We start from the raw sequence: 40,559 nt of genomic DNA, 5'->3' as shown, positions 1-40,559 counted from the left end.
TCCGGGGTGACCATCTCGGCGGCCATGGTCAGGTCCCCTTCGTTCTCCCGGTCTTCGTCGTCCACCAGGATGACCATCTTCCCTGTGCGGATATCGTCTATCGCTGCTTCAATGCTGCATGGTGCCATGGCATGCTCCTCGGTAAAACTGTGGCTCGGGAAAAGCCCGTGGAGGAAGGAGGGATAACTCCACGGGCTCCCAAGCCGTCACCAAAGTCAACCTGATCTTTGGTGACGGTCATGCCGTTTGTCCCGGCTTAAAAGTAGTAGTAGAACGCCAGGCGGAAGATATTGGCCTTGCCCAGTTCGCTGGTTGCCCCGGTCGGCTTGACATTGTACCGGGTAGAGGCGTATTCGTACTCCGTAGCCACCCTGACCGCCGCATTCAGATCATAGGCGAGGTTGGCGTAGATGAGTTGATTGTACCTTTCCCCCGCGGTGGCAGTTGCCTTGCTCAAGCTGTCATAGTCGAGGGATTGGCGCCGTCCATAACCGGTAGTTACCCCCAAGTCCTGCAACGGATAAAAGATCAACTGGCCATAGACACCGAAGCCACGGGCGGCGCCCATGTTTGGCAGCGTCCCGGTAGTTGAGGCCCCGGTTGCCTGCTGATCCCCCAACCCTGCCGCAATATAGGCTTGGGTTTCGAGGGATAGTGTCATGGCCCGGCTCTTGCCATTTTCCGACTTGAGAAGCGGCACAAAACCGTAAAGTCCGTAGCCGTAAACATCAATCGCCTTATTACCCGTAACCTTCTGGGTACCGGCTTCACCGAAAAGCATAACCTGCAACGGCTTCAACGCTTTGCCGCCTGTGCCCGGTGCGACCCCCAAGGCATTGCTTTCGTAAATGAGGCGACCAGCGGCGTTCACGGCAGGTCCATAACTGTTAGGCGTCAGCGTGCTGTACTCCTGTTGTGGGTTTTGTAGTCCCAACATCAGGCTCAGTTTGTTATCCTGATTCTTTGCAAGATCCTGAGTGACGCGAAGTTGGGCTACCCGCGGGCAGTTCGGCGTGCCGGTAAAACCATTGACTGAAAAATCAACCGTATTGGCCGCGGCAGGCCCAAAGATATCCCATGTCTGGCCAAACAGGATGTGGGTGTTGTCCCAGTCGAGGGTGCCATAGGCGTGGCGAATGCGCAGCGTGCCGGTTTCGTTGTTTACCGCTGAGCCGCCGCCATAAAAATCGACCTCGATAAGGGCGCCGGTTTTTGCGCCGAAGGCGTCGGGCCCTTTGGCCCTGAACCAGAGTCTGGACTCGCGGGCGGTAAAGGTCGATTCATCCTTTTGAGCGTTCGCCGTTCCGCCAGCCGGCATCTGGGGGATCAGCTTGGGTGAGTTCAGTTTTACCGAGTTGTAGGCATAATCGAGCTTGACGTAACCGCCGATGGAGAGGTCGAACTTGCTTTTGACCGGTTCGTCGGCCATTGCGGGAGAAGCCAAAAGAAGAGCTACGGCGCTCAGTCCCCAAATTTTCCTCATATGATTTTCTCCTTTGTTATATTCGTAAAACTGGGTAGTAAAGGAAACCTTCCGACAACAGCATCGCCCTGCAAGATGGCGGTCAATACGGTAGGCCGTCTCACTGCTGCGGGGCCTGTTCATCCTCCAGCTTCAGCGACCGCCTGAAACCGTCCACAACCTCCACCGTTGCCTTTTTCAACAGCTCGCCACCTCGCGAAGGGCCGCTATCCAAGTATCTTTTTGGCACCCATATCGTGGCCGGGGCCGTGGAGCATCTCGTGTAATCGGGATTGCTTATCTCCACATAATCGCCGGAAGCCAACTCTGCCGTGCGATTGGCAGCGCAGGCAGCGCAAAAGACACTAAGACACACTACTGGCACGAGAATACGCATCTGCCTACCTACCTTTGTCTGTGGGCTGTTGGAGCAAAGTGGCGAGTGTCATGCAAGGGCGGAATACCGCCCTTGCATGATGAAACCACGAGAGATGGTGCATAGTTCGATGACGGGACTGCCTAAGGGGCCTTCACATCGATCTTATGGCACCAGTTACAGTATATTTTTTCTGCGGGTTTTTTATGCACGCTATGGCAAACGGTACAGCGCACAGGTCCCTGGTGCGAGTCGTGAATCGACATTTTCCTGATGCGGCCGCTTTCCCGGTACTCCTTTTCCACTCCTTCACCATGGGCATCCAGTTTGCCGCGATAGGTACCGTCGCCGGAGTCGTGGCAACGAATGCAAACACTCGACGGTACGAACGCAGTGGGAGTGGCCGTACCGTGGCAATCCGCGCAGGTAAGGTTGTTTTCCTTATGCTTCAGCGTGGCAACGATCTCCTTTGCGGAAGCAGTTATCCAGGTCCCCGCGAGCAAGGCGGCCACAACAACCAATATCATCGATGCGGTAATAGTCTTTTTCATATATATTCTCCGTTATTTAGATAGCTTGGTTTTTACGATATGTTCCGCAGCCAGTTTGCCGGACGTAAGAGCGAAGCCGCTCGCCGACCCCTCCAGAAGGAGGTCGTAGCTACTGTCGTACAGTCCGCCTATGTCCTGACCTGTTACGTAGAGGCCCGGTATCACCGCCCCATCCGTATTTATCGCCTGCATGTTCTCGTTGACCTTCACGCCGCCCAGGGTCAGGAAAAATGCTCGTATCCCTTTGAGGGCGTAGTACGGGCCGGTAGAACTAAATTTGAAAAGATGCTCCGGTTTGCGGCCGAAATCAGGGTCCTTTTTCTGGTCGGCATAGCTGTTGATCTTTTTCACGGTGGCTTTAAGAGCCTCCGGGTCAACCTTTATCTTGGCAGCCAACTCTTCCAATGTGTCGGCTTTGAATGCGTAACCTTCCTTGATTCCTATTTCCAGACCTTCATTCAACGCCGTCATCTTCTGCCCAACGACAACGATGGCATTAAACGGCGTATAGGGTCCCTCGCTAACCAAACGATTTTTCATATGTTCGTCGAAAATGTTGTACATCAGGCCACCGTTAGCCGTCATAGCGTTATAAACGTCGGTAAAGGCCGACCCGGCGGACTCGTTGTAAAAGCGCTGACCCGACTTGTTGATCCAGAGGAAGGGTTGGGAAAGGGCACATCGCATTTGTTTCAGGTGATCGGCGCCGTTGAATTGATAGATGGGAGGTTCGTTGTCCAGATAGGGACTGTTCCCTGCCAGGGTGCCCATGCCGTCCAGTTTGGCCCCAACCTGGACAGCCATATTGATGCCATCCCCGGTACGGCCATCGATGAGCGGACCGCGATACATTACACGCTCAAGCATTCCTTCAGCATTGATATCGGTCACGTACTGCTTCAACATTTTCTTGTTGCTTTCGAATCCACCGGTCGCCAAAATGACCCCGCCTTTGGCATTGACGACATAGGTCTTTCCATCTACAGACTGCGCGACAACACCGGTGACTTTCCCGCTATTGTCTGTCAGGAGATTTTTCACTGTCGTCTCGGTGTAAAGCGTCCCGCCTTTGGCGACAAAATGCTTGTAAAGCTTCTTCACAACCGCCGCTGCGCCGCCGGTGTAGAGGTGCCATGTGCCGAGGCTCTTTTCCGGCGGATACATGGTTTTGATCCCCCTGAAGGTGATGCCCTGATCCTCAATCCAGTCGATGGTTCGTCCCGAGTTTGCAATCAGGGTGTGCAGGACGGAAGCGTTCACCCGCCAGTGGTGGAACTCCACCCCTTTGGCGAATACCTCATCCACGGTCTTGGTATAGCCCAGCCTCTTCTGCAGGCGGGTGCCCACTCCGAGAGAGCCTTCCGGGTAGTTCCCGGCGCCGCCGATTCCCGGGAGTTTTTCAAAGATCACCACCTTGGCGCCCTTTTCAACGGCTGTCAGCCCGGCTGACAATCCAGAAAGACCGCCGCCGACGACTACGATATCCGTGTCCACGACCTCAGTTGCCTTGGCATTTGACGCGAATAGTATTGTTATCGCCAACAGTACAAACCACTTACACGACCATCTCATAAGCTACCTCCATTCTGATTTATAGTAATTGCGTGTAATTTTATGTTTGTATTTTATTATTTGTCATTAGCAATTAGATTTTTAATATGCCTTGTGACATATATTTAGCTTTATTTTTTAGATTCATATATCACGCGATATACAATTTGTTAGTTATAAAGTATTTTTTTATCATTAATTGATATTTGTAAATAACATCTCTACATATCACGTGATATATATCAGCCAATGTTTGACTTACTCAATTCAGTGATATATTATAGTCCGCAAATAATTTAGCATTCTAGCGCGAGCAGATTTCATAGAGAGGTGGCATGAGAATCAGACATACTGCATTCCCATGGATACGTTCCAAGGCTGACCGGGAGATCCAGCAGATCATCCTGGAACAGGGAAAGTCGAGACGTCTCGCCAAGGGCGCTTGTGTAGTCCCGGCCGGGGAATTCTATCCCCATATCGCCATCGTCATGAGCGGCATGCTGAGTAAATCGTTTGAGGTGCGGGAGAGCTCCAAGGATCAAGCAATGAGCATCATTCTGCCGGGAGCGATGCTGGGAGATTCGTTTTTTATGTCACGCAGGGCTTCCAACTTGGCAGTGCACGCCTTGCGCGAGTCCGCCATTGTTGAGGTTAGCCATGAGTTTATTGAGAAGAAGATGGTCTCGGACCCCGCCTTCTTCAGAAAAATGATGAACCATTTTATGTTGGATATGGAGTCGGACTTGGAGGGCTTGGCCACACTCATCGCTCGCAGCCACGAGGAGTGCCTTAAGGTGCTGTTGAAGATACTGGTAGTCCGCGACAAGACCCAGCCTGACGAAGAATGGTATCAGTTGCCGACATACCTAAGCCACAATGAAATGAGCAGAATCATCTATACCACCCCACTCACCGTAAACCGCTTTCTTCTTGCCTGGAAAAAGCAGGGGCTTTACTTCAGAAAGGGCAACCACCGTTTTCTTAATCATCGATTGTTTGAGAATATCTATGACTGGAAGCATGGCGAACCGGCATGACGAACCGAACCGGCGTCAGCTTCTTCCGCAAGACAGACCGCTTGCCCCCGCCCTCCTCGTGTCAAGCGGTCATGCAGCAAGCATGAGGCTTTCCAAAGATTCTCCAGCCCTTCCGCGGTATTGACATCCCCCGAACAACAGGAACAGCAATCATGTTAATCGCATTTGCCGGCATTACAGTTCTCATGTTGTTGTTCATGATTACCTTCCTCAAGATTAACCCATTTGTCAGCATCATAATTGCATCCACATCCCTTGGCCTGATGACCGGCATGCCCTTGAACAAGGTCATTGACTCAATTCAGAGTGGCATGGGCACTACGCTTGGTTTTATTGCCATTGTTCTAGGGATTGGAGCAATGTTGGGAAAAATGCTGGAAGAGTCCGGGGGGGCGGAAAGGATTGCAAAAACGCTGATCGGGGCATTCGGGGACAGCAACATCCACTGGGCAATGATGTTTGTCGGGGTTGTCGTCGGTCTTCCGGTATTCTTTCAGGTGGGTTTCGTCCTCCTCATCCCGATTGTTTTCACCATTGTCAAGGAGAGCAAACAGTCCCTGCTGAAGGTCGGCCTTCCGCTGGTGTCCGGGTTATCAGTCGTACACGGGTTGGTTCCGCCTCACCCAGCTGTCATGACTGCGGTGGATATTTGTAAGGCAAATGTGGGCAAGACGATCTTGTACGCTATTGTCGTTGGGTTGCCGTCAGCGATAATCGCCGGTCCTGTTTTCGGGAGTTTTGTCTCAGGAAAAATGCCTCATTTTGGAGTGCCGAAACAATTTGCTCACCAAGTTAATACTAATCGAGCCGAGCATGAAATGCCGGGATTCGGAATCAGCTTTATTACAATTCTACTACCGGTACTCCTGATGCTGCTGGGAACCTCTGCCGATCTGCTGTTGGCCCCGGCAACTCCCTGGTTTGTTTTCTACAAATTCGTTGGCAGCCCTTTCATGGCACTCCTGCTCGCCCTCTTATTCTCTTTTTTTTCCTTCGGCCTCAACCGCAATTTGAAGCTGAGGCAGATCGGTCGACTTTGTGACCGATCCCTAGCGCCGATGACCGGCATATTATTGATTATTGGCGGCGGTGGTGCATTTAATAAGGTTATGCAGGACAGCGGCGTCAACGCAGAAATAGTCAGGATGGCCTCGGCACTACAACTTAGTCCCATTGTGCTCACTTGGACCATTGCAGCTATTATCAGAGTCGCCACCGGGTCGCCCACCGTATCCATGATGGCGGCCGCTGGCATTGTGGCGCCAATGATCGCTAATCATCCCACTGTTGCGCCTGAGATAATCGTTTTGGCCCTTGGCTCCGGTGCATTGGTGCTATCCCATGTTAATTGTTCCGGGTTTTGGATAGTTAAAGAATATTTCGGCATGACCGTGGCAGAGACGCTAAAGACATGGACTGTTATGGTTACTATTTTAGGCACATGTGGCCTGTTATTCACCATGTTGCTTGCCAACTTGGTAAAATAATGCCGCATACGCCTACGGGTGGCGGGCCATGTCGTTGAAACCGGTTGTCTCGGGCTGTATTCGTCCTCTGGACGAAGTTGAGCGTGACTATATCCTGGGGGTTCTGCACGCTGCGGGCGACACCAAAGCCCGGGCTGCGGCGGAACTGAAGACCGGGCTGGCCACGCTCTATCGCAAGCTCAAGGAATACGAGGCGCAATGAACATTTGGAATGCGCAGCCAAGCCAAGAACAACCGCAAACGTTCCCCAGGTGAAACCTCAATCCCCGCTTACCGGCTTGAACCGACGGCCTATGTGTTGCGAAAACCCTGGTTATAACTGACCGCAAGCCTGCTGTTTCTTCACTCCTGAGCCCCTGATACAGACAAAGCAGGTAGCCGTCCCGGGTGATTTCATTGAAACCCTGAATCCCATCATGGAAAGCCCTAAAATCAGCCCCTTCGAGACGATCATCCCAGGCCTCTATCTTACGCATGTGTTGCCCTGGCCGTAAAATCAGCAAAGGGTTTGACGTAATAGTCGCCGGATACTTCAATCGTGCATGATTCAGGACCGCCGACAACATGGTAAAGGCATTGCGCGCCCCGAAAGGCCCGGGATCTTGTCCGGCCTTTTTGTACCGTTCAATGGCGACTTCCGGAGACAGCATCTTGACTATCCCGCCAATGGGAAGATCAAGCCAGGTCGCAAAGTGGTACTTCAGAATAGGTGCATAATCCCCGACGGTAGAAGGCTTCAGCGGCTTACCGTCACGAGTGCGCTTTTCGGAGAAAGAGGTTCCAATCATCTCGTCGAGGGTTATCTTGGCACCCTTATCCGCCACCTCACCCCTGCTAATGATTAGCGGGCAAACAACGCAATCCAAACACAATAATTTATTGATTTATTTAACTTATTTACTAAATATTAAAAACCATTCCCAACCTAGCCGATCTTCACCGTCTTGTACAAAAAGTTCTTGAACTTGTACAGCCGCAACCGCTCCTCCTCCGCATCGCCACCCCCCACCGCCTTCAGGTGGCGGGCCACGGCCGGCAGGGTCTTGCCCGCCGCGGCGCGGGCCTTCTCGATCACCAGCTTCACCGTCTCCCGGGGGATATCGCTGCGGGAGAACGGCTCGTAGACCTCGCCCCAGAAATCGCCCCCCCCTGCGATCCGCTCCAGGATGTCGTCGGCCAGCCGTTCGTCCAGGTCGCGGGCCGGGGGGAGCTGCCGGGCGGTGTTCCCGCCGTCCCCCATGCCGGCGATGGCCTGGTGGATGGCGTCGCCCGTGATGACGTTCTTGCGCCGGAAGAAGAGCGCCCGGAGCAGGATGCTGCGCAGTTCGCGGATGTTGCCCTTGTAGGTGTGGCGGGTGAGGATCTCCTTGGCCTCCTTGGTGAGCGCGGGGGGCTTGTCCGAGGGTTCGTTCTCGCCCCGGTAGGTGCGGTACAGCTTGCCCAGGAAGTGCACCGACAGGTCGGGGATGTCCTCGCGCCGCTCGTTGAGGGAGGGGAGGCGGATGGAGAGCTCGGCCAGGCGGTGGTACAGGTCTTCGCGGAAGCGCCCGGCGGCGATCTCCTCCTGGAGGTTCTTGTTGGTGGCCGCCACCAGGAGCACGCGGCTGTAGCGTTCCGTGTTCTCCCCCAGGCGCACGAACCCGCCGTTGTCCAGAAAGCGGAGCAGTTGCACCTGGGTCTTGGGGTCGGCGTCGCCGATCTCGTCCAGAAAGACGATGCCGCCGATGGTCTCCTCCAGGATGCCGCGCCGGTCGGTGTAGGCCCCGGTAAAGGCCCCCTTCTTGTGGCCGAACAGCTCGGAATAGGTCAGGTCCCCGGCGTAGGCGGCGATGTTGCTCTTCTTGACCGGCAGCTCTCCCCCCGGATTGATCTGCTGGCGGTAGAGGCCGTTTAAGTTGTTGTACAGGTTGTTGAAGAAGAACTCCTTGCCCGAACCGGTGGGGCCGGTCACCAGGATCGACGGCAGGCCGATGGTGGCCTCCTGGAGGATGTTGCGGTTCCAGAAGACGATCCGGTTGAACAGCGGCGGCGAGACCGTGTTGATGAACTCCACCACGGCCTGGGACGCGGAGCTGTTGCCGATCATGTTGCCCAGGCGGTAGGAGGAGACGTGGGGGTCCTTGTAGGCCACGTCGTTGGTCAGCCGGTTCACCTCCCCCTGGAGGCGCTCGATGCGTTGCAGGTCCGAGATGTGCCGGGCGGTCAGGGAGCCGATGATCTGGAGGATGCGCCGGTGCTCCTCGCGGAAATGGTCGTAGTAGAGGGAATTGAGGCAGATCACGGCGATCACCTCGTCGTCGCAGATGACCGGCACGGCGATCTCGCTCTTCAGGAGGTCGCTCATGGAGCGGTGGAAGCCCCCGGCCTGCTGTTCCTCCTCCACCTTCGCGATGATCTTGGGCTGTTTGGTGAAGGCCACGTAGCCGGTCAGGCTGCGTTCCTCGGGCGGCAACTCCTCGCCGCCGATCAAAAACGGCGGGATGTACTTCTTGAGCCACTCCTTGTTCTTGGCGCCGATGATGGTCCCGGCCTCGTCCTCCACCACCAGCCACTTGACCCCGTCCCGCTCGCTGACCACGGCGATGCTGCCGGTATCCGCGCCGATCAGCTCGGTGGCCTTGGAGAGTACCTTGGTCAAAAACGGCTGGAGGCTCTCGGTGCTCTCGTTCAGAAGGTCGGTGATCTCGGACAGCACCCGGATCTCCAGGTGTTCGCCCCCCACCTCGCTGATGACCCGCTCCACCATCTCGGCGTGGGTCTGCAACAGCCCCATCTCGAAATCGCTGAAGCGGTACAGATCATGGGAAAAGTAGTTCACCAGGCAGATGATGCGGCGGCTCTTGGGCTCGAAGCGCGGCACCACGTACAACGAACGTAGGGCCATGGACCCGGTCAGCTCGCGCTTTTGCAGCCGGTGCCGGGTCAGGTCGGCGATGAAGAGCGGCTTGAACAGGCGTTCGTCGTCGATCACCGCCTGGTCGTTGACGTACTGGGAGATGAGCGACGTGCCCCGGTGCAGGTCGATGGCCCCCTGCTGGTCGTAGAGGGTCTTGAGCTGGGTATCCTCGGACCAACTGGCCAGGATCTCCAACTCGCCCACCGCCGAGCCGGGGTGCTGCCGCGGCACCAGCACCGAGGCCAGGGAGAGCTTTTCGATCAGCCGCACCGCGGAGCGCACCATCATGCCGGCCGCCTCCCGCGACTTGAACTCCTCCAGACGCCGGGCCAACTGCACCTGCTGGTGGTAGATGCGGGCCTGGTCGAGCCGGTCGGCCGTGAACCCGGCGAAGTCGGCCAAAAGCGACTTGTCCTGGGCGTTCAGGATCTCCCCCCCGGTCTCGCTGTCGATGCAGAGTACCCCGATGGACTTGCCCAGGCTCACCACCGGCATGATCCAGGCGGCGCAAAAGGCGAAGGTCTCGGCAAAGAGGCGGTCGGCCGAAAGGGGAGGGGCCGCAGCACTCCTGAAATCCACGGGATACTGGCTGACGAAGACGCTGGAGACCACGGTCTCGGTGGAGATGATGGGGAAATGCACGTCGCGGATGGCCGCCGCCTGGTCGCCGGTGGCATAGACACAGGAGAGCGCCCCGCGGGTCAGGTCTTCCAGGTAGATGCGCACCCGCTCGGTCCCCGACAGCAGGCGCGCCCCCTCGGCGAGGGCGTACAGAAGCTCCCCCTGGTTCTCCTTGCCGTAGGTGGCGATCTTGGCGCGCAGGGCGGCCAGTTTGGTATCGATGGGCATGTGTACTCCTGAGTCCGGGGTGGGATGCGCTCTGTGGAGCGGCGCATCCGCGTCTATCGGCGGCCCGACTTGAGTAAATATTTTACACAGTTGAGTTTAGCGCGCGTGGGGATGAGGTGTCAAGGGGAGGGTGTTTTTGGTTTCAAATTGAGGGGCGTGGGAGGAAAGATGGTTGTAAAAAATTTTGTGTAAATGTTTTTTTGGTATCAACAGTTCGGCGGTAATTCTTTAACGTCTTTGTCGCTGGGCGGTCTTGACCGTACCAGCGACACGTTATGCCGATTATTTCTGTTGTTTACGGTCAACAAACCAAATTATTACAAAGACCACCAAGTCGCTGACAATCAGAAAGCCAACTAGATAGTCACGAAGCAGATGATTCATGTTGATAAATGGTACTCCACTCGCCCGATGCTTATACATGATCGGGCAGAGCATCAATATCCCGAACAAAATTCCGCCTATTATTCTAAATGTCTTATTTTTCCTACCAGCTTGAGCCGGTTCTTGAGTTTTATTTTTATCAACACCTTCTGGGAAGAGGTCAGAGACATTTGCACCGGCTCCAACCGCCTTTCCAAAGGCGGCAATAATAGACATTACGATTATGACTACGGCAAGAATGATAATAATCGTCAGGTTACTCATAGTGCTTTGCCTTTGTCATTTTGAATAGGAGAGTACCAAAAATACCAAAAAGGGTCAGGTCTACATTCTACACATTTTTTAACTTCCCCTTTATTCTCTCCACTACTTCCATTAGTTTCCTATCTTCTTCCAGCTCTCTGGCAAACCTCCTGCTTGCTTCACTTATCCCGGTATCGCGCACGTTGAAGCACTCGCCTAATTCCTTGAGTCTCATGCCGCTGTATTTATGACAAAGATGAATACTTGCCCGCCGAGCCAGCTTTATGTCTTCGCCAAATTCGGCTTCCACATCTTCTATTATTTGTTCCGGTGTCGGCCGCATGGCAAATTGCCGCAGCACCGGAATATTCCTGTCTTCTTTCCCTTTAAGATGCGTCGCGGCTATTTCCTCAACAAATGCCGGACTCCCCAATATTGATGCGCCTATGGCTCTCCTCAAAGGACTCTCGTATTCCTTGCCAAGCCGGTCTTCGACAAAGGCCCGATACTTTTTGTGCGCGTCCGCGCTCTTCTTCCCAAAACAACCGAGGATGAATCCGGTCTTCAGCCATTCAGGCGGCTCGCTTTCTCCGCAATAATTCCGATAACTTGACCACTGGTAGTGTTCCGGCCTCTCGACGATTCCCACTCGCACTGGATTCAGGTGAATATAGCGGGATAGCTCCGCAGCATAGTCATCAGCCTCGACAAGGATTGCCTTGTATCTTCCCTGAAATAGATGCCCCGCCCTCTTCCTCTTGACATTGAAGTAGGTGGTGTATGCGCCGTTTATGTGCCTCATGATCTGAGACAGGTTCCCTCCGGGCGTTTCCAGCAACAGGTGATAATGGTTGCCCATCAGGCAATAAGCATGGATCACCGCGCCATACCGCTCTGTTGCTGAGGCCAAATAGACAAGAAACCTCTCTCTATCCCTCTGGTTCTTAAATACGTCCTTCTGCTCGTTGCCTCTCGATGTCACATGGTAAAAGGCACCGGGATACTCGATCCTCAATGGCCGCGCCATTTTCCTCTCCTGTGATCGCTAGAGTTTCCTCCTATTCTATCAAAGAAATGTGTAGAATGTAGACCTGACCCTTATTAGTTTCTCCTGACCCTTATTAGTTTCTCTTCATCTTAGGTTGTTAAAGGTTGTTTACCTATATTATCATAGTGAAACCACAGTGAGTGAGATAAACAGGCAGGATAATTTCTACTCTACTATGTGCTAATTTTACATATTTTAAATTTTATTACGCATAAAACGACTAACGTAATCATTCAAGACTGAAACATCAAAACAGGCTCGATCAACTGTTGAAGCGGCTACTGCTGCCAAATAAGTATCGCCACACCCAATTGTTGTTCGTAATTTTAATATAGGGGTAGTAAGTTTTTCATACTTCCCGTTCGAACTGTAAATCTTGGAGCCTCTCTTACCGTCTGTAACGATTACATTTTCACTTCTGAATTGATTACAAATATTATCTGTTACTCTGTTACAAACATAATAATCATATTCGTGTTTATTTATAAGAAAACAATCATAATTAAGTTTAACTTTTTTGGCGGCAGAAATTCCAACATGCATTTTGGACGATGAAACGCCTGAAATATATACCGGTTTATTTGTACCCTTACTAAAAGTCAAACATTTGCTTAAAAGCTTTAAAGTCGAGTTACAGTCAACTATAATTAATGCCGACCTTTCTATTAGCTGATATAAATGCTTTTCACTGAATTTCATATCACTATATTCCGCAGATATTGCTGAAACCATTTGGTTATTACAACAATGCGCAACATGACCAACTTTACATGGTATATTTGTAAATAATACTTCGTTATTAATAGTTGAAACTACTTCTATTTGATCTTTATTATAGTCTTTATAACATTTAATATCGTTTGTAGCTAGTATTACAGGATAGTTATTTATAGCAAGCTGGTTTGCAATGTTATACGCAGTTCCACCAAGTGACGTTGTTATTTTACCAACCTTATCGCTACATAATTTATATCTATTTGTAGTATTTGCTATAACATCTATATGCGAAGGACCGATAACAAGTATTTTATCACTTAATATCATAACTACTTAATTTCTCCATGTTCAGTTAAATATGGCAATATCTTGTTTTTAATGATATCTGATAGAATATCCATCTCATGGTTTGAAGGATCAAACCACATCAAGTCGCCTATTTCACTAGAAGCTTTTACATTTCCAATCAATGTTCCTGAATACAACGATATATTAACAACTTTTCCAGGATTGTTTGCTGCTAAATCTTCAAATTCACCTATATAATTCAAACTCCCCGGAGCAATTTCACAATCTAGTTCCTCTTTAATTTCACGATGGAGAGCCTCTATTTGAGTTTCTCCTTTTTCAATTTTACCTCCAGGCATTAAATATTTTGACGTATTTTTACATCTTACAATAAGTAACTTATTATCAATAATAACAGCCAACCCAGCTTTTCTAATTTTGTTCATAATCTGTTACCCCCTTAAAGTTGTTTATGTATTCGTAGATACCATTTATTAAATATACTGTGGGATATATGAGTGGATTTATCTTTTTAATACCATCAATAATAAAATATCCCTCAGTATGTATACTATTGTGGAGAATATCATTCACTGATACATGAAGTTTTTCTGTTTCTTCAGAGTTAATATACTTTTTGTAAATAGAAAGTGCTTGAAGTGAATAGCCTATAGATATATGTGTCCATGATAACTTTTCAACACCGCTAATTTTACATGCTTTTATATCGTATTCCTCAATCTCGATATAATTACCTCTACTAATATGTGATATCAAATATGACAACAATTTATTTAACTTAATTTGCTTTAGCAAAGATTCAGACATAGTATTATTCTTAATTTCACTTATTAATATTAATAACAACGCAACTGATGAAGCCTTCTGATTATCATGTATATTAAATCCTAACTCTCCACCCTTCATCCTAATAAGCAAGTTAGATAAGATATTCATAATAATTGCATCGTATTTAGATTTATTATTATATATATTTATGGCACGCAATGCCCACAGTGTGAATGGTATTCGAATCTCTCCCTCAGATGGTGTAGCATCAATTGCAAACCCCCAACCTAAATCGGTTGATTTTTCAGTTAGTTTACATTTCAATGAATTAACTTTATCAATATCACTCCTTTTGAACTTGTATAAATTATGTATTCTCAGATATTCAAGAACATATAAACCAAGTGCAGTACAATGAACAGTATTGATTTTCATTGAGAGACTTTTAAGACCACCTTCACTTATTTGACTGAGCAGATATTTAGTTGCTTCATTAATAACAGCTTGCTCTATAGGCGTTATAGGCGCAAATGTCAAAATCAGCGATAATATTCCCTCTATGGTATTAGCAATTTTTAGTTCAGTATCATAATATTTAGGCCCCCAATGTATGCTTGTTGATAACAACCACGCACGACCGTTAATGATAAATTCATTACCAAGACTTATATTAGCTTGAGCTATATCAAAGGTATTTGTGAGTACGCTACAATAAACTGATTTATATGGTTCTTTTCCATTCGCAGATATATTTTCACGCAACAAGCCTTCAGTGTCACTGTCATCTATATGAACAATGTTTATATTTGGCTTTGTTAGCGCATTTCTTTTAATGAATGGTTTTTTGTGTTTAATATTTAAATCAACAACGCCAAAAGAATCACCTTGTTTAATTTCCAAAGCCTTACATGGAGGGTTTAGATCGGAAAACTTGCTTTCAATAGTTTCAGCAAACTTCTTATCCATAATGCCAAATACCGATGACCTACCATCGCCATGTTCATCACATAACACATTAGCGTACACCAAATACAACCCTGACTTTGCGTCATCACAATCAATTTTCATTCGATCATAATAAACTTCTGATACCCGCTGGAATGCCGTTACAAATAATATATCTGTTTCATCTGATAAAATTTTATCCTTCACTCTTTTGTTCAAATAATCTGAGCAGATCAATACACCAAAATTTCCAATGGCAGTATTTTGAAAATGTACCATCGTAGTACCGCAAGTAAGGCCGTTATTGAATGAAGCTGACAATTCCTCAGGCGCAGGAGATATCTTTTCAGTATAGTAAACATGCCCATTAATAATAATTGGGGATCTTGAAAAGAAAGTTCCATTTTTCTTATAATAATGACTTCCAGCTATGACAATTACATTATTTTCTAATGACCACTTGGCAATATATTTAATAGTGGTCTCTGGAACAGAAAGTTCAGGAAAGATTACTGCATGGGGTTTAAATGTTTCAGCTTTAGATAAATATGTGTATATTTTATCTGAAAGGCAGGACGGATCTATAGGAAAAGATAAACCATTTATTTTTTCCCAAGAAATATTTGTTAACGATGGTTGTGCAATGAATATCCTTGCAACATCGAGTTTTTTTGACTTAATGTCTATTAATTGGACATTTAATGAATCAGTCATAAATTACTTACCATATTTACAGGTCATTTATTTTGAATTTTCATTTCAATTGCTAGCTTACTTGTAACTAGCAATTCAAGTATAATTTGAGTCGTCGCCTTTACGGTTTACGTACTGTGAAATCATAAGGTGCATGGATAGTTACTTCATCGGAAAGATCAGGATAAAACTTGGTAATCAATCTACAAATAGGAGTAGCCATTTTTTCTGCTAACTTTAAAATAAATTGTGCGCAAGTCAGCTCTTGATAAAGCATCCTTTTTGTCAATTTTGAAGAACTATATGCTTCACCAATCGAAAATATATTGTGGTCCTCCCAACTTACAGATTTAAGTACGGTTTCATTGTCTTCATTTTGTGTAGTGCAAATATTTACAACTACATCTCTTTTTAGTCCCGGCATATAAAATACCAAATGCATATAATCTAATAATTTCCCATGAATAAATGAAAACGAATCTCTGTATTCTGGGACATCTTCAAGGCGCATCAATTCATTAAACATCCCGTATTTGGCTTGACTTCTGAAATTTCCATTTGAATCGAAATACACTTCGAAGAGCATCCCATTGACAACATGAAATGATATTTCTGACCCGTACTCAGCAAGCCGTGAGGATATATCTTGTAAATATATTGCAGCACTATTCGATCCACCACATGCAGACTGATAAATATTTCTGCCTAAGACGAATAAAGTATTTTTGTCAAATCCTGAAAGATCCAAGCGAGACAGCTTTGATATAGCAGGATTTTGCCTGTAGTAGTTGAGGCTTTTTAACTCACGAATGACGTCATGACATTTGTTGGCAGCATTACAGGTAAATGATGCATCCTTAATCGTGCTGTCAGAATATACCGTAATTTTTCTTGAGTCTGGAAATGAGGTATTAAAGTAAAAACTACCCATCAACGATGTATGCTCCCAGGATGTCTGTTTACCATCAGTGATTGTACTGACAGTGTTGCGGACACGCTTAAATAGTTCCTCTATCGGAATGTCCATATCAGTTATATGTTGAAGTAAACCACTCGTGTAGGCTCCATTACGACCGCTACCGTCTGACGCGGTTTCACCTGGAGATGTTGCAAAAGCTATTATGGTGCCTTTTGGTGCATAAACAGGGGCCAACCCTCTAGTTTCTATGCTTCGGTTCCATGCGCGCTCAAAAGGATTATTTCTACAGGCATCAAGAATAATGATAATTGTTCTAACTTGAGATTTTTCCATAGTCTCAATTATCTTATTCAATGCCAAAGAGGAATACTTCACGTCTAATTCTTTAGTAAAATTTGTATTTATTGCCGCAAGATAATTTTCACCGGAGATTTGTAAACCATGCCCAGCAAAGAAAAACAGACCGACGTCATAGCCTTCCAATTCAACAGCGAGCTCATTTAGGCTGCTATCCATTTCCTCTACTGTTGCATCAATACATGTATCTACATGGAAGCCCAAACTACTTAAGACGTTACTTAAGTCTGTAGCGTCATTTTTAGGGTTTCTAATCTTAGATTTCGGATAGTTTCCGTTGCCAATTATTAATGCCGCAGCTTTCATCGCGAACCTCAGATCATAAAAGTGGACAAGGTGCTTTTCTGATAAAGTATCCCCTTTTAAATCTCGATTGTACGGTTGTCGGTATAATCATATATTTTACTGAAATAGCCATATTTATTCCGGAATTCTGGGGACAGTATACTTAACTCTTAATTTCAGCCACCCATCCCCCTTCTACTCCACCCAACCACACATTTCAACGCAATTTCAGCATGTTAAAAAAATTAACATAAAAATGATAATTGCATATCCCACTGTTTTCACACGAAAAACGGCGCCTGAAACCTGTTCAGGCACCGCCGTTTGTGTCACTTTGATACAAAAAAAAAGTTGTCCGGGGGTAATTCTGGGGACAGTATACTTAATTCGTAATTTAATATACTGTCTCACCCTTCCCCTTCTACTCCACCCAACCACACATTTCAACGCAATTTCAGCATGTTAAAAAAATTAACATAAAAAAGACAATCGTATATCTCACTGTTTTCACACGAAAAACGGCACCCAAAACCTGTTCGGATGCCGCCGGTTGTGTCACTTTGACACAAAAAAAGTTATCCGGGCCACGCGCAGAGCGGCTTGTGGCGACATAACAAAAAGGGCCTACAGATCAACTCCGTAAGCCCTTGCGTTGGTTGCGACTATGCGAGGAGCAATAAAGGTGCGGGCACCAATTACTCCTTTGACCTGGCGATAAAAGCTATCGCTCTGGCTGATCTTCATTCATCACTATTTGACGCCTGTCACGTATTTTGTATTCATACAGGAGAAATGGATACTGGGCAGATATGGGGATTTCAGCGGCCATCAGGCCGGGGTTCAACAAGGGCTTTCCTTTCATTATTTATTAGCTGAAGAGCCTTGGAAGCCTGAATGTTATTCGGATCTCTGGATAAAACTTCCTGCATTTCTTTGATTGCCGAGTTTTTATCCCCCTTATCGTAATATGCTAAACCTAGACCAAGATGCCCCATAATATTATTCGGGTCAAGGCGAAGGACTTCTTTAAATTCATGAATTGACGCATCTATGTTTCCTTTCTTGCCTAAAGCAAATCCCAAGTATCTGTGAGCAATTATATCATTACCATCTAGCGAAACGAGAAATGAAAACTCTCTTATTGCTGCATCAAGGTTGTTTTGTTTAGCATAAGCGTTGCCTATCCAGAAATGGCCGCTTTTGTTTTGCGGGTCAAGAGAAATAACCATTGATAATTCATTAATCGCTGCGTCAAGATCATTATTATCAAGATAAGCACGCCCCAGGTTTAGTCGCATTGCCTGGTTGGGAGAGGTCGACGACTCTACGGCATTTTTAAAAAGGCAAATACTATTACGCCAAACTCCAATTTGGTGATACGTAACGACTGCCGAGACAACAACAACCGATGAGGAGATAAACATAACTACGTATTTATTTATATTTAAATATCTGCAAATGTCTTGTCCACCCCAGGCAATTATTATTAATAACCCCGTGATTGGGATATACATATATCGATCAGCCATAGCCTGGTTGCCAACCTGAATAAGGCCAATTACCGGCAAAAGGGTAATAAGGAACCAAAACCACCCAAAAAAAAGATAACAATATTTATTACGATAGCGGATTACCATAAATGACAATACCGTCACAACCAACAGCGAGCTTAATGATTGCCACAGCTCGATGGATGTTGGGTAAGGGTAAAAAACCGTTAAATCAACAGGCCAGAATGTCATGCCTATATATTTAATGTAAGCTATAAAGGCATTTTCCAAACGGAATAACAATGGATATTTTGAAAGATCGGCAACAGCACCGCCCTTTTGCTGGGCATAAACAGTGATGATAACGGATAACAATGAGAAGGCCCAAAAAGGAAGTTTTTCATAAATTAGTTTAGCAATATTGACATGGCTATATCCTATAATTTGCTCTTTTCTTTGTTTATTGTATCTGTCTAATGGCCAAATATCCAATAAATGAAGAATAACAGGTAATGTAACCAGCATAGGCTTTGACATAAGTCCTAAGGCATAGGTAAATAGTGCAAATAAGTAAAGTATTTTTCTTTGCTTCAATACGTATTCGGCATAAAGGAAGAGAGTCAGAAACCAAAATAACGCGCTTAAGACATCTTTTCGTTCAGCTATCCAAGCGACAGATTCTACATGCAACGGATGCAGTCCAAACAAAGCACCAACAAATAAACATTTCCAAAAGGCTCCGGTTAGTCGTAACAAAAACGTAATCAGGATAAATGTTGATAATATGTGTATAATTACGCTGGTAAGATGGTGTCCATGCGGATTTAAACCATACATATTTATATCTGCCATATGAGATAACCAGGTAATTGGGTGCCAATTGAAAGCATATAGTGACGTAAATGCCCATTTAATACTACTTAATGTGATTCCTCCTGAAACATATGGATTTTGTTTGACATAGTCATAGTCGTCAAAATTAACAAAATCATAATTTATTACTTGTAAATATACTAATAATATAAACAACATTAACAGCATCACAATTATTTTGTTATATTTGGAATTTGTCTGGGGAAATAACATTTAATTATCACCTATAATCAAAGAGATATATATTCAGCAGGCAATGAAAATATAATGTAAACCTATGGGGTCAATTTTAACATTTGAACATTAACTGAAAATTCGCCGGCAGGAGGACCCCTTGGGGGTCAGACCTACAAATTTCAATACCCTCGTTATCTCCTCAAAGACTTCACCCAACGCATTGTATCTCACGGTTTCGAAAAACAAGACTCCCTGCCTTAACAAAACGTTGCCGATGAGGTACAAAACCACCCATCCCCTTCTACTCCATGCTAACACATATTTCAACGCAATTTCAGAATGTTACTAAATTTTACATAAACGAGGCAATCGCATATCCAACTGTTTTCACACGAAAAACCGCACCCGAAACCTGTTCAGGCACCGCCGTTTGTATCACTTTGACACAAAAAAGGACCTACAGATCAACTCCGTAGGCCCTTGCCTTGATTGCGACTATGCGAAGCGCGTCACATCTCCATGATCACCGGCAAAATCACCGGCCTGCGCTCGATGGTCTTCTTGAAGAACCGCCGCAAGACCTGGCGCACAACGGTCTTCACCTCTTCCGAATCGCGGCGCATCTCGTCGTTCAATTCGTCCAGGGCATCCACCACGATGCAGCGGGCGGTTTCCAGGTATTCCTGGCTCTCGTCCTCGAACACGAAACCCCGGGACACGATGTCCGGCCCGTGGATCAGGGCGCCGCTGGACTGGTTGATGCCGATGATCACCACCACCATGCCGTCTTCGGAGAGGTGCTTGCGGTCTTTCAGCACCACGTTGCCCACGTCGCCGACCCCTTTGCCGTCCACGAAGACCCGCCCCGACTCCACCTTTTCGGTAATCGCCGCCGTATCGGCGTAAAAGGAGACCACATCGCCGTTCGTGGCCAGGATGCAGCGCTCCTCGGGGATGCCGACCTTCTGGGCGAGCTGGATGTGCTTGACCAGGTGGCGGTATTCGCCGTGCACCGGCATGAAGAAGCGCGGCCGGACGACGTTCATCATCAGCTTGAGTTCTTCCTGGCTGGCGTGGCCCGAGACGTGCACCTCGGAGACCTTCTCGTGGAAGACCTCGGCCCCGCGGCGGTACAGGTGGTTGATCAGCTCCGAGATGGTCCGCTCGTTGCCGGGGATGAAGCGCGAGGAGAGGATGACCGTGTCGCCCCGCTCCAGCTTGATCTGCTTGTGGTCGTCCAGGGCGATGCGGGTCAGGGCCGACATGGGCTCGCCCTGGCTGCCGGTGGTGACCATGCACACCTCTTCGGGCGGCAGATAGGCCAGCTCCCGCAGGTCGAGCAGCATGTCGTCCGGGATGTTCAGGTAGCCCAACTCGCGGGCGATGCGCACGTTGGCGATCATGGAACGGCCGTTCAGGAGGATCTTGCGGCCGCAGGCGATGGCCACGTCGGCCACCTGCTGCACCCGGTGGATGTTGCTGGAAAAAGCCGCCACGATGATGCGCCCTTTGCATTTGGGGAAGATGTCGGCAAAGGCCTCGCCCACGTACTTCTCGGAGATGGTGTACCCCTCGCGCTCCACGTTGGTGGAGTCGGAGAACAGGGCCAGCACCCCCTGGTCGCCGTAGGCGGAGAGCCGGGCCAGGTCGGTCAGTTCCCCGTCCACCGGGGTCTGGTCGATCTTGAAGTCGCCGGTGTGGATCACCACCCCTTCGGGCGTCGTGATGGCCAGGGCGCAGCCGTCCACGATGGAGTGGGCCACCCGCAGGAATTCCACCCGGAAGCAGCCCAGCTCGACCGTGTCGCGGGGTTTGACCGTGACCAGTTGGACCGCGCCGTCCAACTTGTACTCCTTGAGCTTTTCGTTGACGAAACCGAGGGTCAGGGCCGTGCCGTAGACCGGCACGTTCAACTCCTGCAACACGAAGGGCAGGGCGCCGATGTGGTCCTCGTGCCCGTGGGTCAGGCAGATGGCGCGGACGGAGTCGCTCCGTTCCCGCAGCCAGGCGATGTCGGGTATGACGTAGTCGATGCCGAGCATCTCCGGTTCGGGAAACATCAGGCCGCAGTCGGCGATGATGATGTCGTCGCCGTACCGGTAGGCCATCATGTTCAGGCCGATTTCGCCAAGCCCCCCGAGGGGGATGACGTGGAGTGCGTTGTTCGATTCAGGTTCTGCCATGGGTTATCTCTCTCTTTGCAGCGGCACCAGGCTGGCGATCTTCCGGTCGCAGCGCCCGATCCACTCCTGGCCGGGCTGCACCAGCCAGCGGTCGGCGTAGAAGGCGCTCCGCAGGGCGCGGTAGACGATCAGGGCACGGGTGACGTCCCCCTGCCGTTCCGCGAGTTCCCCGAGTCGCCAGAGCTTTTGGGCCGCGTTTTCTATGGTCGGATGGAAGGGTACATACATATGGATGGCCGACTCGTAACCAGCCAGTGCCCCGGTGAAATCGCCTTTGGCGAGGGCCGCCTCACCCAACTGGAACTGGGCCTGCATCCGCCACCAGGTCCCGGCGAGGAACAGGAGCAGGCTGAGCACGATGATGAGGACGGCGTTGACGATTGTTTTCTTGATACGTTGGTCCATTGTTCACCTGAAAAAGGAGGGGATTATGGTCAGAAGGATGCCCAGCACCGTTACGGCGACACCGGCCAGGACGGCCAGGGCGGCGGCGATGTCGTAGGGTTTTTGCAGGCGATGGGCGGCGGGCAGTCCCCAGATGATGGCGGCGAGTCCGGCAATGATGAGCGCCAGGTACGGATAACCGATGTGCATTCAGTACTCCAGGGCCGAAACGATGGTGGAGCGGGTCTGCTCCATGAGCCATGTTTCGGCTTCGCTCTTTGAAATGTCCGGCGGCAATGCCAGCGGCGGGTGCAGCACGATGGCGATGTTGCCGCGGGAGAGCCTGATCTGCCCGGCTGGGTTGATCAGGCCGCTGCCGTTGATCGTGATCGGGACCACCGGCACCCCGGCCTTGCGCGCCAGGATGAAGCCGCCGCGCTTGAACGGCAGCAACTCACGGGACAGGGAACGGGTGCCCTCGGGGAACATGACCACGCTCTTGCCCTCCCTGATGATCGACGCGGCATGGTCCATGCTCTTCAGCGCCTTGCGGCCGTCGCTCCGGTCCAGGGGGATGTAGCCGCCGCGCCGCATGGAGGGGCCGAAGACCGGGATATCGAAAAGCTCTTTCTTGGCGATCCAGTTGATCCGGCGCGGCATGGCCGCCAACAGGGCCAGGATGTCGAAACCGCTCTGGTGGTTGCTCATGAAGATGACCGGCCCGGCCGGAAGATGTTCGCTGCCGGTCACCCGCACCCTGACGCCCGCCATGGCCAGGGCCAGCCGCGCCCACAGCCGTGCGTGGGCGGCATAGATCCTGCCGCTGCCGTCCAGCACGGTGCCCACCAGCGCGCTGACCGCAAACAGGAAGGTCAGCGGGATGAACAGCGCCAGATAGAGGTATGCCCGGATTCGGGAAGCGTCCACGGTGTCTCGCTTGGAGGTTGTTGAAAAACAGCCATCTCGCCGCCGTCCTCGAAAGCCCCCTTGTGCGGCGTAGCGCTGCTACGCCTCCGCAGGGCTTGTCTAGCGGGTGCGACGATCTGACTATTTTTGAACAACCTGAATTTTACCCTGTTAGATGCCCCCAGCAACGGAGTTTTTGTGCGGTGATGCGGGCGGGCATCCGTCAGTGGTGGTATGGTTCGTTATTCAGGATGCTGAACGCCCGGTACAGCTGCTCCAGCAAAAACACCCGCACCATCTGGTGCGTGAAGGTCATCTTCGACAGGGAGAGCAGCCGGCCCCGGCTGCGGAACTCTTCGGAAAAGCCGTACGCCCCGCCCACGGCGAAGACCAGTTCGCCGGTGCCCGAATCCCGCTGCGTCCCGATGAAGGCGGCCAGTTCCGGGGAATCCATCTGGCGGCCCCGCTCGTCCAGCAGCACCAGGGTGGCGCCGGGCGGGATCTGCTTCTCCAACCGCTCGCACTCGCGCCGCCGCATCTCTTCGGCTGCGGCCCCCTTTTCGTCGCGGACCTCGCACAGCTCCAGCGGGCAGTAGCGGCGGATGCGCCCGGCATAATCGGCCAGCGCCTCCTTCACCCACTCTTCCTTGCTCTTGCCCACCCAGAGGACGCGGAGTTTCATTGTTTGTCCCGTTCTGTCAGGCTAACAAACCCAGGTTGTTCAAAAATAGTCAGATCGTCGTAACCGCAGCAGGCCCTGAGGAGGCGTAGCAGCGCTACGCCGCACGAAAGGGCCTGCGAGGACGAAGGCCTGATGGCTGTTTTTCAACAACCGACTAGAAATCGTCTTCCTTGCGGGCGCTTCCGATCTCCTCCGGCAACTCCAGCTCCGGGGCCATGTGCCACAGCTCGTCCAGCTTGTAGTAATGGCGGAGCTGGTCGCTGAAGATATGCACGATCACGTCGCCGTAATCCATGACGATCCACTTCCCTTCGCTCTCACCCTCGATGTCCTGCACCTTGCCGTACTTCTTGAGGCCGGTGCGGATGCCGTCGGCAATGGCCTGGTTCTGCTTGTCCGAGTTGCCGGAGATGATCACCAGATAGTCGGCGATGGAGGAAACCTTTGCGATATCCAGCGCCCGGATGTCGAAGGCCTTCTTTTCATAGGCCAGCTCGGCGCATTTACGCGCCCGTTCCTGGGAGGAAAGCACCGGTTTCTCTGCTGCTGTCGTTTCATTTACCGGCATGTGTCGTAAATCCCCTGTTCTGTAATATAGGTCGCCACCTGCGGCGGCACCAGGTGGGCTATGGAGCGCCTCGAACCGGCCAGGGCGCGTATCTCGCTGGACGAGATGTCCAACGGGCACCCGGTCAGGAACCGGACGCTGGTGCCGGCATTATGGTCCAGCCTGCGGGCGCCGGAAGTATAGCTGAACTCTGCCCGGATGGCAACAGGAAGGGCGGCGACCGGGTCGCTGATGCGCTTGCCCGGCCGCTCCACCACGATCAGGTTGCAGGAGGCGAAGATCTCCCGAAAGCGGTGCCACAACCCGATCTCCAAAAAGGAATCGCTGCCGATGATGAAGAAGAAGTCATCCTGGGGGAAGCGCTCCCGGAAAGCGGTGATCGTATCGATGGAATAGGATTTTCCGGTCCGCTCCCCTTCGATCAGCGACAACTCGAAAAAGGGATTGCCGCCGATGGCCAGCTCGACCATCCGGCTGCGCCGGGCAAAGGGCACCTCCCCCGCCAGCGGCTTGTGGGGCGGGTCGCCGGCCGGAATAAACACCACCCGGTCGAGATCGCAGGCCAGCCGCGCCTCCTCCGCTATGTGAAGATGGGCCAGGTGCACCGGGTTGAAGGTGCCCCCCATCAGTCCGATTCGCATGTCGATTTCACCATACACCCTAAACTAAAACCAACATCCGCCACAGAGACACAGAGACACGGAGAAAACCAAAAGCATCTGAGATAGACGCCAAATCCATTCATCTTTCGAGGTTTTGAAAGAAATTATTTTTTGTCTTTCTCTGTGTCTCCGTGTCTCTGTGGCAGAAGTGCTTTGCTTTTATCTTGATATTTATAATATCACCGGTTTGAGCAGCGTGCCCCGGATCGGCACCTTATACACGCCGGGCGAGGCCGCGAACTTGGCCAGGAGCAGGAACACCAGCTTCTGCTTGTCCATGAACTCGGGCTTGGGCATGATCTCAAGCGTCAGGTTGATGGGCAGGGTGGCGGCATTGGGAAGGTCCCCCGACAGGCGCATGTAGATGCCGTCCCCCTGGAGCGAAAAGCTCTCCAGCCGGGCCCGGCCGCCCGTGACCCGCACCATGCCCTGGCAGTGCAGGTTGGAGGTGTCGGGCAGCGGGAACGCCCCGAGCTTGACCCCGGAGAAGGCCAACTGCTTCACCTCCAGCTTCAGGTCGCCGGACAGCCTGCCCCGCTTGCGGGAAAGCCGCCCTTCGCTCCACAGGGCCCCGCCGGCCGTGGCCCCCAGGGCGGTCTTGAAGAACGGGACGTCGGACAGTTGCAGGCCGTCGGCCGAGAGGTCCAGGGCGTCCGTGCCGTTGATGCCGTATTCCAGGTCCAGCCGCCCCGCGCCCAGGGCCGCTGTCAGGCCGACCACGGCCCGCCCCGTCAGAAGCGGCAGCAGGTGGAGCCGGGCGGTCAGCCGGTCGAAACGCACGAGCGGCCCCTGGTCGGAGGAGAGGACCGGCTGGCGCCACGCCAGGCCGGGGAGGAGGGTCTTGTGGGCGCCGGGGGCCAGGGACAGCCCCTGGTCGGCCAGCAGGCGGCCGATCAATTCATTCACCGCCTGCGTAGGCAGGAACAGGTAGGTGCATGCCAGGAAGAGGCCGACGCCCGCAGCCGCCAAGCCGGCTCTCCGCAGCAGGCGCTGCCGCGGTGTCATTTGCGCTGTCCGGGGGCGGGTTTCAGGAGGGCGACGGTCAGCGCCAGATCGAGGCGGGAAGGGTCGTCGAAGCGCACCCGCAGGTTGGCCTTCTTCACCAGCACCGGCCGCCCCCCCTTCTCCAGGCGATAGATCAGGTTGATGGCCTCGTTGGCGGTTACGCCGTCGATCTTCACATCGGCGGCATCCTCGATCATGCCGGCACGCTCCTCCCCTTTGACCGGGGAGATCTTGACCCCTTTGCCCTTGATGCCGATCTCGTCGATGACCTTGGCCACCGAATCGTCGGGACGGACCGACGCCATGCGTCCGGTCAGCATATCGGCGGACTGTTTGGCCGTGCGGTAGGCGAACTTGAGCGGCAGCAGTTCCTTGAGAACCGCCTCCCGGGCGTGGCGTTTGCGTTCCAGGGCCGCGGTGCGGCCGGCCAGGGCCGACCATGCCAGAAAGAGCACCAGAAGGGCGATCAGCACGTACCCGGCCGTCAGCCGCGTGCGGCTGTCGAGATCCCGCCAGAAGTCCTGCAGTTCCGTAAGCATGCCCCTCATTTCCTGACCTCCTTGGGCGTGCCCGCCAGGGTGAAGCTTACCGAACCGTCGGGACGGCTCTTGACCTCTCCCAGTTCCACGCTGGCCATGAACGGCGCAAGGGCTGCCTTGAACTCGTTGACCGCCTGGGCGGAACGGGCATCCCCCTTGACCCGCAGGGTGCCGTCCGCCAACTCGGCCTCGTAAAGACCGTTGATGGTGGCGCCTTTAGCCTCGGCCAGGGTTTTGAGCACGTCCAGGACGGAGTTGCCCGCCTCCGGGCCCCCGGCCAGTTTCCTGATCTCCGCCTTGACCTCGGCCACCTCGTCCACCGCCTTGGTCCGGCCGGGGAAGATCTCGCGGTACATGGCCGAAATGGACTTGTTCAGCGAGGCCAGGTCGGTCTGCGCCGCCCGGTATTCGAGCCCCTTGGAGACAAAGAGGAGTATGACTGCCACAGCCGCCAGGGCGGCGGTCACGATCATCTTTTTGCGCACGAGGGCGTCGCCGGCCGTCCAGGCCAGTTCGGAGCGGCGGAAGTCGGGCAGGGCGCCGGCATGGCAGGCGCGGGCCACGGCCAACAGCCCGGCCAACTGCTGGAAGGATTCGTCGGTCTTGAACAACGGCGCCAGGGCGTCCGGCATCCCGAGCCGCTCCGCGGGTAACGGCAGGCCGTCCCCGGCGGCGAGCCCGGCCGAGTGTTCGCCGAAGATGGTCAGACGGGGCGGCAGCGTTACCCCGGAGAGCTCCAGGGCGGCCAGGGTCGCGGCGATGCTTTGGTGCGGCTGGGCGGCGTCCAGGGCCCGGGCGAAGGTCACCCGGTCTTCGCTGACGACCGCCAGGGCGGCGCCGTCGCACACCACGGCGTCGGCGGGGCATTCGGGGAGAAAGTTCCAGGCGAAGGGCGCCGAAGTGACCACCTGCGGTTCGCAGCCCGCCTCCCGGAAGGTCTCGATGGCCTGACGGAGGTCGACCTTGCGCGCCCACAGGGCCAGGTAACGCTTGTTCCCTATGGGGAGCGCTTCGAACACGGCCTCTTCCACCGGCAGGGCGATCTCTCCCTGCAACTGCCCCGGCAGGATCTCCCGCACCTTGCGCAGGTTGTCCAGCGGCAACTCCACCGTCCGCTGGGCGAACAGGGCGGGCGAGAGGCAGAGCACGATGCGCGGCCCGCCGCTGATGCCGGCGGCGATCCGGCCGGCAACGGCGGAGAGCCCCTGTTCCTCGTTCAACGGGAATTCGGCGGCCCCCGAAAAGGAGAGCGACGTGCCCGCAACCCCGAAACGGGCGGCAAGCACGCGGTGCGGTTCGACCTGTATGACCAGATAGTCCATATCGTTCCTAAGAAATTATTGAAAAGTTCAGGTTGTTCAAAAATAGCCAGATTGTCGCACCCGCAGAAAGACCCGCGGAGGCGTAGCAGCGCTACGCCGCACAAGGTGGCTTTCGAGGACGGCGGCGTATAATTATGCGTGAGCATAATTATCGGTGACGGAGCGATAGCGTAGTCATCCCGCTTAGCGGGACGCCGTTAGGCGCTAAGATGGCTGTTTTTCAACAACCTCACCCCCAGATCAGGTAACCCGGTTCGTACACATTCCCCAACACCTTGTGCCGCGGCATGACCCGCAGCATGAAGCCGTGCCGGCCGCAGAAACGGCAGTCGATCGTGCCGCTGAACTGATAAAGGCCGTCGCCGGCGGGCACCACGTTCTCCAGGGGGACCGTTTCTCCCCCCTGGATGTTTCCGGTGGAATCCAGGACGCCGAAATACCCTTCCACCGACACATCCTCCACCGGGATCTCCCCCAGGAAGACCTTGGCGGACACCGGCACGAGGCTGCCCACCGCCACCGCGTCGGAGATCTGGGCCGAGGCATCCTCGATGCGCACCGCCGGCCAGGCCTTGAAGGTGCGCTCCTTCCAGCGGGCCAGGTCCAGGGCCAGGGCAAGATCGTCGGCCACCAGCTGTTTCCACTGGCCGTAGGAGGTGGTGTAGGAACGGCTGGCGTATTCCTGCACCATGCGGTCGGTGGAGAAGACCGGGCAAAGGCTCTGCATGGAGGCCTTCATGGTGGCGATCCAGGAGCGGGGAATGCCGTCGCTGCCCCGGTCGTAGAAATGGGGCACGATCTCTTTTTCCAGGAGGTCGTAGATGGCCCGGCTCTCGACCTGGTTCTGGTACTCCGTATCCCCGTAGACCTCGCCCTTGCCGATGGCCCAGCCGTTGTTGCCCTGGTAGCCTTCGCACCACCAGCCGTCCAGGATACTCATGTTGAGGCCGCCGTTGAAGGCCACCTTCATGCCGCTGGTGCCGCTGGCCTCCATGGGCCGGCGCGGCGTATTGAGCCACACATCCGCGCCCTGCACCAGATGACGAGCCACTTCCATGTCGTAGTCCTCGATGAAGACGATCCGGTGGCGGAAACGGTCCTGGTCGGAGACCTGGTTGATCTGGCGGATCAGTTCCTTCCCCTCCTGATCCTGGGGATGGGCCTTGCCGGCAAAGATGATCTGCACCGGCATCTCCGGGTTGTTGAGGATGCGCGCCAGGCGGTCCAGGTCGCGCATCAGCAGCGTACCGCGCTTATAGGTGGCGAACCGGCGGGCAAAACCGATGGTCAGCACCTCCGGGTCCAGGACCTCCTCGGCCGTGGCGATCTCCTTGACCGTGGCCCCCACCTTGATCATCTGCTCCTTGAGCCGCTTGCGGGCAAAATCCACCAGCTTCTCGCGGCAGCTCTGGCGGGTGCGCCACAATTCGGCGTCCGGGATCTTGGAGATACGCCGCCAGACATTGTGGTCGGTCGGGTCGTCGAGCCAGCGGGTACCCAGGTAGCGCACCAGCAGGCTGGCCATGTAGTTGGACATCCAGGTGCGGGTATGGACACCGTTGGTGATGGAGGTGAGCGGCAATTGCTCCTCGGGCAGTTCCGGCCAGGTGTTCTTCCACATCTTGCGCGACACCTCGCCGTGCAGTTCGCTGACGCCGTTGGCGTGGCCGGCCAGTTTGAGGGCCAGGACCGCCATGCAGAAGACTTCCTGGGGATTCTTCGGATTCTGGCGGCCGAGGCCCAGGAATTCGTCGCGGCTCAGGCCGAGGGAGCGGTAGTATTTGCCGAAATAGCGTTCCAGCAGGTCGGCGGGGAAATGGTCGATGCCCGCCTCCACCGGGGTATGGGTGGTGAAGACGTTGCCGGCGCTGATGATCTCCCGGGCCTCGTTGAACCTGATGCCGCGCTTCTCCATCACAAGCCGCATCCGTTCCAGGGCCAGGAAGGCCGCATGCCCCTCGTTCATGTGGCATACGTTGGGGATGATCCCCAGGGCGCGCAGCGCCCGAACGCCGCCGATCCCCAAAAGGATCTCCTGCAGGATGCGCATCTCCTGGTCGCCGCCGTAAAGCTGGGCCGTGATCAGGCGATCCTCGGGGCTGTTCTCCTCCAGGTTGGTGTCCAGGAGGTAGAGCGGCACCCGGCCGACCTGCACCCGCCAGATATGCACATTGAACCTGCGCGGGCCGAATTCCAGCTCCACGCTGAGCGGGGCTCCCTTTTCGTCCCGTTCCAGGGTCAGCGGCAGGTTGTAGAAATCGTTCTCCGGGTAGTATTCCTGCTGCCACCCTTCATTGTTGAGATACTGGCGGAAGTAGCCCTGCCGGTAGAGCAGCCCCACCCCCACCAGCGGCAACCCCAGGTCCGAGGCCGACTTGAGGTGGTCGCCGGCCAGAACGCCCAGACCGCCGGAATAGACCGGCAGCGACTCGTGAAGGCCGAACTCCATGGAAAAATAGGCCACCTTCATCTGGGAGTTGCCGTTGCAGGTCTTCTGGAACCAGGTCTTCTCCGCCAGGTACTCGGAAAGCTTCTCGTCCACCGTCTTGAGGTGGGCCATGAAGCCCTCGTCGTTCTTGAGGGTTTCCAGGGTGGTCTGCTGGAGGATGCCCAGCATCTCGACCGGGTTATGGCGCGTGGCCTGCCACAGTTCGGTGTCCAGGCGGCGGAAGAGGTTGATGGCGTCCGGCTCCCAACTCCACCACAGGTTGTAGGCCACCCGCTGGAGGGCGGCCAACTCGTCGGTGAGTGACGGAACGACCGTGAATTTGTGCAGCATCTTGGTAAAGTCCATAGCGGCACCTCTTTTAGGAGGTTGTTGAAAAACAGCCATCTCGCCGCCGTCCTCGAAAGCCCTTTCGTGCGGCGTAGCGCTGCTACGCCTCCTCAGGGCCTTCTCCGGGTGCGACGATCTGACTATTTTTGAACAACCTGGGTTTTCAACAGCCTGCTAATCCGGAGTTTCCGGATGAAAACTACTTGATCAGCTGGTTCATCTCGAATATAGGCAACAACACGGCCATAACCACGACCCCGACGGCCAGGCCCATGGCCAGGACCAAGAGCGGTTCCATCAGGCCCATGAGCCGGGTCAGGCGCGCGCTGAACTCACGCTCGTAGGCGACGCCGGCCTTGAGCAGCATCTCCTCCAGGGTGCCCCCCTTTTCACCCACGCCGGCCAGGTGCACCAGCATGGGCGGGAACAGGCGGCTCTTCTTCAGGCTCCCCGACAGGCTCCCCCCCTGGGCCACCTCTTCCATCACCTCGCGGAGAAAGGTGCGGTAGACCCGGTTGACCAGCACCTCGGAGGTGATCTCCAGGGCACGGATGATCGGCACCCCGCTGGACAGCAACAAGCCCAGCACCCTGGCAAAGCGCGACAGGAGCAGTTGCTGCAGCATGCCGCCGGCCACCGGCAGCCGGAGCAGCAGGCGGTCGCGTTTCATGCGCAGGTCGTCCCGCCGCATGGCGGAGCGGTAGAGCGGCACCGAGCCGATGGCCAGCCCGGCCGGGATCCACCACCAGCCCCGCAGGAAGTGGGACAGTTTGATGAGCATCACCGTGATCAGCGGCAGGGCGGCCTTGCTCTCCTCGAAGATGACCACGATCTTGGGGATGACCACGGTCAAAAGGAAGATCATGACCCCGCTCCCCACCACCACCATCAGGATCGGGTAGGCCAGCGCGGAGACCACCCGGCTCTTTACCTGCTCCTGTTCTTCCAGAAAGTCGGCCAGCCGGTCCAGCACCGCATCCAGGGCGCCGCTGGCCTCGCCGGCGGCCACCATGCTGACGAAGCTCTCGCTGAAGATCCGGGGCTCGGCCGACAGGGCCCGGGACAGGGAGGCGCCTTCGGAGATCCGGTCCCGCACCCGCGCCAGCACCTGTTTGAGTTGCCCGCTCTCCTCCTGCTCGTGCAGCGAGCCCATGGCCTCGAACAGGGGGACGGAGGAGGCGACCAGGGTGGCCAGGCGGCGGGTGAAGAGGGACAGATCGGCGGTGGTGATCCCCCGGTTGAAGGAGAAGGCCCGCGCCGCCCCCGTTTCGGCCGTTTCCTCGCTGACCTCGCGGGGCAGGAGCCCCTTGCCCTTGAGCTGGGCCATGGCCTGGCGTTCGGATTCGGCCTCGACGGAGCCGGAGACCGTGGCCCCGGCGCCGGTGTATGCCTTATACCGGAACGTCGGCATAGTCCTCCTGGGTGACGCGCAGCACCTCTTCAATGGTGGTGTCGCCCGCGGCGGCCCTGGCCAGGCCGTCGTCCCGCAGGGTCTTCATGCCGTGTGCAACGGCATACTCCTTGATCTCCCCGGCATGGGCGCGTTTGATGATCATGGAACAGATCTCCTGGTCCACCGGCATGATCTCGTAGATGGCGGTGCGCCCCATGGTGCCCAGCCCGAAGCATCTGTCGCAGCCGCGGCCGCGGTAGAGGCGCTCCGGTAGGGTAATGCCGGCGTACTCTTCCACCGGCCGGTATTCCTCGCGGCAGTGGGGGCAGATCACCCGCACCAGGCGCTGGGCCATGACCGCGGTGAGCGACGAGGCGATCATGAACGGTTCGATGCCCATGTCCACCAGGCGGGTCACGGCGGTGGCCGCATCGTTGGTGTGCAGGGTGGAGAGCACCAGGTGGCCGGTGAGGCTGGCCTGGATGGCGATCTCGGCCGTTTCGGCGTCGCGGATCTCGCCGACCATGATGATGTCCGGGTCCTGGCGCAGGATGGAGCGGAGGCCGGCGGCAAAGGTCAGGTCGATCTTGGCGTTGACCTGGATCTGGCCGATGCCCTTGATCTGGTATTCGATCGGGTCTTCGATGGTGATGATGTTCTTTTCGCTGGTGTTGAGCCGGTTCAGGGCCGCGTAAAGGGTGGTGGATTTGCCGCTGCCGGTGGGGCCGGTCACCAGGACGATGCCGCTGGTGCGGGCCAGCACCCGTTCCATGGTCTGCACCCCGGCGTCGCCTAAACCTATGTCCTCCAGGGAGAGGACCCCCTTCTTCTTGTCCAGGAGGCGCAGCACGGCCCGCTCGCCGTAGAAGGTGGGGATGATGGAGACGCGGATGTCCACGTCCCGGCCGGCGACGATGACGCGGATGCGGCCGTCCTGGGGCAGGCGCTTCTCGGCAATGTTGAGCCCGGCCATGATCTTGACCCGGGAGACCAGGGCGTCCTGAATGATCTTGGGCGGCGTCAGCTTTTCGTAGAGGATGCCGTCGATGCGGAAGCGCACCACCAGGTCGCGCTCGTAGGGTTCGATGTGGATGTCGCTGACCCGCTCCTTGACCGCCTCGGAGAGGACGGAGTTCAAGAGCCGGATGACCGGGGCTTCGTCGCCCAGGTCCAGGAGATCCTGGGGGTCGTTGAACTCGGTGGCCACCGTGGAGAGGTCCTCGCCCTCCAACTCCTGGAGGACCTCCCGGGCGGTGCCGGAGAGGCTGCCGTAGATATGGTTGATGGCGTCGCCCAGGATACCGGCCGGCACCAGGACCGCCTCCACCGGCCGGCCGAACAAAAGCCGCAGTTCGTCCATGGCCAGGAGAGCGGCGGGACCGGCAAGGGCTACCCTGATCCGCCCGTCCTCTTCCCGCAGGGGCAGGATGGCGTGGGCCCGGGCAAAGGTCAGCGGCACGCGCGCCAACAGGGCCGGATCGACCTCGGCCACCGCGATCTCGGGCTGGCAGGCGATGCCCAGCCGCCGGGCGGCGCTCTCCAGCTCTTCCGGGAGCAGGCCGGCACTCATTTCGCGCCGATCTCCTTCTGCACGTCAACCGGCTCCACCTTTTTGGCGGCATCGCCGAATTTCGACCGCTGGCTGTCGGAAATGGCGTTCAGCTCGGCGCTGTCCTTGACGATGTGCGGGGTCAACAGGATCATCAGGTTGGTCTTGGTCTTGCTCTTGCTCTTGGTCTTGAACAGCCACCCCAGGCCGGGGATATCCCCCAGAAACGGGACCTTGCTTATGGTTTCGTCATCCTGGTCCTGGATCAGGCCGCCGATCACGATCATTTCATTGTCCTTGACGACAACATTGGTCTTGGCCGAGCGCTTGGTGGTGATGCGGTCCGTGGAACCGCTGCCGACCGTGACCGTGGAGCCGATGGCGGAGATCTCCTGGGAGAGGTCGAGGCGGATATAGTCCCCTTCGCTGATCTGGGGCTTGATCTTCAGGGTGATACCCACGTCCTTGCGCTCGATGGAGGTGGTCGTGACGCCGGAGGAGACGGTGGACGATCCCTGGAAGGGGACGTTCTGCCCCACCACGATCTCGGCCTCCTTGTTGTCCGAGGTCAGGATGTTGGGCGTGGAGAGTACGTTCACCAAGCCGTTGGAGTCCAGGGCCTTGAGCACCGCGCCGATGTTCGCCGGCGTGGATAAGTTGGAGAGCCCGCTGGTGGACGAAATCGACGACGTGGCAGACTCGATGGTGGAGAGCACCCCGAAGGGGTCGTAGTATCCGGCGACGCCGAAATATCTGCTGAGGGTGCCGACACCAAGGGTGCCGAGTTGCATGCCCACTTCCCGAGACTTGGTGAGGGAGACCTCGGCGATCAGCACCTGTACGAAGACCTGCTTGCTGCGGCGGTCCAGCTTTTTGATCACCTGGACCAGGTTGTTGTAATCCGTGGGCGACGCCATGATCACCAGGGAATTTGAAGCCTTGTCCGGGGTGATGGTGACCTTGCCGCTGTCGAAGGGGGAGGTCTGGGGCGCTGCCGCCGCACCGGCCTGGCCTGTGGTGGCGGTAGTCATCCCTTTGATGACGCCGTCCAGTACCTTGGCCATCTCGGTGGCGTCGGTGTTCTCCAGGTAGTAGACATTGACCTTGTTGCTGGCCTCGGGCGGCTGCACGTCCAGTTTGGCCGCCATCTCCCGCACCGCCTGCTTGAGGCTGTCGCTGCCGCTGCCGAACAACAAAAGAGCGTTCAGCCGCTGGTCGGCCAGCACGGTCACCGCGCTGGTGGAAGAGGCCGCGGCCCCGCCCGGCTGCACGGTGGTTTTGCTCTCGCTGCCGGTAAGCCATTGCTGGATGGTTTTGGCGACGCTCTCGGCGGCGGCGTTTTTCAGGTAGACGATCTCGATCCCTTCACGGGTCTTCTCCGTGTCGATCAGGCGCAACAGCCCCCGCAGTTTGCGGATGTTGAGCGACGAATCCACCATCAGGATCAGGTTGCCGGGTCCGAACGCCGAAATGAAGCCATCCTTGGAAACCATCGGCTGCAGGAACGTCACCGCCTCCTGGGCCGTGATATTTTCCAGCTTGTTGACCTGGGCCACGTAGCTTTCGTTGACCGGCGGCACCTCGCCCGATTTCAGCAGGGTCAGGCCGGATTGCCGGGCCGCCGAAATGGGAACGATCTTGGCCACCTTGCCGGTCTGCACCACGGTGAACCCTTTCAGTTCCAGGACCGAGACAAAGACGTTGTAGGCCTCTTCGGTGGAAAGCTTCGAGGGCGAGTAAACCGAGATCTTCCCCTTGACCCGGTCGTCCAGGATGAAGTTTTTGCCGGTCAGGTCGCTGATGAACTTCACCATGGTGGAAATGTCCACCTCGTTGAAGTTCAACACCACCCCATGGCCGGCGGCAAAAACCGGCGAGGCGAAAAGGAGCCCTGCCAGGAGCAGGGTGCAGAGTGTGCGTATCAGGTACTGTTTCAAGCGTGCCTCCACGTTGTTTCGTAACTGCGGAATCGTTGAGGGTCGGCAGAAGAGGTGTCCGTTCCGGCGTACGCCGGAAAAGAGGCCATTACCGTATGTCGTAGTTGAACGTCGTCGGTTGCCCGTCCCTGATCAGGTCGAGCTTGAGCTTGCTCTGCCCCTTGAGGGCGATGAACGATTGCAGCGCCTTGTCCGGCGAGTCCAGGGGAAAATCGTTGAGCCGCAGAAGCACGTCCCCGTTCTTGACGCCGACCAGGGCGAACAGGCCGGTAGGTTTTACCTCCGAGGCCCGGAACCCTTCCACCTTGCCGTCCTTCATGCTGGGGAGCAGGCGCGCGTCGCTCATGGCCTGGGCCGGGTTGTCCAGGGCGGAGTTGAGCGCCCGCTGGTCGATCACGAAGCTCCCGGCGCCCACACTGGTGACCGGTGCGCCTGCCTGGGGCGTGGCCGGTTGTTCCGGGGCTGCCGACGGGGGGGTCATGGGGGTCAAAAGCTCGACCTTCTTGCCGCCCACCACGATGAAGGCCCGCTCCCTGGTGACTTCCACCAGCCGTCCGGCGTCGAACACCATGTCCCCCAGACGGAACACGCGTTCCTCCTGCTTTTTGGTATGGCGCACCAGGGCAAAGGTCTCGCGGAACGAGCCCACGGCCGTGCCGAGCAGCATCAGTTCGGCCGGCGCAGTGACCGGTGCGGCGCCCTGGCCCGCAACGGGGGCGTTCACGATCGGGGTGAGCTGCCCCTGGGTCGCCTTGCCGAACAGGCCGTTCACCAGGATCGGGGCGTAGAACGCCAGGTCCTGGATGCGGGGAGGCGGCACGACCGCGGGAGCAGCCTTGCCGGCGCCCGCAGTTTTGGGCACAAACGCCCCATTGAGCCGTCTGCCCAGACTGTCGGCGGTGATGGCCGCCAAAATGGCGACGATGATGACCCCTAGCAGGATGTTTATAATGGTAAGAGCACGTGGCATAAGTGTATAGCACCTTCCCTTTTGGGCAAGGGGGAAAGGAAATTTCAAGGGACCTTAGCAGGCTGTTGAAAACTCAGGTTGTTCGAAAATAGTCGGATCGTCGCACCCGCAGAAGGCCTGATGGCTGTTTTTCAACAACCTCTTACAGTTCGATCTCCCCGTTGAAGACCTCTACCGCCGGGCCGGTCATGTAGATGTTGCCGTCCTCGGCCCACTCCATCTCCAGATCGCCCCCGAGGAGATGGTTGAGGATCTTCTTCTCGGTCAGGCCGTTCAGTACGCATGCCGCGGTCACGGCGCTGGACCCGGTGCCGCAGGCCAGGGTTTCCCCGGCGCCCCGCTCCCAGGTCCGCTGGCGCACCTCGGTGCGCGAGAAGATCTGGACGAACTCCACGTTGGTGCGGCGCGGGAACAGTTCATGGTTTTCGATCAGCGGTCCATAGGTGGCAACCGGGAAGTTCTCCACATCGTCCACGAAGATCACGCAGTGGGGGTTGCCCATGGAGGCGCAGGTGATCCGGAAGGTGCGGTCCAGGACCGTGAGCGGCTCCGCTACCACCTGGGCGGCGGCATCGCCGGTCATGGGGATCTCGCCCCTGGTCAGCCGCGGCGGCCCCATGTTGACGCGAACCTTCGCGATCCTGCCGTCGCTTCCCGGCACCAGGTGCAGGGTCAGGATGCCGGCCCCGGTCTCGGCGCTGATCTCGGTCTTCGAGACAATGCCGTGGTCGTAGGCGTATTTCGCCACGCAGCGGATGCCGTTGCCGCACATCTCGGACTCGGAACCGTCGGAATTGAACATGCGCATGCGCACGTCGGCCTTGTCCGAGGGCATGATCAGGATCAGCCCGTCCGAGCCGATGCCGAAGTTGCGGTTGGAAACCTGTATGGCCGTCTGCCGGGGGTCGGCGACCGTCTCCTCGAAACAGTTCACGTAGACGTAATCATTGCCGGCACCCTGCATTTTGGTGAATTTCATCGCGCTCCATCCCCTTTTCCCAGTCTTTCACAGAGATTGTAAAACATAGCAAATATGGGGCGGGGCAACAAGTAAATAAATGTAAATAAATCGGCACGGATACGGCAAAAACCGCCTGTGCACGGCATTTTATTGCCAATCTTTCCCCGAGTGGGTATACTTCTGCCCTCACCACCAGTCAGCGGAGGACGAAATGATTCGACCGTTCCAGGGCATCCACCCCAAGATCGACCCTACAGCTTTCGTGGCCGAGACCGCCGTGGTCATCGGCGACGTGGAGATGGGCCCCCAGAGCAGCATCTGGTACAACTGCGTGGCTCGCGGCGACGTGAACCACATCCGTATCGGCGCGCGCAGCAACGTGCAGGACCTGACCATGCTGCACGTCACCCACAAAAAGCATGCCGACGACCCCGGCGCGCCGCTGATCATCGGCGACGATGTCACCATCGGCCACAGCGTTACCCTGCACGGCTGCACCCTGCATGACGGCTGCTTCATCGGCATGCAGGCCATGGTGATGGACCGGGCCGTGGTAGGCGAGGGCGCCCTGGTGGGAGCGCGGGCTCTGGTCACCGAGGGCACCGTCATCCCTCCCCACACCCTCTGGCTCGGTTCTCCGGCCAAGTACAAGCGCGACCTGACCCCGGACGAGGTGGCCTGGCTGCGCAAATCCGCCGACAACTACGTGAAGTACGCCCTGCAGTATATGAACGACTGATGCCGAGACCGGCCCTCAATCCCTACCTGGCCGTGATGGCCGCCGTGGTCGCGGTCTCCTTTTCGGCGCTGTTCGTGCGCCTCGCCACGGCGCCGCCCCTGATCATCGCCACGTACCGCCTGCTGTTCACCTTTCTGGCGCTGGCTCCCGTCACCCTGCTGAAAAAGGGCGCGCTGACCGGGCTCGACCGGCGGCAGGTGGCGCTCTCGGCCTTGAGCGGCCTGTTCCTGGCCCTGCACTTCGTGACCTGGTTCACCTCCCTGGGCTATACCAGCGTGGCCAGTTCCACGGTGCTGGTGACCCTGCAACCGGTCTTCGTGGTCATAGGTTCGCTGCTCTTCTTCAAGGAACACATTCCGCGCCTGGCCGTCGTGGGAGGGGTGCTGGCCCTGACAGGGGGCCTCATCATCGGGGCCGCCGATTTTCAGGTCGGCCCGCGGGCGCTGGTGGGCGACCTGCTGGCGCTCGTGGCGGCCGTCATGGTCTCCGGCTACCTGCTGATCGGCCGCAGGCTGCGCAAGGACACCCCCCTGGAGGGATACACCTTTGTGACCTACGGGACCAGTTCCCTGTTCCTGGTCGGCACGACACTGGTCACCCGGACCCCCTTCACCGGCTACCCGACCCGCGACTGGGTTCTTTTCCTGGCCCTGGCCCTGGTCTGCACGGTCATGGGGCACACGGTCTTCAACTGGGCGCTGAAGTACGTCCAGGCCTCGGTGGTTTCGGTCAGTATCCTGGGCGAACCCCTGGGAGCCATACTATGGGCCGCCGTTTTCCTGGGCGAACCCCCGACCCTGCGACAGATGGCGGGCGGGGCGGTCATTTTCAGCGGCCTGTATCTCTTCACCAGGGTGACGGCGCGCACCCCGCAGCCGGCCTGACATATTCGAAGAAGGAAGGAAACCATCCATGAACGATGAACTCAGCCCCAGCGCCCGCAAGGTGCAGGAGGCCCTGGAGACGGCCGGGGTTCCCTGCCGGGTCCAGGAACTGGCCGCCAGCTCCCGCACCGCCGCCGAAGCGGCCGAAGCGGTCGGGTGCGACGTCGGCCAGATCGTCAAATCGCTGATATTCAAAGGACGCCATTCGGGGAACCCGGTGCTGGCCCTGGTCAGCGGCAAGAACCGGGTCGACGAGGCGCTCCTGGAAGCTGCCTGCGGCGAGCCGGTCGGCAAGGCCGACGCCGCCTTCGTCCGGGAGCGGACCGGTTTCGCCATCGGCGGCATCCCCCCCCTGGGACACCTGGAACCCCTTTCCCCCGTCATCGACCGGGACCTTCTGGAATACCCCGAGGTCTGGGCCGCGGCCGGCACCCCCCACGCCCTGTTCCGCATAACGCCGGCCGACCTCCTGGCCGTCACCGGCGGCCGGCCGGCGCCCCTGTCCTGAGCCGGGGCCGCACCATGCCGCCATCCGCCCCGCCACGGCAGGAACCGCTCCGCCAAGGTCTGGTCTACGGCCTGCTGGCCTATCTGGTCTGGGGCTTTTTCCCGGTCTACTTCAAGGCGCTGCACGATATCCCGCCCCTGGAGGTGGTTTCCCACCGCATCGTCTGGTCGGTCCTCTTCCTGCTGGTCCTGGCGGCCGCCGCGGGCCGCTGGGGCGAGGTCAGGGCGGCTTTCGCCTCCCGCCGGGTGCTCCTGACCCTGGTCGGCTCCACCACCCTGATCACCGTCAACTGGCTGGTGTTCATCTATGCCGTGGAGCAGGGCCAGGTGCTCCAGTCCAGCCTGGGATACTTCATTACCCCCCTGGTCAACGTCCTCCTGGGCATGGTCTTTCTGCGGGAACGGCTGCGGCCGCTGCAAATGATCAGCCTGCTCCTGGCGGTTGGCGGGGTCGCCCTGCTGACGGTCCGGGTCGGGACCGTGCCCTGGATCTCCCTGGCGCTGGCCGCATCCTTCGGCCTCTACGGCCTGCTGCGCAAGACGGCCTCCGTGGAGGCCCTGGCCGGCCTGCTGGTGGAGACCCTCCTGACCGGGCCTCTGGCGCTGGCATACCTGCTCTGGCTGGGCGCGCACGGCCAGGGGGCCTTCCCGTCGGCCGTGGCCAAAGGCGCCCTGTGGCTCCCCCTGGCCGGCATCCTGACCGCCACGCCGCTCGTGCTCTTCGCCGCGGCGGCCCGCAAGCTGCGGCTGGCCACCATCGGCTTCCTGCAATACCTGACCCCCAGCCTGCATTTCGCCCTGGCCGTGCTGGTCTACGGGGAGCCGTTCACCCCCACGCACCTGGTGACATTCATCTTGATCTGGAGCGGCCTGGCGCTCTATACTGCCGATGCCGTCCGCACATTCCGCAATCCGGCGGCACACCGCGATGCAGACCAAACCTGACCGCGGGGAAACGGTCCCCATTATGGGAGAAGAAACCCCACCGCCCGTCCGCGAATCGAACGATTCCCGGACCGTCCAAACGGCCCTGGATATCCTGGACGGCCAGTCGCGCCCAAACCGGCTGACGCGCCTGATGCCGTTTTTGGGGCCGGCCTTCATCGCCAGCGTGGCCTACGTGGACCCGGGCAACTTCGCCACCAACATCCAGGGGGGCGCCCAATTCGGCTACC

38 protein-coding genes (1 of these 38 only partly in view) are annotated in these 40,559 nt (G+C 55.8%); 8 read left to right on the top strand and 30 right to left on the bottom strand.

Annotation, left to right across the window (positions count from 1 at the left end; all coding sequences use genetic code 11):
• The 5 genes from LDN12_RS00710 to LDN12_RS00690 all read right to left on the bottom strand — a co-directional run.
• Window positions 1-128, bottom strand: a 128-nt coding sequence (locus LDN12_RS00710; protein WP_223923997.1) for a 3,4-dihydroxy-2-butanone-4-phosphate synthase, incomplete at its 3' end; no start/stop codon positions are given.
• 128 nt (window positions 129-256) lie between these two features.
• The gene (locus tag LDN12_RS00705) at window positions 257-1,483 is read right to left on the bottom strand and encodes a hypothetical protein (protein WP_223920686.1); all 1,227 of its coding nucleotides are present in this window, start codon (window positions 1,481-1,483) and stop codon (window positions 257-259) included.
• Window positions 1,484-1,583: 100 nt separating this feature from the next.
• Window positions 1,584-1,859, bottom strand: a complete 276-nt coding sequence (locus tag LDN12_RS00700) for a hypothetical protein (protein WP_223920684.1) — start codon at window positions 1,857-1,859, stop codon at window positions 1,584-1,586.
• 122 nt (window positions 1,860-1,981) lie between these two features.
• Window positions 1,982-2,389, bottom strand: coding sequence for a cytochrome c3 family protein (locus tag LDN12_RS00695; RefSeq protein WP_223920682.1), 408 nt, complete (start codon window positions 2,387-2,389; stop codon window positions 1,982-1,984).
• Between the two features lie 12 nt (window positions 2,390-2,401).
• Entirely contained in the window at window positions 2,402-3,961 is a 1,560-nt protein-coding gene (locus LDN12_RS00690; protein WP_223920680.1) for an FAD-dependent oxidoreductase, read from the bottom strand.
• Window positions 3,962-4,275: 314 nt separating this feature from the next.
• Here LDN12_RS00690 and LDN12_RS00685 point away from each other — a divergent pair, with 314 nt between their 5' ends.
• From LDN12_RS00685 to LDN12_RS00675, 3 genes are all read left to right on the top strand, one after another.
• Window positions 4,276-4,977: a Crp/Fnr family transcriptional regulator gene (locus LDN12_RS00685; protein WP_223920679.1), complete on the top strand. Its 702-nt coding sequence runs from the start codon at window positions 4,276-4,278 to the stop codon at window positions 4,975-4,977.
• 152 nt (window positions 4,978-5,129) lie between these two features.
• Window positions 5,130-6,464 (top strand): gluconate:H+ symporter, encoded by a 1,335-nt coding sequence (locus LDN12_RS00680; RefSeq protein WP_223920678.1) that lies wholly within the window; start codon window positions 5,130-5,132, stop codon window positions 6,462-6,464.
• 28 nt (window positions 6,465-6,492) lie between these two features.
• Window positions 6,493-6,666, top strand: a complete 174-nt coding sequence (locus tag LDN12_RS00675; protein WP_223920677.1) for a helix-turn-helix domain-containing protein — start codon at window positions 6,493-6,495, stop codon at window positions 6,664-6,666.
• On the opposite strand, the gene LDN12_RS00670 is transcribed toward LDN12_RS00675, so the two are convergent.
• The 25 genes from LDN12_RS00670 to dapF form a co-directional block, all read right to left on the bottom strand.
• Window positions 6,644-7,288 (bottom strand): hypothetical protein, encoded by a 645-nt coding sequence (locus LDN12_RS00670; protein WP_223920676.1) that lies wholly within the window; start codon window positions 7,286-7,288, stop codon window positions 6,644-6,646. The two genes, LDN12_RS00675 and LDN12_RS00670, sit on opposite strands and share 23 nt — an antisense overlap.
• A 101-nt stretch (window positions 7,289-7,389) precedes the next feature.
• Entirely contained in the window at window positions 7,390-10,209 is a 2,820-nt protein-coding gene (locus tag LDN12_RS00665; protein WP_223920675.1) for a GPMC system transcriptional regulator, read from the bottom strand.
• Window positions 10,210-10,491: 282 nt separating this feature from the next.
• Complete coding sequence (locus LDN12_RS00660) at window positions 10,492-10,857, bottom strand: hypothetical protein (RefSeq protein ID WP_223920673.1); 366 nt, start codon at window positions 10,855-10,857, stop codon at window positions 10,492-10,494.
• A 67-nt stretch (window positions 10,858-10,924) separates the two neighbouring features.
• Complete coding sequence (locus LDN12_RS00655; protein WP_223920672.1) at window positions 10,925-11,863, bottom strand: transposase; 939 nt, start codon at window positions 11,861-11,863, stop codon at window positions 10,925-10,927.
• A gap of 216 nt (window positions 11,864-12,079) precedes the next feature.
• Window positions 12,080-12,928, bottom strand: a complete 849-nt coding sequence (locus tag LDN12_RS00650; RefSeq protein WP_223920671.1) for a PfkB family carbohydrate kinase — start codon at window positions 12,926-12,928, stop codon at window positions 12,080-12,082.
• Window positions 12,929-12,930: 2 nt separating this feature from the next.
• Window positions 12,931-13,335 carry an NUDIX domain-containing protein gene (locus LDN12_RS00645; protein WP_223920670.1) on the bottom strand — a complete coding sequence of 135 codons (405 nt, stop codon included), beginning with the start codon at window positions 13,333-13,335 and terminating at the stop codon, window positions 12,931-12,933.
• Complete coding sequence (locus LDN12_RS00640) at window positions 13,322-15,337, bottom strand: hypothetical protein (RefSeq protein ID WP_223920668.1); 2,016 nt, start codon at window positions 15,335-15,337, stop codon at window positions 13,322-13,324. The genes LDN12_RS00645 and LDN12_RS00640 overlap by 14 nt, the downstream gene beginning before the upstream one ends.
• 100 nt (window positions 15,338-15,437) lie before the next feature.
• Window positions 15,438-16,898, bottom strand: coding sequence for a caspase family protein (locus LDN12_RS00635; RefSeq protein WP_223920666.1), 1,461 nt, complete (start codon window positions 16,896-16,898; stop codon window positions 15,438-15,440).
• 797 nt (window positions 16,899-17,695) lie between these two features.
• Window positions 17,696-19,453, bottom strand: coding sequence for a tetratricopeptide repeat protein (locus LDN12_RS00630; protein ID WP_223920665.1), 1,758 nt, complete (start codon window positions 19,451-19,453; stop codon window positions 17,696-17,698).
• A 473-nt stretch (window positions 19,454-19,926) separates the two neighbouring features.
• The gene (locus LDN12_RS00625; RefSeq protein WP_223920664.1) at window positions 19,927-21,600 is read right to left on the bottom strand and encodes a ribonuclease J; all 1,674 of its coding nucleotides are present in this window, start codon (window positions 21,598-21,600) and stop codon (window positions 19,927-19,929) included.
• 3 nt (window positions 21,601-21,603) lie between these two features.
• Window positions 21,604-22,005 carry a tol-pal system YbgF family protein gene (locus LDN12_RS00620; protein ID WP_223920663.1) on the bottom strand — a complete coding sequence of 134 codons (402 nt, stop codon included), beginning with the start codon at window positions 22,003-22,005 and terminating at the stop codon, window positions 21,604-21,606.
• Between the two features lie 3 nt (window positions 22,006-22,008).
• Window positions 22,009-22,194 carry a hypothetical protein gene (locus LDN12_RS00615; RefSeq protein ID WP_223920662.1) on the bottom strand — a complete coding sequence of 62 codons (186 nt, stop codon included), beginning with the start codon at window positions 22,192-22,194 and terminating at the stop codon, window positions 22,009-22,011.
• Window positions 22,195-22,911 carry a lysophospholipid acyltransferase family protein gene (locus LDN12_RS00610; protein ID WP_223920661.1) on the bottom strand — a complete coding sequence of 239 codons (717 nt, stop codon included), beginning with the start codon at window positions 22,909-22,911 and terminating at the stop codon, window positions 22,195-22,197.
• A gap of 202 nt (window positions 22,912-23,113) precedes the next feature.
• Window positions 23,114-23,572 (bottom strand): 23S rRNA (pseudouridine(1915)-N(3))-methyltransferase RlmH, encoded by a 459-nt coding sequence (locus tag LDN12_RS00605; protein ID WP_223920660.1) that lies wholly within the window; start codon window positions 23,570-23,572, stop codon window positions 23,114-23,116.
• A gap of 154 nt (window positions 23,573-23,726) precedes the next feature.
• Window positions 23,727-24,140, bottom strand: coding sequence for a ribosome silencing factor (gene rsfS, locus LDN12_RS00600; protein WP_223920658.1), 414 nt, complete (start codon window positions 24,138-24,140; stop codon window positions 23,727-23,729).
• On the bottom strand, window positions 24,131-24,781 hold the full coding sequence (nadD, locus tag LDN12_RS00595; protein WP_223920656.1) for a nicotinate-nucleotide adenylyltransferase: 651 nt from the start codon (window positions 24,779-24,781) through the stop codon (window positions 24,131-24,133). The genes rsfS and nadD overlap by 10 nt, the downstream gene beginning before the upstream one ends.
• Before the next feature lie 192 nt (window positions 24,782-24,973).
• Window positions 24,974-25,807 (bottom strand): type II secretion system protein GspN, encoded by an 834-nt coding sequence (gspN, locus tag LDN12_RS00590; RefSeq protein ID WP_223920654.1) that lies wholly within the window; start codon window positions 25,805-25,807, stop codon window positions 24,974-24,976.
• Complete coding sequence (locus LDN12_RS00585; RefSeq protein WP_223920652.1) at window positions 25,804-26,346, bottom strand: general secretion pathway protein GspM; 543 nt, start codon at window positions 26,344-26,346, stop codon at window positions 25,804-25,806. Before LDN12_RS00585 ends, gspN begins: the two co-directional genes overlap by 4 nt.
• Before the next feature lie 5 nt (window positions 26,347-26,351).
• Window positions 26,352-27,668, bottom strand: coding sequence for a type II secretion system protein GspL (gene gspL, locus LDN12_RS00580; protein WP_223920650.1), 1,317 nt, complete (start codon window positions 27,666-27,668; stop codon window positions 26,352-26,354).
• Between the two features lie 229 nt (window positions 27,669-27,897).
• Window positions 27,898-30,462, bottom strand: a complete 2,565-nt coding sequence (locus LDN12_RS00575) for a glycosyltransferase family 1 protein (protein ID WP_223920648.1) — start codon at window positions 30,460-30,462, stop codon at window positions 27,898-27,900.
• Between the two features lie 181 nt (window positions 30,463-30,643).
• On the bottom strand, window positions 30,644-31,855 hold the full coding sequence (gene gspF, locus LDN12_RS00570) for a type II secretion system inner membrane protein GspF (protein ID WP_223920646.1): 1,212 nt from the start codon (window positions 31,853-31,855) through the stop codon (window positions 30,644-30,646).
• Window positions 31,836-33,407 carry a type II secretion system ATPase GspE gene (gene gspE, locus LDN12_RS00565; protein WP_223920643.1) on the bottom strand — a complete coding sequence of 524 codons (1,572 nt, stop codon included), beginning with the start codon at window positions 33,405-33,407 and terminating at the stop codon, window positions 31,836-31,838. The genes gspF and gspE overlap by 20 nt, the downstream gene beginning before the upstream one ends.
• Window positions 33,404-35,323 carry a type II secretion system secretin GspD gene (gspD, locus tag LDN12_RS00560; protein ID WP_223920641.1) on the bottom strand — a complete coding sequence of 640 codons (1,920 nt, stop codon included), beginning with the start codon at window positions 35,321-35,323 and terminating at the stop codon, window positions 33,404-33,406. The genes gspE and gspD overlap by 4 nt, the downstream gene beginning before the upstream one ends.
• An 88-nt stretch (window positions 35,324-35,411) precedes the next feature.
• Entirely contained in the window at window positions 35,412-36,293 is an 882-nt protein-coding gene (gene gspC / locus LDN12_RS00555) for a type II secretion system protein GspC (protein ID WP_223920639.1), read from the bottom strand.
• Window positions 36,294-36,435: 142 nt separating this feature from the next.
• Window positions 36,436-37,272: a diaminopimelate epimerase gene (dapF, locus tag LDN12_RS00550; protein WP_223920637.1), complete on the bottom strand. Its 837-nt coding sequence runs from the start codon at window positions 37,270-37,272 to the stop codon at window positions 36,436-36,438.
• A 193-nt stretch (window positions 37,273-37,465) separates the two neighbouring features.
• On the opposite strand from dapF, the gene LDN12_RS00545 reads away from it, so the two are divergent.
• The 5 genes in view from LDN12_RS00545 to LDN12_RS00525 are tightly spaced (at most 28 nt apart) and all read left to right on the top strand, a layout consistent with a single transcriptional unit that may run on beyond the window.
• Window positions 37,466-37,993: a gamma carbonic anhydrase family protein gene (locus tag LDN12_RS00545; RefSeq protein WP_223920631.1), complete on the top strand. Its 528-nt coding sequence runs from the start codon at window positions 37,466-37,468 to the stop codon at window positions 37,991-37,993.
• A complete protein-coding gene (locus tag LDN12_RS00540; protein WP_223920629.1) occupies window positions 37,993-38,877 on the top strand; it encodes a DMT family transporter in 885 nt (294 codons plus the stop codon). Before LDN12_RS00545 ends, LDN12_RS00540 begins: the two co-directional genes overlap by 1 nt.
• A 28-nt stretch (window positions 38,878-38,905) precedes the next feature.
• Window positions 38,906-39,385, top strand: a complete 480-nt coding sequence (locus LDN12_RS00535) for a YbaK/EbsC family protein (protein ID WP_223920627.1) — start codon at window positions 38,906-38,908, stop codon at window positions 39,383-39,385.
• A 14-nt stretch (window positions 39,386-39,399) separates the two neighbouring features.
• Window positions 39,400-40,329 carry an EamA family transporter RarD gene (gene rarD / locus LDN12_RS00530; RefSeq protein ID WP_223920625.1) on the top strand — a complete coding sequence of 310 codons (930 nt, stop codon included), beginning with the start codon at window positions 39,400-39,402 and terminating at the stop codon, window positions 40,327-40,329.
• A protein-coding gene (locus LDN12_RS00525; protein ID WP_223920623.1) for an Nramp family divalent metal transporter crosses the window boundary here: on the top strand, window positions 40,313-40,559 show its 5' portion. The gene runs 1,100 nt beyond the window's last position; 247 of the gene's 1,347 nt are visible here — the first part of the coding sequence; its start codon is at window positions 40,313-40,315; its stop codon lies off the right edge, out of view. The genes rarD and LDN12_RS00525 overlap by 17 nt, the downstream gene beginning before the upstream one ends.

Origin of the sequence: Geobacter sp. AOG2, assembly GCF_019972295.1 — a bacterium.
Lineage (GTDB): Bacteria > Desulfobacterota > Desulfuromonadia > Geobacterales > Pseudopelobacteraceae > Oryzomonas.
The sequence above is the reverse complement of the archived record's forward strand: the minus strand, read 5'-3'. Positions and strand labels throughout refer to the sequence as shown.

Excerpts from the sequence above, each read along its gene's own strand:
- LDN12_RS00655 (WP_223920672.1), bottom strand. The coding sequence starts at position 11,863 with ATGGCGCGGCCATTGAGGATCGAGTATCCCGGTGCCTTTTACCATGTG.
- LDN12_RS00675 (WP_223920677.1), top strand. The coding sequence starts at position 6,493 with ATGTCGTTGAAACCGGTTGTCTCGGGCTGTATTCGTCCTCTGGACGAA.
- LDN12_RS00695 (WP_223920682.1), bottom strand. The coding sequence starts at position 2,389 with ATGAAAAAGACTATTACCGCATCGATGATATTGGTTGTTGTGGCCGCC.
- LDN12_RS00680 (WP_223920678.1), top strand. The coding sequence starts at position 5,130 with ATGTTAATCGCATTTGCCGGCATTACAGTTCTCATGTTGTTGTTCATG.
- LDN12_RS00625 (WP_223920664.1), bottom strand. The coding sequence starts at position 21,600 with ATGGCAGAACCTGAATCGAACAACGCACTCCACGTCATCCCCCTCGGG.
- LDN12_RS00635 (WP_223920666.1), bottom strand. The coding sequence starts at position 16,898 with ATGAAAGCTGCGGCATTAATAATTGGCAACGGAAACTATCCGAAATCT.
- LDN12_RS00630 (WP_223920665.1), bottom strand. The coding sequence starts at position 19,453 with ATGTTATTTCCCCAGACAAATTCCAAATATAACAAAATAATTGTGATG.
- dapF (WP_223920637.1), bottom strand. The coding sequence starts at position 37,272 with ATGAAATTCACCAAAATGCAGGGTGCCGGCAATGATTACGTCTACGTG.
- LDN12_RS00650 (WP_223920671.1), bottom strand. The coding sequence starts at position 12,928 with ATGATATTAAGTGATAAAATACTTGTTATCGGTCCTTCGCATATAGAT.
- gspE (WP_223920643.1), bottom strand. The coding sequence starts at position 33,407 with ATGAGTGCCGGCCTGCTCCCGGAAGAGCTGGAGAGCGCCGCCCGGCGG.
- rsfS (WP_223920658.1), bottom strand. The coding sequence starts at position 24,140 with ATGCCGGTAAATGAAACGACAGCAGCAGAGAAACCGGTGCTTTCCTCC.
- LDN12_RS00605 (WP_223920660.1), bottom strand. The coding sequence starts at position 23,572 with ATGAAACTCCGCGTCCTCTGGGTGGGCAAGAGCAAGGAAGAGTGGGTG.
- LDN12_RS00545 (WP_223920631.1), top strand. The coding sequence starts at position 37,466 with ATGATTCGACCGTTCCAGGGCATCCACCCCAAGATCGACCCTACAGCT.
- LDN12_RS00705 (WP_223920686.1), bottom strand. The coding sequence starts at position 1,483 with ATGAGGAAAATTTGGGGACTGAGCGCCGTAGCTCTTCTTTTGGCTTCT.
- gspF (WP_223920646.1), bottom strand. The coding sequence starts at position 31,855 with ATGCCGACGTTCCGGTATAAGGCATACACCGGCGCCGGGGCCACGGTC.
- LDN12_RS00665 (WP_223920675.1), bottom strand. The coding sequence starts at position 10,209 with ATGCCCATCGATACCAAACTGGCCGCCCTGCGCGCCAAGATCGCCACC.
- LDN12_RS00640 (WP_223920668.1), bottom strand. The coding sequence starts at position 15,337 with ATGACTGATTCATTAAATGTCCAATTAATAGACATTAAGTCAAAAAAA.
- gspN (WP_223920654.1), bottom strand. The coding sequence starts at position 25,807 with ATGACACCGCGGCAGCGCCTGCTGCGGAGAGCCGGCTTGGCGGCTGCG.
- rarD (WP_223920625.1), top strand. The coding sequence starts at position 39,400 with ATGCCGCCATCCGCCCCGCCACGGCAGGAACCGCTCCGCCAAGGTCTG.
- LDN12_RS00690 (WP_223920680.1), bottom strand. The coding sequence starts at position 3,961 with ATGAGATGGTCGTGTAAGTGGTTTGTACTGTTGGCGATAACAATACTA.
- LDN12_RS00660 (WP_223920673.1), bottom strand. The coding sequence starts at position 10,857 with ATGAGTAACCTGACGATTATTATCATTCTTGCCGTAGTCATAATCGTA.
- gspL (WP_223920650.1), bottom strand. The coding sequence starts at position 27,668 with ATGGACTATCTGGTCATACAGGTCGAACCGCACCGCGTGCTTGCCGCC.
- LDN12_RS00685 (WP_223920679.1), top strand. The coding sequence starts at position 4,276 with ATGAGAATCAGACATACTGCATTCCCATGGATACGTTCCAAGGCTGAC.
- gspC (WP_223920639.1), bottom strand. The coding sequence starts at position 36,293 with ATGCCACGTGCTCTTACCATTATAAACATCCTGCTAGGGGTCATCATC.
- LDN12_RS00645 (WP_223920670.1), bottom strand. The coding sequence starts at position 13,335 with ATGAACAAAATTAGAAAAGCTGGGTTGGCTGTTATTATTGATAATAAG.
- LDN12_RS00620 (WP_223920663.1), bottom strand. The coding sequence starts at position 22,005 with ATGGACCAACGTATCAAGAAAACAATCGTCAACGCCGTCCTCATCATC.
- LDN12_RS00575 (WP_223920648.1), bottom strand. The coding sequence starts at position 30,462 with ATGGACTTTACCAAGATGCTGCACAAATTCACGGTCGTTCCGTCACTC.
- LDN12_RS00585 (WP_223920652.1), bottom strand. The coding sequence starts at position 26,346 with ATGCTTACGGAACTGCAGGACTTCTGGCGGGATCTCGACAGCCGCACG.
- LDN12_RS00535 (WP_223920627.1), top strand. The coding sequence starts at position 38,906 with ATGAACGATGAACTCAGCCCCAGCGCCCGCAAGGTGCAGGAGGCCCTG.
- nadD (WP_223920656.1), bottom strand. The coding sequence starts at position 24,781 with ATGCGAATCGGACTGATGGGGGGCACCTTCAACCCGGTGCACCTGGCC.
- LDN12_RS00540 (WP_223920629.1), top strand. The coding sequence starts at position 37,993 with ATGCCGAGACCGGCCCTCAATCCCTACCTGGCCGTGATGGCCGCCGTG.
- LDN12_RS00615 (WP_223920662.1), bottom strand. The coding sequence starts at position 22,194 with ATGCACATCGGTTATCCGTACCTGGCGCTCATCATTGCCGGACTCGCC.
- LDN12_RS00700 (WP_223920684.1), bottom strand. The coding sequence starts at position 1,859 with ATGCGTATTCTCGTGCCAGTAGTGTGTCTTAGTGTCTTTTGCGCTGCC.